This is a genomic window from Chryseobacillus diguaensis (genome assembly GCF_049220665.1).
Lineage (GTDB): Bacteria > Bacillota > Bacilli > Bacillales > Bacillaceae > Metabacillus_B.
Map to the genome: position 1 here is coordinate 1 of NZ_JBMKNV010000018.1, position 55,637 is coordinate 55,637.

The window sequence follows — 55,637 nt, forward strand, 5'->3', positions numbered from 1 at the left end:
CGTGGAGCTGACGGATACTAATCGATCGAGGACTTAACCTAATGTGATACCCAAAAGAAGGAACACGGAAGTGTTCTCCTGTGAAACTTGTGACTGTGTTATCTGGTTTTGAGAGAGCAATCTCTTATCACTTGTCTGGTAATGATGGCGAAGAGGCCACACCCGTTCCCATACCGAACACGGAAGTTAAGCTCTTCAGCGCCGATGGTAGTTGGGGGTTTCCCCCTGTGAGAGTAGGACATCGCCGGGCATCCGAAAGAACAGCTGATTTGATCAGCTGTTCTTTTTTTGTGCAAAAAATTAAAAAGAATAGCCATGCCAAAGAGATATTTTTATAATATCGCAAAGCAGCTTTTTCGTTTAAAGTTCTGCTGGAATTATTGTATGAATACAAGTTGCTTCATCATAAAATAAAATTGGGAATTTTATCAGATCGTTTGCTTGTTCGATGAACTCTAATCAGAAATTTTAAAAAGAATTCGATGCAGATAAGTTTTAGCCTGAAGAATCTGGGAAAAATAAAACTAAAACGAAATAGTTGAAAAATTGGCTTCTTCAATTTATATTAGTATTAAAGTCAAATATAGTCAAAGTCAAGTTAGGAGGAGGCTTGATGAGAAATATATCCGATATTATTGAACAATATCTCAAGCAGGTTCTCGATACGAGCGGGAAAGAGATTGTTGAAATTAAAAGAAGTGAAATAGCAGATAAGTTTCAATGCGTTCCTTCTCAAATCAATTATGTTATTAATACACGCTTTACGATCGAAAGAGGTTATGTGGTTGAGAGTAAAAGAGGGGGCGGAGGCTACATTCGCATCATCAAAGTAAAAACAATTGATGAAGCCCATTTAATTGATCAGATATTAGTGCTGATTGGCAGCAAACTGAGCCAGGCTACAGCAGAGGATATTATTATCAGGCTTGTCGGCGAAGAAATAATATCACCAAGGGAAGCTAAAATCATGCTGAGTGTCGTTGACAGGTCGGTTTTATATCTTGATTTGCCTGTAAGAGATGAATTAAGATCCCGAATGATAAAAGCAATGCTGACCTCTTTGAAATATAAATAAAGTAGGTGAAAGTAATGATTTGCCAAGAATGTCATGAAAGACCGGCTACTTTCCATTTTACAAAAGTCATAAATGGGGAAAAGACAGAGGTACACGTTTGCGAACATTGTGCAAAGGAAAACAATAATATGTCAATGTTTAGCGGTGAAAGCGGATTTTCAATTAATCACCTGCTTGCAGGATTACTAAAGATTGAGCCGTCTCTTCTTAAAGCGGAGCAAAAGCTTCAGCGCACAGAGGAAGAGGTTCCACGATGCAGCAGGTGCGGCATGACTTTTCATCAATTCAGCAAAACAAGCCGGTTTGGCTGTTCACACTGCTACAAAACATTCAGTAATCTGCTGACTCCTATTTTACGGAAGGTTCATAGCGGCAATACTGAACATGGAGGAAAAGTACCGAAGCGTCTTGGCGGAAGTATCCACACTCAGAAAAGGATTGACCTTTTAAAAAGCCAGCTTCGTGATTTGATTGAGAAAGAAGAATTTGAAAGTGCTGCAGAAGTAAGGGATGAAATTCGCTCTTTAGAAAAAAGCATGTCTTCACACAGAGAGGAGGGCTCGTGATTCATGTCGTTTCAAAATTTTATTAATAATGCTGTAAGCACCTGGATGAGTGAAGAAGGACCTGATTCTGATATTGTACTAAGCAGCCGTGTCAGGTTCGCAAGAAACATTGAGCAATTCCGTTTCCCGACTCTTTCAAGCAATGAAGAAGCAGAACAGATTCTCCATCTCTTTGAAGAAAATTATGCAAGAAGGACTTTTGAAGACATCGGCGAATTTGAACTGGTAAAAATGAATCAACTTCAGCCAATAGAAAAGAAAGTCCTTGTTGAAAAACATTTAATCAGCCCTAACCTGGCAGAGGATTCCCCTCATGGAGGCTGTTTGCTTTCCAGTAATGAAGAAGTGAGCATAATGCTTAACGAAGAAGACCATATTCGCATACAATGTTTGTTCCCGGGGCTTCAGTTGAAAGAGGCATTGGAATTTGCCAATCAGCTTGATGACTGGATAGAGGAAGAAGTCGATTATGCCTTTGATCAAAAAAGAGGCTATTTGACAAGCTGCCCGACAAATGTTGGAACTGGTCTTAGAGCTTCAGTCATGATGCATCTTCCTGCTCTTGTGCTTACACGTCAGATTAACCGCATTATTCCTGCAATCAACCAGCTTGGCCTTGTGGTTAGAGGGATATACGGTGAAGGAAGCGAGGCTCAGGGGAATATTTTTCAAATTTCCAATCAAATTACGCTCGGCAAATCAGAGGTAGATATTGTAGAAGATTTAATTAGTGTCGTGCAGCAGCTTGTTTCACAAGAGCGTTCTGCAAGAGAAGCTGTTTATCAGACTTCACAGCTCAAACTTGAAGATCGGGTTTACCGCTCCTATGGGATCCTGGCTAACAGCCGCATTATTGAAACGAAAGAAGCCGCCAAATGTCTTTCTGATGTGAGGCTTGGCATCGACCTTGGCTTTTTAAAAGGAATTCAAAGAAATATACTAAACGAATTGATGATACTTACACAGCCGGGTTTTTTACAGCAGTATACAGGAAAAGAATTAGCGCCTGGCGAAAGAGATGTCCGAAGAGCAGCACTTATACGTGAAAGAATTAAAATGGAATTAGAGACGGATGGAGGATGATGATACATGATGTTCGGTAGATTTACAGAACGTGCCCAGAAGGTTCTTGCATTAGCACAAGAAGAAGCAGTACGTTTAGGCCACAACAACATAGGAACAGAACATATTTTACTTGGTTTAGTGCGTGAAGGCGAAGGAATTGCTGCTAAAGCACTTATTGCTCTCGGACTAGGACCTGAAAAGATCCAGAAAGAGGTTGAGAGCCTCATAGGCCGCGGCCAGGATATTTCCCAAACAATTCATTATACTCCTCGGGCTAAAAAGGTTATCGAGCTGTCTATGGATGAAGCGCGCAAGCTTGGTCACTCTTACGTCGGTACAGAACATATTCTTCTGGGGTTAATTCGTGAAGGTGAAGGTGTTGCTGCAAGAGTACTGAATAATCTAGGTGTAAGTTTGAATAAAGCAAGACAGCAGGTTCTGCAGCTGCTTGGAAGCAATGAGTCGTCTTCCGGCCACCAGGGAGGAGGGGGAAACAGTGCAAATACGCCAACTCTAGATAGCCTTGCACGCGATTTGACTGCTATTGCAAGAGAAGGAAGCCTTGATCCTGTAATTGGGCGCAGCAAAGAAATTCAGCGTGTCATTGAAGTTCTGAGCCGCCGTACGAAAAATAACCCGGTATTAATTGGTGAACCAGGTGTTGGTAAGACTGCGATTGCTGAAGGCCTTGCCCAGCAGATTGTGAACAACGAGGTTCCTGAAATCCTTCGTGACAAACGCGTTATGACGCTTGATATGGGGACAGTCGTAGCGGGTACTAAATACAGAGGTGAGTTTGAGGACCGATTGAAAAAAGTTATGGATGAAATCCGCCAGGCTGGAAACATTATTCTGTTCATTGATGAGCTTCATACGCTTATCGGTGCAGGCGGAGCGGAAGGTGCTATCGATGCTTCCAATATCTTGAAGCCGTCACTTGCAAGAGGAGAGCTGCAATGTATTGGCGCGACAACACTTGATGAGTACAGAAAATATATTGAAAAAGATGCTGCTCTTGAAAGACGCTTCCAGCCAATTCAAGTTGACGAGCCGACTGCTGAAGAAAGCATTCAGATTTTAAAGGGTCTTAGGGACAGATATGAAGCTCATCACAGGGTTTCCATTACTGATGAAGCCATTGATGCAGCTGTTAAGCTCTCTGACCGCTACATTTCTGACCGGTTCCTGCCGGATAAGGCGATCGATCTTATTGATGAAGCAGGTTCTAAGGTGCGTCTTCGTTCCTTTACGACTCCTCCAAATCTTAAGGAGCTTGAAGTGAAGCTTGAAGAGGTCAGAAAAGAGAAAGATGCAGCCGTTCAAAGTCAGGAATTTGAAAAAGCAGCATCTCTTCGCGATACAGAACAGAGACTTCGTGAGCAGCTGGAAGAAACGAAGAAGACTTGGAAAGCGAAGCAAGGGCAGGAAAATTCAGAAGTTACTGTGGAAGACATTGCTATGGTCGTGGCCAGCTGGACAGGAATTCCTGTTTCAAGGCTTGCCCAAACTGAAACAGATAAGCTTTTGAACATGGAGAATATTCTTCATTCCCGAGTTATCGGTCAAGAAGAAGCTGTTATTGCAGTCGCAAAGGCAGTAAGACGCGCGAGAGCCGGATTAAAAGATCCGAAGCGTCCAATAGGATCCTTTGTTTTCCTTGGTCCTACTGGAGTAGGAAAAACCGAACTTGCGAGAGCGCTGGCTGAATCCATTTTCGGTGATGAAGAATCTATGATTCGAATTGACATGTCCGAATACATGGAGAAGCATTCAACATCCCGTCTTGTTGGATCACCTCCAGGTTATGTAGGCTATGAAGAAGGCGGCCAGCTGACTGAAAAAGTCCGCAGAAAGCCATATTCCGTTGTACTTCTTGATGAAATTGAAAAAGCTCATCCTGATGTATTCAATATTTTGCTTCAAGTACTTGAAGACGGCCGTCTGACTGATTCAAAAGGCCGCACAGTTGATTTCAGGAATACTATCCTGATCATGACTTCAAATGTTGGAGCAAGTGAACTGAAACGCAACAAATATGTTGGATTCAACGTGCAGGATGAAGGACAAAGTTACAAAGATATGAAAGCGAAAGTAATGGGAGAGCTGAAAAAAGCTTTCCGTCCGGAATTCCTGAACCGGATTGATGAAATTATCGTTTTCCATTCCCTGGAGAAAAAACACCTAAAAGAGATTGTTTCTCTCATGTCTGACCAGCTGACAAAACGTCTAGAGGAGCAGGATCTAAGCCTTGTTCTGACAGATGCAGCGAAAGACAAGATTACCGAGGAAGGCTACGATGTAGAATACGGAGCACGCCCATTAAGACGTGCCATTCAAAAGCACGTAGAAGACCGCTTGTCTGAAGAGCTGTTAAAAGGTACGATAGAAAAAGGACAAAAAATTGTTCTTGACGTTGAAAATAATGAATTCGTTGTAAATCAGGCTGAAAAGCTGACGAAATAAAGGCAGAATGAAGGTTGAGGCATACAGATACAGGTATGCCTCACTTTCTTTCTTTTTTTAATTCATCCTGTTTATTGTATCTGTTTATGAAGGTAAACTTCATGGCATCTTATCTTAAAATTCGAAGCTGTATATTGGTCCGAGATCCTCAAATATAGATAAGGAAGCAACAAAGTTTAAGAAAAGAGCCTTAAGAAAAGAGTTTTAAAGAAAGAGGTCTATCCCATGGTGAAAACCAAATCAAAATTTATCTGTCAATCCTGCGGATATGAATCTGCAAAGTGGATGGGCAAATGTCCCGCATGCGGGGCATGGAATACGATGACAGAAGAAACTGTTAAAACTGCAGGCTCAGGCTCCCGCCGTACTTCCTTTCAGCATTCTTCCCTAACCGTTCAAAAACCATCATCCATTACAAGCATTGAAACAACAAATGAACCCCGAATAACAACAAAAATGAAAGAGTTTAACAGGGTACTAGGAAGTGGAATTGTAAAAGGGTCCCTGGTGTTAATAGGCGGAGATCCGGGTATTGGAAAATCAACGCTTCTATTGCAAATCTCGTCACAGCTTGCTGATAACGGAAATACCGTTCTCTATATATCCGGTGAAGAGTCTGTAAAACAAACGAGGCTTAGAGCTGACCGGCTTGATGTAAAAGCGGATTCTTTATTGGTGTTATCTGAAACAGATCTTGAATTCATCACAAAAGCAATAGATGAAGTGAATCCGCAATTCGTTGTAGTAGATTCCATCCAAACGGTTTATCAAAATGAGATCAGCTCTGCACCGGGAAGCGTTTCACAGGTAAGAGAATGTACAGCAGAATTGATGAGAATTGCCAAAACAAAAGGCATTGCGATTTTTATCGTTGGTCATGTAACAAAAGAAGGTTCCATTGCAGGTCCAAGGCTTCTTGAGCATATGGTAGATACTGTGCTTTATTTTGAAGGGGAGAGACATCATACATACCGGATTTTACGGGCTGTCAAAAACCGTTTTGGCTCAACAAATGAGATGGGTATCTTCGAAATGAAGGAAAGCGGTCTTCAGGAGGTTCTGAATCCTTCAGAAATATTCCTTGAGGAGCGTTCCAAAGGAGCGGCAGGCTCAACGGTTGTTGCATCAATGGAAGGAACCAGACCAGTACTGGTTGAAATTCAAGCGCTGATTTCCCCGACAAGCTACGGAAATCCAAGAAGAATGGCAACCGGTATAGACCATAACCGGGTTCCTCTCTTAATGGCAGTGCTTGAAAAAAGAGTAGGATTGCTTTTGCAGAACCAGGATGCTTATTTAAAAGTAGCAGGCGGCGTTAAATTGGATGAACCGGCCATTGACCTTGCGGTTGCAGTCAGCATAGCATCGAGCTTTAAGGATGTTCCCACCAATCCTATGGATATTATTATAGGAGAAGTGGGTCTGACGGGTGAAGTCCGAAGAGTATCGCGCATAGAGCAGCGTGTCCAAGAAGCGGGAAAACTGGGCTTCAAGCGTGCAATATTGCCGCAGGCCAATATCGGAGGCTGGAATGCTCCGGAGGGGATCGAAATTATTGGCGTAAGCAGCGTAGCTGAGGCGCTTCAACGAACACTTGGAGGGTGAACCGGATGAGTGAAAAAGAAAAAAGAATTCCATATAAAAGTCTGCCTGAAATTCTTCAATTTATGGCACCCGGAACACCAATCCGGGAAGGCATTGAAAACGTGCTCCATGCCAAAACAGGCGGGCTGATCGTAATAGGATATAACGATAAAATTAAAGGGGTAGTAGACGGAGGCTTCTATATTCATTCTCCGTTTTCGCCTGCACATTTATATGAACTGGCCAAAATGGACGGTGCCATCATTTTAAATGATTCAAGTCAGAAGATTCTTTTTGCCAATGCTCAGCTTATGCCGGATCCGTCCATTGGTTCAACAGAAACCGGGATGAGGCACAGAACGGCCGAGCGGGTTGCAAAGCAGACCGGGTGCCTTGTTATTGCTATTTCCCAAAGACGTAATGTTATTACCTTGTATTTTGGCGATACGAAGTATTCATTACGTGATATTGGCGTTATTATAACAAAAGCCAATCAGGCTATTCAGACACTTGAAAAATATAAAACCGTTCTCGATCAATCTATTATGAATCTTGGAGCTTCTGAATTTGAGGAGCTTGTTACCTACGGAGAAGTGATTCATGTTCTGCATAGGATTGAGATGGTGCTGAGAATTAAAAATGAAATATTGGACTATATCAATGAGCTTGGTTCTGAAGGAAAACTTATTCGCCTGCAAATGAGCGAGCTTCTTATTGATATCGAGGAAGAAGCTGAGCTTTTGATAAAGGATTATTGCCAGGACTCCACTCAGGATCCGCGCAAAACGCTCAAGCAGCTGCAGGAGCTCGCTAAAAATGACCTTTTGGAAGACAGTTCCTTGTTTAAGCTCCTGGGATACTCTCATTTAACAGATCTGGAAGGCTCAGTTATGCCAAGAGGCTACAGAACGCTTCATAAGATTCCAAGACTTCCTCCGATGGTAATCAATAATCTCGTAAATAAATTTAAAAACTTGAAACAAATTGCCCGCTCATCCGTAGAAGAGTTAGACGAAGTCGATGGCATAGGTGAAATCAGGGCCAAAAAGATTAAAGAGGGACTTAGGAGGATGCAGGAGCAGCTTCTAATAGACCGATAGGCAAATACATCGGTTTTATGAACCTTTAAAAAAAACCGTTTCATATGAGACAAAATCGGGTATGTTTAAGGTTACTGAAACTTTGCTCTATTCATAAAAATGTCAGAGAGGTTACAAATTTTGAAAATGTGTACATTCAACGTTTTAATTATCATAAAGTGTTTATAATGGTTAAAAGGAGGTGAAGGTATGTTACAGCGAATTGTTCAAATCTTTTTCGTGTTAGTGGGAGGAATCCTGGGGATTTTCTTTATGCCGGCTTTAATGAAATTATTAAGTATAGAAAACATACCTTTTTTGAATACGCCATATACATTGGCTGTTTTAGGAGCAATTATCTTTTACCTAGCAACGTTTTGGCTAGTGGATTCGGTTGTCAACTGGATAAAGCGACTTGAAGAGTCTCTGGTTAAAGCCCCTGTTACGGATGTTCTTTTTGGCAGTCTGGGTTTGGTTTTTGGACTAATAATTGCTTTCCTACTTGTTAATGTAATCCCATTTAAAGATGTTCCGTATCAGGCAATCGGCATGATTATTCAGATTTTCCTCGCTATCCTGCTTGGTTATCTCGGATTTCAGGTTGGTTTCAAGAAGAAGGACGAGCTTGTGAATCTGTTTTCCATTACAAACCGGATCAGCAAGAAAAAAGGATCTGGAGAAGATGAAGCAGAACATGAAGAGAAGAAGCTTAAAATTCTTGATACGAGCGTTATCATTGATGGTCGTATTGCAGACATTTGCCAGACCGGTTTTCTTGAAGGAACGATTGTTATTCCTCAGTTTGTCCTTGGAGAGCTTCAGCATATTGCCGATTCTTCGGACGTTTTGAAGAGGAACAGAGGTCGCCGCGGATTGGATATTTTGAATCGGATTCAGAAAGAGCTTGCTATAAAAGTAGAAATTTATGAAGGCGATTTTGAAGATATTCAAGAGGTTGACAGCAAGCTTGTTAAACTGGCTAAATTAACATCAGGGGTAGTTGTTACCAATGACTTTAACCTGAATAAAGTTTGTGAGCTTCAAAAAGTAGCGGTTTTGAACATTAACGATCTAGCAAATGCTGTTAAACCAGTTGTTCTTCCTGGAGAAGAAATGAAAGTCCAGGTGATCAAGGATGGTAAAGAGCACAATCAGGGTGTGGCTTATCTAGATGATGGCACCATGATTGTTGTGGAAAGCGGACGCGATTATATTGGCAAGCATATTGATGTTCTGGTAACAAGTGTTCTTCAGACGTCAGCAGGCAGAATGATTTTTGCCAAGCCAAAGCTGTTAGAGAAAGCACTTTAAGGGAGAAAAGAAAATGAACTATGAAGTCGTCATACCTGCTGCAGGGCAAGGCAAAAGAATGAAGGCAGGAAGGAATAAGCAATTTATAGAATTTCATGATAAACCTGTCATTGCTTATACCTTATCTGTCTTTGAAAAAGACCCAACATGCACAGGAATCATTCTCGTGATCAATGAGATTGAAAAAGACGAGTTTCTGAAATTAATCGACACGTATAAAATGACTAAAGTAAGAGCTTTGATTCAAGGGGGAAGTGAGCGCCAGCACAGTGTGTACAACGGGCTAAAGGCTGTTCAGACAGGCATTGTCCTTGTCCATGACGGCGCAAGACCTTTTATTGATCACAGCATCATTCAAAAGCTTGCTCACGCAGCAAATGAGGACGGTGCAGCAACAGCAGCTGTTCCTGTTAAAGATACAATCAAGCGTGTGGAAAACCTTGAAGTCATTGAAACGGTGGAAAGATCAAGCTTGTGGGCTATTCAAACCCCACAAGCTTTTCGTCTTTCTTTAATTTTGGAGGCTCACCGAAAGGCTGAAAGCGAACAATTTTTAGGGACGGATGATGCAAGTCTTGTAGAGAGACTGAAGCATAAAGTTACGATAGTCGAAGGCGACTACAAAAACATTAAATTAACGACGCCAGAAGACCTGCTTATCGCTAAAGCAATCATAGATAGTGAAAGAGGAGAGACGATATGCTGAGAATGGGACAAGGTTTTGATGTGCACCAGCTTACAGAAGGAAGGCCACTCATCATTGGAGGAATTGAAATTCCTTATGAAAAAGGCCTGCTGGGACATTCTGATGCAGATGTATTGCTTCATACAATTGCAGATGCCTGCCTTGGTGCAGTTGCACTTGGAGATATCGGCAAGCATTTCCCGGATACAGATCCGGCATTTAAAGATGCGGATTCGGCAAAGCTTATGAGCCATGTATGGATGCTTATTAAGGAGAAAGGCTTTGTACTTGGAAACCTTGATTGTACGATTATTGCCCAAAAACCAAAGATGGCACCGTATATTGATAAAATGAGAGAACGCATTGCAGAGCTTTTGGAAGCTGACATAGATCAAATCAATGTAAAAGCGACAACAACGGAAAAGTTAGGTTTTACTGGCAGGCAGGAAGGCATTGCTGCACAGGCTGTCGTTTTGCTTGTGTCTAGCTACAGCGCCTAGCCCCTCGGGTCACTTCAGAAAATCCCACAAAGTCAGAATTGGACTTTGTGGGACAGTGCTTGTCGGGGCTGTTCAAGGCGTTTGCGCTTTTCCCGAGAAAAACGATTCGTTTTGAATACCTGCTGAATTGGTGATAAAATAAGAAAATGAATTTATCCATATACTATTTTTAGTTCTTCAACTTATTGGAGGTAGGAAGAAAATGGCGAACGAAGTACGTGTGCGCTATGCACCGAGCCCTACAGGGTATCTACATATAGGAAATGCCAGAACGGCTTTATTTAACTATTTATTTGCTAGAAATCAAGGCGGCAAATTCATCATCCGTATTGAAGATACGGATCAAAAGAGGAATGTTGAAGGCGGTGAAGAAAGCCAGCTGAAATATTTGAAATGGCTTGGCATGGACTGGGACGAAAGCATTGATGTAGGCGGCAATTATGGTCCATACCGCCAATCAGAACGAAATGATATTTATAAAGAGCTTTATGATCAGCTGCTTGAAAAAAATGAAGCCTATAAATGCTATTGTACGGAAGAAGAGCTTGAGCAGGAAAGGGAAGAACAGACAGCTCGAGGAGAAGCTCCCCGTTATTCCGGAAAATGTGCGCATCTGACTTCTGAAGAACGTGAAAAGCTAGAAAAAGAAGGCAGAAAACCAAGCATCCGTTTCCGTGTGCCACAAGGAAAAGTCATTTCATTTAACGACATTGTAAAGGATGAAGTGTCGTTTGAATCAGATGGCTTTGGCGATTTTGTCATCGTTAAGAAAGATGGCATCCCAACCTATAACTTTGCGGTATCAGCTGATGATCATCTGATGGAAATCACTCATGTTTTGCGCGGGGATGACCACATCTCCAATACGCCAAAACAAATTATGATTTATGATGCCTTTGGCTGGGAAACGCCAGTTTTTGGCCATATGACCTTGATTGTGAATGAAAGCCGCAAGAAGCTCAGCAAACGCGATGCATCCATCATTCAGTTTATTGAGCAGTATAAAGACCTTGGCTATCTGCCAGAGGCTCTATTTAACTTCATTGCCATGCTTGGCTGGTCTCCTGTCGGTGAAGAAGAGATCTTCTCCAAAGAGCAGTTTATCGAAATTTTCGATCCTAACCGTCTTTCAAAATCACCAGCCGTTTTTGATTCTCAAAAATTGGCGTGGCTGAATAATCAATATATGAAAAACCTTGACACCGATCAGGTCGTTGAACTGTCGCTGCCTCATTTGATTAAAGCGGGCAAAGTGAGCGAGAATATGACTGAGGAAGAATCAGTATGGGCGAAAAAGCTAGTAGGGCTATATCAAGAACAAATGAGCTTTGGAGCAGAAATTGTAGAGCTTTCAGAGATGTTCTTTAAAACAGAAATTGAATACAATCGCGAAGCAAGAGGTGTGCTTGATGAAGAGCAGGTTCCGGAAGTCATGGCTGCGTTCAAAGAGGAACTCACCGCACTTGAAGATTTTACTGCCGAAAACATCAAAGCATCCTTAAAAGCTGTTCAAAAATCAACAGGCCATAAAGGGAAAAAGCTCTTTATGCCTGTAAGGGTTGCTGTAACAGGCCAAACTCACGGTCCGGAACTGCCGCTTGCGATTGAACTTTTAGGAAAAGAAAAAGTTTTAGCCCGGTTAACGAGTGTATTAAGTTAACTTTTTGACGAAAATATAATATATTAAAAGAAATTGATTTCATCCAAAGCGTTGATAAGGAAAAGTAGGGATTTATTTTCTTTAAAGAGAGAACCTCCATGGCTGAAAGAGGTTTACGTAAAATGATCCTGAAGTGCCCCTTTGAGCCTTCTGTTGAACCCATGTAACCATTCAGTAAACAGAAGCGACATCCCTGCGTTAAAGGGAGTTAAGTTGAGGCGGCCCTGAAATTCGGCTGTCTAAACAGAGTGGAACCGCGCCTTCAAGCGTCTCTGTGCCTATGCACAGGGACGCTTTTTTATTTGTTGTTTTTCAACAAAATAAATGAATTCCAAACACGTATAGAACTGCGAATATTAAGAAAAGATGCCACGAAGCTTATCTTCATGCGTATTCTAAATCCATATGAATAGCAACAATCTTTACGAAAACAGCCTTTAGGAAAGACTGCATCAAGTGAAACCAGCAAAGAATGTCTGAAGCGAAGCACCCCAACAAAGGAGGGAGAAGCGTTGTTTAAGCTTTTCAAAGAAGATGTTGATGTCGTTTTTGAACAGGACCCCGCCGCCAGAAGCTATTTGGAAGTTGTCCTTACCTACTCGGGTGTGCATGCAATCTGGGCGCACAGAATTGCACATGCGTTTCATAAAAGAAAACTCTATTTTTTGGCCAGAGTGATCTCTCAGATAAGCCGGTTTTTTACCGGTATTGAAATCCATCCTGGTGCAAGAATAGGCAGACGGTTTTTTATTGATCATGGAATGGGTGTCGTTATTGGAGAAACATGCGAAATAGGAGATAATGTCACGGTCTATCAGGGGGTAACGCTCGGGGGTACAGGTAAGGAAAAGGGCAAGCGCCACCCTACAATCAAAGATAATGCGCTGATTGCTACAGGAGCAAAAGTGCTTGGTTCCATTGTTATTGGAGAAAACTCTAAGATTGGAGCGGGTTCAGTCGTTTTGCGCGATGTTCCGGAGAACTCCACCGTTGTTGGGATACCGGGACGTGTGGTGATCCAGGATGGCATCCGCATTCCAAGAGACCTGAACCATTCAGATCTGCCGGATCCAGTTGCAGACCGCTGCAAAACAATGGAATGGGAAATTAAGAAGCTCCGGCTTGAAATTGAGAAATTGAAAGAAGGGAAGAACGGCAATGGCCATAAAGCTTTACAACACGCTAACGAGACAAAAAGAAACCTTTGAGCCCCTTGAAGAGGGAAAGGTGAAGATGTATGTATGCGGCCCGACAGTTTATAATTACATCCATATCGGTAATGCCAGGCCGGCAATTGTTTACGATACAGTAAGAAGATACCTTGAATACAGAGGATATGATGTGCATTTTGTATCCAATTTTACAGATGTTGACGATAAACTGATTAGAGCTGCGAACGAGCTTGGAGAAGATGTTCCGACCATTGCTGATCGTTTTATTGAAGCCTATTATGAAGATGTTCAGGCGCTTGGATGCAAAGCGGCTGACCTGCATCCCCGTGTAACACAAAGCATGGACATTATCATTGAATTTATTGCAGCGCTTATTGAAAAAGGCCATGCATATGAAGTTGAAGGAGACGTGTATTACAAAACCCGCTCTTTCAGGGAGTATGGAAAACTGTCTCACCAGTCAATTGATGAGCTCCGTTCCGGCGCGAGAATTGAAGTTGGCGAAAAGAAACAGGATTCTCTTGATTTTGCTCTTTGGAAAACAGCTAAAGAAGGCGAAATTTCCTGGGATAGTCCGTGGGGTAAAGGCCGTCCGGGCTGGCATATTGAGTGCTCTGCTATGGTGAAAGAGTATCTTGGAGATACCATTGACATTCATGCTGGCGGACAGGATCTGACCTTCCCGCATCACGAAAATGAAATCGCCCAGTCAGAAGCGTTAACAGGCAAAACATTTGCGAAATACTGGCTGCATAACGGGTATATTAATATAAACAATGAAAAGATGTCCAAATCGCTCGGAAACTTCGTACTTGTCCATGATATTGTGAAGGTTCACAATCCGCAGGTGCTAAGATTCTTTATGCTTTCTGTTCATTACCGCCATCCAATCAATTATTCAGAGGATTTGCTTGAAAGCGCAAAGAATGCTTTTGACAGAATTAAAACCTCATATGGTAATCTTGAGCACAGAGTGCAGAGCAGCACAAACCTGACTCATAACAATGAAGAATGGCTTCAGAAAATTGAAGAATACAGCGATGCGTTCATTAAAGAAATGGACGATGACTTTAATACTGCTAATGGGATCAGCATTCTTTTTGATTTAACAAAAACAGCTAATTATTACTTGCAGGAAAGCAACACTTCCGAAAAAGTCATTCGCGCATTTTTAAATCAATTTGATGTTCTTGGAAAAGTGCTAGGCCTCTCTTTTTCAACAAAAGAGCTTCTTGATGAAGAAGTGGAAGAATTGATTCAAAAGCGGATTGATGCCAGAAAAAATCGCGACTTTGCGATGGCAGATCAAATCCGGGAGCAGCTGAAAGAATTGAATATTATCTTAGAGGATACGTCTCAGGGCACGAGATGGAAAAGAGGATAACCAGATGCTTGACCTCGAGAAAGTAAAAAATGTCAACCAGCTGAACAGCTTAGCGCTTGCCTATATGGGGGATGCCGTCTATGAGGTGTTTGTCAGGCATCACCTCCTTGCAGGGGGCAACGCAAGGCCCAACCAGCTGCATAATATGGCAAAGAGCTTTGTTTCAGCGAAAGCACAGGCTGCTGCTTTGCATCAATTAGCAAACCAATCCTTTTTCACTGAAGTGGAAGAAGGGGTGCTGAGAAGAGGCCGAAACGCCAAATCAGGAACGGTGCCAAAAAACACGGATGTTCAAACATATGGCTACAGCACAGCCTTTGAAGCACTGATAGGCTTTCATTATCTTGAACAAAACAAAGAGCGGCTGCATGAAATTATGACAGAAGCCTACTCCATAACAAAGGAAAGGGGGAACACATAATGAGCGAGGATTTCCTAATTGGCAGAAATCCTGTTCTTGAAGCTTTGCGGACAGAGCGGGACATTAATAAAATATTTATGGGTGAAAATGCAGTAAAAGGATCAGCAGGACAAATCGCACAGCTTGCAAAAGAAAGAGGTGTTTCCGTTCAGGTTGTTCCGAATAGAAAGCTCGATCAAATGTCTGAGGGGAACCACCAGGGTGTTATCGCACAGGTGGCAGCCTATCAATATGCGGAAGTGGACGACATTCTGAAGCTTGCTCAAGAACGCAATGAACAGCCGTTTATTATGATTTTGGATGAACTGGAAGATCCGCATAATCTTGGTTCGATCATGCGGACGGCAGATGCAGCCGGAGCGCATGGCATCATCATTCCTAAACGCCGCTCTGTCGGACTGACAGCCACTGTAGCAAAGGCTTCAACCGGGGCGATCGAACACATTCCTGTTGCAAGGGTTACGAATCTTGCAAGGACGATCGAGGAGCTGAAGGAAAAAGGCCTTTGGATCGCGGGGACAGATGCGAAGGGTGCGGACGACTACCGAAATCTTGATGGCACCATGCCAATCGGGCTTGTCATCGGAAGTGAAGGAAAAGGAATGGGCAGACTGATCAGAGAGAAGTGCGACTTTTTAGTCAAGCTTCCAATGGCAGGGCGCATTACATCCCTGAACGCATCAGTTGCAGCAAGCCTCTTGATGTATGAGGTTTACAGGAAGCGTCACCCGCTGGGAGAGTAGTCATGAACAACATCCTGCTGGTAGACGGATACAATATTATCGGGGCTTGGCCTGAACTTCGCGAGCTGAAGGAGAACCACTTTACAGAAGCAAGAGATATTCTGATTCAAAAAATGGCGGAATATCAAGCTTATACAGAATACAAAGTGATTGTGGTCTTTGATGCTTATCTCGTTAAAGGAATTGAAACGAAGCTTAAAAACTACCGGGTTGAAGTGATTTATACAAAAGAAAATGAAACAGCAGATGAACGAATTGAAAAAATGGCCATTTCTCTGAGTAACATTAAGACACAAATCCATGTTGCAACCTCCGATTATACAGAGCAATGGGCTATTTTTGGACAAGGCGCACTAAGGAAATCAGCAAGAGAGCTGCTCATTGAAATGGAAGCTATTGAAAAAAGCATTAAAAAGAAAGTCAGTAAAATTAAAAATGAAAGTCCTGCATCGAAAATATCCCTTTCGGAAGATGTCCTGAAAACGTTTGAAAAATGGCGTAGGGGAGATTTATAACCTGTTGACGCTTCCAAAATTTGTACTGTATAATATTTCTATCTATGTGCGGTCGGGGGGATCTGCGTGAGCTCATATTTCTACAGGGATAAGACTACCAAAGAAGATTTTCAGAGACTCGAAGATGAAACTATCGTTGAGCTGGTCCACGGTGACAACAGTGATGCACTCGATTTTCTGATTAGAAAATACCGCAATTTCGTGCGTGCAAAGGCAAGATCTTATTTTCTGATTGGAGCAGACAGGGAAGATATTGTTCAGGAAGGCATGATCGGCCTATATAAAGCAATCCGTGATTTTAAAGAGGACAAGCTCACTTCTTTTAAAGCATTTGCCGAGCTTTGCATTACGAGACAAATCATTACTGCCATTAAAACGGCAACCCGCCAAAAACATATTCCTCTCAACTCCTATGTTTCCTTGGACAAGCCCATTTATGACGAAGAATCTGACAGAACCCTAATGGATATCATTTCAGGCACAAAAATTATGGATCCTGAAGAACTGATAATCAATCAGGAAGAATTTGATGATATCGAAGTGAAAATGGGGGAGCTTTTAAGCGACCTTGAAAGAAAAGTGCTGGCTCTTTACCTAGACGGACGTTCTTACCAGGAAATCTCAGAGGAATTAAACCGGCATGTCAAATCGATTGACAATGCGCTTCAAAGAGTTAAGAGAAAACTGGAACGCTACTTGGAGCTAAGGGAAATCAGCATGTAGATTACTAGATGGTTTATTGACGAAAAAACTTCACTATGATACATTCTTAAAGGAATGAAAGAATAGCGGAAGGTGTCAAAATGCGCAAAAAAATCACTCTGGCCTGTACTCAGTGCGGAAGCCGCAATTACTCGACAATGAAGAGTGCAGCGGACTCTGCCGATCGCCTTGAAATAAGTAAATTTTGCAAGACATGCAATTCGCATACTGAACATCGTGAAACGAAATAGAACTTATTCTTATGACTTTATGACTGGTCCGGCTGGAATTCTGCATCCTTCTTTTTCCTTATTTAGAAAGAAAACCGGAAACGGGCCGAAATCACGCGAAACCACTTAAATTTTCGCATTCTCTTTATACTTCTGGAGGTAACCGAACATGGGACGTATTTCTAAATTTTTCGGGGATGTAGGCCGTGAAATGAAAAAAGTAAGCTGGCCAAAGCGCAAAGAGCTTACTCGCTACACGATTACAGTTCTCGCAACGGTTGCATTTGCAGCTGTGTTTTTTGCACTTGTAGACTTTGGAATTTCCTCTTTGCTTCGCGTAATTGTTAAACAGTAAGTTTCTTAGAAACATACTGGCAAAAGGAAATTCATGTTTAATTCGACGAAATGTTGAATAGGGACCATTCTTCCGTGCTATAATAGATGATATTGATGATTCGTCAAAACCCGTTTAACGGGTTTTTTCATTGTTCAAAAAATGAATGACAGCTGATTACTGCCTTAATATTTTTTAAACATAGAATGTGAGCTTTTAAAAAGTGCTTTGTATGTTTCACAGACTGCGATAAAAATAAGATGAATGATATGTGGGGAGGGAAGGACGAACTGTCCTGAAAAATTATGGAGAAAAACTGGTATGTAGTTCACACCTATTCAGGTTATGAAAACAAAGTAAAAGCTAACCTGGAAAAGCGCGTGGAAACTATGGGCATGCAGGATAAAATTTTCCGAGTGATTGTACCTGAAGAAGAAGAAACGGATATCAAAAACGGCAAAAAGAAAGTCGTTAAAAAGAAAGTATTTCCTGGTTATGTCCTAGTTGAAATTGTGATGACAGATGATTCCTGGTATGTTGTGCGAAATACACCGGGTGTTACAGGATTTGTCGGATCATCTGGATCTGGCTCAAAGCCTACACCGCTTCTTCCTGGTGAAGTGGATGTCATTCTGAAACGCATGGGCGTTGATGAGCGCAAAATTGAAATTGACTTTGAATTAAAAGAAACAATTAAAGTAACTGAAGGTCCATTTGCGAACTTTACAGGTATGATCGAAGAAATAGATAATGACAAGCAAAAGGTAAAAGTTCTTGTGAATATGTTCGGCCGTGAAACACCTGTTGAACTGGAATTTTCGCAGCTTAGCAAATTATAAGGCTTTTTTCTTAAACCTTGCTGCGGATGCCGCTTATTTCAAGCGCTCCAGCTTTTAATGACACTTTTATTGTTAAGAAAAGATGCCCCGAAGATAGCCGCAGAGCATAATTATTTCTTATACGAAGATCACATTCTTTTCGAAAACAACTAATTATAAAGAAAAGAACTTGAAATGATATTGGAAAAGTGGTAACATTTCATAAGTCAGTATGTCTCGGTTTTCTGAGACAAATAACATGATTTTTTCTATCATTCACATATTAGAATGAGATATGAGTGGGAGGGAATATTCCCTATTACCACATCACGGACTTAAGGAGGTGTGTCTCGTGGCTAAAAAAGTTATTAAGATCGTTAAATTGCAGATCCCTGCTGCCAAAGCCAATCCGGCGCCGCCTGTTGGACCTGCACTAGGTCAAGCTGGTGTTAATATCATGGGATTCTGTAAGGAATTCAACGCACGTACGGCTGAACAGGCTGGTTTGATTATCCCTGTTGAAATTACGGTTTTTGAAGATCGTTCTTTTACATTCATTACAAAAACTCCGCCTGCTGCTGTATTGCTTAAAAAAGCTGCTGGAATTGAGTCTGGTTCTGGTGAACCAAACAAAAACAAAGTAGCGACTGTTAAGCGTGACAAAGTACGTGAAATCGCTGAATCAAAAATGCCGGATTTGAACGCTGCAAACGTTGAATCAGCAATGCGTATGGTTGAAGGTACTGCACGCAGTATGGGTATTGTTATCGAAGACTAAGTTTTGTTACTACAGGTTGCGGGTTTGGTGATACAAGTTCGCAGCCTTTGTTATTCGTTTGAGTTATTTCAAACGACGGAATGCTTTTCTTTGAAAGCTTCCAAAAGCGGCATCTATCTAGATGATCTGCTTGCATTCGTGGGAGGTAATTTCCGCTAAAACCACATAAGGAGGACATTTTTAAAATGGCTAAAAGAGGTAAGAAGTACGCAGAAGCGGCTAAATTAATAGACCGCACTCAGGCTTATGCTGTTGCAGAAGCGATTGAACTTGTAAAGAAAACGAACACTGCTAAATTTGATGCTACTGTAGAAGTTGCATTCCGTCTTGGAGTTGACCCTCGTAAAAACGATCAGCAAATCCGCGGAGCAGTTGTTCTTCCTAATGGAACTGGTAAAACTCAGCGTGTATTGGTATTCGCTAAAGGAGAAAAAGCAAAAGAAGCAGAAGCTGCTGGAGCTGACTTCGTAGGCGATTCTGAATTCATTACAAAAATTCAGCAAGGCTGGTTCGACTTTGATGTAATCGTAGCAACTCCTGACATGATGGGTGAAGTTGGTAAGCTTGGACGTGTCCTTGGACCGAAAGGCTTAATGCCAAACCCTAAAACTGGAACTGTTACATTTGAAGTTGAAAGAGCTGTTAAAGAAATCAAAGCTGGTAAAGTGGAATACCGTGTTGACAAAGCCGGTAACATTCATGTACCGATCGGTAAAGTTTCTTTCGAAGACAGCAAGCTTGCTGAAAACTTCACAACGATCTTTGAAACTTTGCTTAAAGCTAAGCCTGCTGCAGCAAAAGGCACTTACATGAAAAATGTAGCTGTTGCTTCAACAATGGGCCCTGGAATTAAAGTTGATTCCTCAAGCTTTGGAGTAAAATAATTTCTTGACATTGGTTGGAAGTTTAAATATAATTAACAATGTTGTTTGAAAACAATTTAATTTAACCATTTATACCGTAGACAGCAGGGGCCTGATTGGCTTAAAAATCCCGCCGAGGTGTCTGATATATGCAACTGAGCAATTATGCTTAATGTAGATGTCTGCCTCCATGTCTAGCATGGAGGCTTTTTTATGACCACCGTACGGTATGATGCGAAACAATGATTCTACAGGAGGTGTAGCAATGAGCAGCGTAATCGAACAAAAACAGCAGATTGTATCTGAAATCTCCGGCAGGTTTCGTGAAAGTAAATCTACGATCATCGTTGACTACCGCGGATTGAACGTTGCGGAAGTTACTGAACTTCGTAAAAAGCTTCGCGATGCAGGCGTCGATTTCAAAGTTTACAAAAACACAATGACTCGCCGTGCAGTAGAAGAAGTTGAGTTATCAGCTCTTAATGATGCGTTAACTGGACCAAACGCTATTGCATTCAGTAACGAGGATGTGGTAGCTCCAGCTAAAATCCTTAATGATTTTGCAAAAGATCATGAGAAATTGGAAATTAAAGCTGGTGTTATCGAAGGAAATGTAGCAACAATTGAAGAAATCAAAGCACTTGCAGAATTGCCATCCCGCGACGGATTGCTTTCTATGTTGCTTAGCGTTCTTCAAGCACCGATCCGCAACTTCGCGCTTGTTAACAAAGCAGTTGCAGATCAAAAAGAAGAACAAGGCGCTTAATCACAATCGGCTTTCGGCCTAAAAAATACTTTTAACGGATATTAAGGAGGAAAATACAATGACTAAAGAACAAATCATTGATGCAGTCAAAAATATGACTGTTTTAGAACTTAACGACTTGGTAAAAGCAATCGAAGAAGAATTCGGCGTAACAGCTGCTGCTCCAGTAGCTATGGGCGGCGGAGCTGGCGGCGCAGAAGCAGCTGCTGAGCAAACTGAATTTGATGTAATCCTTGCAAGCACTGGCGGTCAAAAAATCAAAGTTATCAAAGTTGTTCGTGAACTTACTGGCCTTGGCTTGAAAGAAGCTAAAGAACTAGTTGACAACGCTCCAAAAGCGATCAAAGAAGGCGTTAATAAAGAAGAAGCTGAAGAAGCAAAAGCGAAACTTGAAGAAGTTGGCGCTGGCGTAGAAGTTAAGTAATTTCGGTTACATTTAGTATAGAAAAGCTCGCTGTCATAAGCGGGCTTTTTTCTTGAAATCCATTCATAAAATGGATAAAATAGTATACCCGGTATGACTCTTCTAATGAGGAGGAAAACAAGTGAGTGAACATTATTATTCTCAAAAGCCCTCTGTTGAGAGTGACAGAAAAACGTGGACGTTCCAATTGAGAGAGAGGAACTTCACCTTTCAGAGTGATCGCGGAGTGTTTTCGAAGAACGAAGTGGATTTTGGATCACGTTTATTGATAGAAACGTTTGAAGCCCCTGCAGCTGAAGGAAATTTCCTGGATGTTGGCTGCGGCTACGGGCCAATCGGACTTTCCCTTGCAGCGGAATTTCCAGAAAGATTGGTTGAAATGGTTGATATCAACGAAAGAGCGATTGAGCTTTCAAAATCAAATGCGGAGCTTAATAAGCTTAGCAATGTTCAAATTTATCAAAGTGATATTTTTGAAAAGATCGGAGGCAACCGCTACGCTGCTATCCTGACAAATCCGCCAATCAGGGCAGGCAAACAAGTGGTTCATGAAATTTTTGAAGAGAGTTTCAAGCATTTGCTTCCAGGCGGGGAATTATGGGTTGTTATCCAGAAAAAGCAGGGTGCTCCATCCGCTTTTGAAAAGCTTGAAGAGCTTTTTGGCGAAGCAATTCTGGCTGAACGTAAAAAAGGATACCATATAATCAGGGCCCAAAAATAGTTTGACACTAATTTTTCATTGTGTTAGTATTATAAAATGCCAATGTATAATTTCCATAACTGTCTATTTTAAAGGCTAGGTATACTTTTTATGGGTTATGGAAAGACTTATAAAATCTGAACGTTTGTGAATGTGGTTTTTTATTTTAAGAAACCCTTTTTCTTTTTGTTTTCAATTTGTAGAAGGATTGTTGCTAGGTTGGCTAGAACAATGTTTTTGCAAATATAATATGCATGATTTGAGGGGTGAATCAGTTGACAGGTCAACTAGTTCAGTATGGACGACACCGCCAGCGCAGAAGTTATGCACGCATAAGCGAAGTATTGGATCTACCGAATCTTATTGAGATTCAAACCTCTTCCTATCAATGGTTTCTTGATGAGGGTCTTCGGGAGATGTTCCAGGATATTTCTCCTATTGAAGATTTTACTGGTAACCTCTCGCTAGAATTTATCGATTATAGTTTAGGTGAACCAAAGTATTCCGTTGAGGAAACAAAGGAACGAGATGTAACCTACTCCGCACCGTTGCGCGTGAAAGTCCGTCTAATTAATAAAGAAACGGGCGAAGTGAAGGATCAGGACGTATTTATGGGTGATTTCCCACTTATGACTGAGACTGGAACCTTCGTTATTAATGGTGCAGAGCGCGTCATCGTATCCCAATTGGTGCGTTCACCGAGTGTTTATTTCAGTGGCAAAATCGATAAGAATGGCAAGAAAGGCTTTACAGCAACCGTCATTCCAAACCGTGGCGCTTGGTTAGAGTACGAAACAGATGCCAAAGATGTAGCTTACGTGCGTATTGATCGGACTCGAAAATTACCAGTTACGGTTCTTTTGCGTGCCCTGGGGTTTGGCTCTGATCAAGAAATCATCGATTTGTTTGGCGAAAATGAGTACTTGCGCAATACGCTGGATAAAGATAACACGGAAAGCACAGAAAAAGCTTTGCTTGAAATCTATGAGCGTCTGCGTCCAGGAGAACCGCCTACTGTTGATAATGCAAAGAGCTTGCTTGATTCACGTTTCTTTGATCCGAAACGCTATGATTTGGCAAGTGTTGGAAGATATAAGATTAATAAGAAGCTTCATATTAAAAATCGCTTATTTAACCAGCGTTTGGCCGAAACATTAGTAGATCCCGAAACAGGTGAAATAGTAGCTGAAAAAGGCACTTTAATTGACAGAAGAACGCTTGACAGAATCATTCCGAATCTTGAAAGCGGCGTAGGCTTTAAAACACTGCAGCCTGGCAGCGGTGTTATAGAAGATGCCGTTACACTTCAGTCTATAAATATCTATTCTCCTAATGATCCTGAAGGTGAACATATTATTCCTGTCATCAGCAATGCCTATGTCGAAGAGGGAGTGAAAAACATTACTCCGGCTGACATTCTTTCTTCTATCAGCTACTTCTTCAACTTGCTGCATGGTGTTGGCGATACAGATGATATTGACCATCTTGGTAACCGCCGTCTGCGTTCAGTAGGCGAGCTGCTTCAAAACCAATTCCGTATCGGTCTTTCCCGTATGGAGCGTGTTGTGCGTGAGCGTATGTCCATCCAGGACACTAATACGATTACACCTCAGCAGCTGATCAATATTCGTCCGGTTATCGCGAGTATTAAAGAGTTCTTTGGAAGCTCTCAGCTTTCTCAGTTCATGGATCAGACAAACCCGCTTGCTGAGCTCACTCATAAGCGCCGTCTGTCTGCACTAGGACCAGGCGGTTTGACGCGTGAGCGTGCCGGCATGGAAGTTCGTGACGTTCACTACTCCCACTATGGCCGTATGTGTCCGATCGAAACGCCTGAGGGACCAAATATCGGGCTGATCAACTCACTTTCAAGTTTCGCGAAGGTAAACCGCTTCGGTTTCATTGAAACACCTTACCGCAGGGTTGACCCTGATACAGGTAAAGTAACTGCCCGAATCGATTACCTGACAGCAGACGAAGAAGACAACTATGTTGTGGCACAGGCTAACGCCCGCCTCGCAGATGATGGTTCATTCATCGACGATGGTATCGTTGCCCGTTTCCGCGGTGAGAATACCGTTGTAGCACGCGACCGCGTGGATTACATGGATGTATCACCAAAACAGGTTGTATCTGCTGCGACAGCTTGTATCCCATTCCTTGAGAATGACGACTCCAACCGTGCCTTGATGGGTGCGAACATGCAGCGTCAGGCTGTTCCTCTTATGCAGCCGGAATCACCGATTGTCGGTACTGGAATGGAATACGTTTCTGCAAAAGACTCTGGTGCAGCTGTTATTTGTAAGCATCCGGGAATCGTTGAAAAAGTTGAAGCGAAAAATGTTTATGTCCGCCGCTACGAAGAGGTGGATGGCAACAAAGTAAAAGGAAACCTTGATAAATACAGCATGCTGAAATTTATCCGTTCCAACCAGGGAACTTGCTACAATCAGCGTCCAATCGTAAGTGAAGGCGATGAAGTAGTAAAAGGTGAAATCCTAGCTGACGGGCCTTCCATGGAAAAAGGCGAACTTGCACTTGGACGAAACGTAATGGTTGCCTTTATGACATGGGATGGCTATAACTACGAGGATGCGATCATCATGAGTGAACGCCTCGTAAAAGATGATGTCTATACATCCATTCACATAGAAGAATACGAATCAGAGTCCCGTGATACAAAGCTTGGACCTGAAGAAATTACACGTGACATTCCGAATGTCGGTGAAGATGCTCTCCGCAATCTTGATGAGCGCGGAATCATCCGAATCGGTGCTGAAGTAAAAGACGGTGACTTGCTTGTTGGTAAAGTAACGCCTAAGGGTGTAACAGAACTGACTGCAGAAGAACGTCTTCTACACGCAATCTTCGGCGAAAAAGCACGTGAAGTAAGGGATACATCCTTGCGTGTTCCTCACGGAGGCGGAGGTATTATCCTTGATGTTAAAGTCTTCAACCGTGAAGACGGCGATGAATTGCCGCCAGGAGTTAACCAGCTTGTTCGTGCTTACATTGTTCAGAAACGGAAGATTTCCGAAGGAGACAAAATGGCCGGACGCCATGGTAACAAAGGGGTTATCTCCCGCATTCTTCCTGAGGAAGATATGCCTTACATGCCTGACGGCACACCAGTAGATATTATGTTAAATCCACTGGGAGTTCCTTCCCGTATGAACATCGGCCAGGTGCTTGAGCTTCACCTTGGTATGGCTGCCCGCAAACTTGGACTACACGTTGCTTCATCAGTATTTGACGGAGCGCGCGAGGAAGATGTTTGGGATACGCTTGAAGAAGCAGGCATGCCTAGAGATGCTAAAACCGTATTGTATGACGGCCGTACTGGAGAACCATTTGATAACCGTGTATCAGTAGGAATCATGTACATGATCAAACTGGCTCACATGGTTGATGATAAGCTCCATGCCCGTTCGACAGGACCTTACTCTCTTGTTACCCAGCAGCCGCTTGGCGGTAAAGCGCAGTTCGGCGGACAGCGCTTCGGGGAAATGGAAGTTTGGGCACTGGAAGCATATGGTGCTGCCTATACATTGCAAGAAATTCTCACTGTTAAATCAGATGATGTTGTTGGCCGTGTGAAAACATACGAAGCCATCGTAAAAGGTGACAATGTACCAGAACCTGGTGTCCCTGAATCCTTTAAAGTTCTTATTAAAGAGCTCCAAAGCTTGGGTATGGATGTTAAAATGCTATCCAGCGATGAAAAAGAGATCGAGATGAGAGACCTTGATGAGGATGAAGAAGGACCGCAAGCAGAAGGGCTGTCACTGAGCGATGAACTTGAGGATGAAGTTGCTGTCAGTACGGAAAAAGAAAAAGACGTTGTGACGAAAGAATAATCTGCAGGCAATAAGGGTATAACCCGAAGAAGAAAAGGGAGGTAGGCCCCTTGCTGGATGTTAATAATTTTGAATATATGAGCATTGGTCTTGCTTCACCTGATAAGATTCGTTCTTGGTCTTTCGGTGAGGTAAAAAAACCCGAAACAATTAACTATCGTACATTAAAACCCGAAAAAGACGGTTTGTTCTGCGAACGCATTTTCGGCCCTCAAAAGGACTGGGAATGCCATTGCGGAAAATATAAACGAGTTCGCTATAAAGGTGTCGTTTGTGACCGATGCGGAGTTGAAGTAACACGGGCTAAAGTTAGACGTGAGAGAATGGGCCATATTGAATTGGCTGCTCCTGTTTCTCACATCTGGTACTTTAAAGGAATTCCAAGCCGTATGGGACTAGTTCTTGACATGTCCCCTCGTGCTTTGGAAGAAGTGATTTACTTTGCATCTTATGTAGTAACCGATACTGGCGATACTCCATTAGAAAAGAAACAGCTTCTTTCCGAAAAGGAATACCGTGCGTATAAAGATAAATACGGCAACACTTTCCAGGCGTCAATGGGTGCTGAAGCCATCAAAAAGCTTCTTCAAGACATCGACCTTGATAAAGATGTTGACCATTTAAAAGAAGAATTGAAAACTTCCCAAGGACAGAGACGCACACGTGCGATCAAGCGCCTGGAAGTTCTTGAAGCTTTCCGTGGATCTGGAAATGAACCATCTTGGATGATCCTTGATGTCCTTCCTGTTATCCCGCCGGAATTGCGCCCAATGGTACAGCTTGATGGCGGACGTTTTGCTACTTCTGACCTGAATGACTTGTACCGCCGTGTTATCAACCGTAACAACCGTCTTAAACGTCTTCTTGATCTTGGAGCACCAAGCATTATCGTTCAAAACGAAAAGCGTATGCTTCAGGAAGCAGTCGATGCATTAATCGACAACGGAAGACGCGGACGACCAGTTACAGGACCTGGTAACAGACCATTAAAATCCCTTTCTCATATGCTGAAAGGTAAACAAGGCCGTTTCCGCCAAAATCTTCTTGGTAAACGTGTTGATTATTCAGGCCGTTCCGTAATCCTTGTTGGACCGAATTTGAAAATGTACCAATGCGGATTGCCAAAAGAAATGGCAATCGAACTCTTCAAGCCTTTTGTGATGAAGGAGCTTGTTGAAAAAGGACTGGCGCACAACATCAAGAGTGCAAAACGCAAAATTGAAAGAGTGCAGCCGGAAGTTTGGGACGTACTTGAATCTGTTATTAAGGAGCATCCGGTACTTCTCAACCGTGCCCCTACACTTCATAGACTTGGTATTCAGGCTTTTGAACCAACACTTGTTGAAGGCCGTGCGATTCGTTTGCATCCGCTAGTATGTACAGCATACAATGCTGACTTTGACGGTGACCAAATGGCTGTCCACGTTCCTCTTTCTTCTGAAGCTCAGGCTGAAGCAAGAATCTTGATGCTTGCTGCTCAAAACATCCTGAACCCGAAAGACGGAAAACCGGTTGTTACACCTTCACAGGATATGGTTCTTGGTAACTACTACCTGACTATGGAACGTGAAAATGCAGTAGGCGAAGGTATGATTTTCAAAGATACAAATGAAGCTCTTATTGCTTACCAAAACGGATATGTGCATCTGCACACGCGTGTTGCGGTAGCTGCTTCATCTTTGAAAAACCAGACGTTTACTGATGAACAAAGAAAGCAATTGCTCATTACAACAGTAGGGAAACTGGTATTCAATGAAATATTGCCTCATTCCTTCCCGTACATGAATGAGCCTACAAAGATAAATATTGAGGAGAAAACAGCAGAGCGGTTCTTTGTTTCTCCTACAACGAATGTAAAAGAATATATTCAAAGCCAGGATATTATTCCACCATTCAAAAAAGGCATTCTTGGTCAAATCATTGCTGAGATCTTTAAGAAGTTCAAAATCACTGAGACTTCCAAAATGCTTGACCGAATGAAGGATCTTGGATTCAAATATTCTACTAAAGCTGGTATTACGGTTGGTGTTGCTGACATCATCGTATTAAAGGAAAAAGAAGAAATCCTTATTGAAGCACAATCCAAAGTGGATAACGTACTTAAACAGTTCCGACGCGGTTTAATCACCGAAGAAGAGCGCTATGAGCGCGTAATCTCTATATGGAGTGCAGCGAAAGATAACATTCAGAGCAAACTAATGAAATCATTGGATATCCGAAATCCGATCTTCATGATGAGTGATTCCGGTGCCCGTGGTAACGCATCTAACTTTACACAGCTTGCTGGTATGCGCGGATTGATGGCCAACCCGGCTGGACGAATCATCGAATTGCCGATTAAGTCAAGTTTCCGCGAAGGGTTAACTGTTTTGGAATACTTCATCTCCACACATGGTGCCCGTAAAGGTCTTGCGGATACAGCCTTGAAAACAGCCGATTCCGGTTACCTTACACGCCGTCTCGTTGATGTGGCTCAAGATGTTATCATCCGTGATGAAGATTGCGGTACAGACCGCGGAATTTTGGCAGTTGCCATTAAAGAAGGCTCTGAAGTGATCGAAAGACTGGAAGAGCGTTTGATCGGCCGTTATGTCCGCAAAAACATCGTGCATCCTGAAACAGGAGAAATCCTTGTTAGAGAGAACGAACTGATTACAGAAGATACAGCACTACAAGTCGTGGAAGCAGGCATTGAAGAGGTTTGGATCCGTTCAGCCTTCACATGTAATACGCGCCACGGCGTCTGCAAAAAATGTTATGGCCGCAACCTTGCTACAGGTTCTGATGTAGAAGTTGGGGAAGCAGTTGGTATCATTGCTGCCCAGTCAATCGGAGAACCTGGAACTCAGCTTACAATGCGTACATTCCATACAGGCGGAGTTGCTGGAGACGATATTACACAAGGTTTGCCGCGTATCCAAGAGTTGTTTGAAGCACGTAACCCAAAAGGTCAGGCTGTTATTTCTGAAATTGAAGGTGTCGTTGCTGAGATCAATGAAATTCGCGAAAAACAGCAGGAAATCGTTATTAAAGGTGATGTTGAGACTCGTTCTTATACAGCACCATACAATGCCCGCCTGAAAGTTGAGGAAGGCGATGCAATAGAGCGAGGTCAAGAACTGACAGAAGGTTCTATTGATCCGAAAGAGCTTCTGAAAGTAAAAGATATTACAGCCGTTCAGGAATATTTGCTTCGTGAAGTTCAAAAGGTTTACCGTATGCAAGGTGTGGAAATCGGCGATAAGCACGTTGAAGTAATGGTTCGCCAAATGCTTCGAAAAGTACGTGTTATGGATGCCGGTGATACCGATGTCTTACCAGGTACACTGCTTGATATTCACCAGTTTACAGATGCAAACAAACGTGTTCTTCTTGATGGAAGACGCCCTGCTACAGGTCGATCTGTTCTTCTTGGAATCACGAAAGCGTCTCTTGAAACGGATTCCTTCTTATCAGCGGCATCATTCCAGGAAACAACAAGAGTTCTTACTGATGCTGCGATCAAAGGAAAACGTGATGAATTGCTTGGCCTGAAAGAAAATGTTATCATCGGTAAGCTTGTACCAGCAGGTACAGGTATGCAGCATTACCGCAAAGTTAAGCCTGTTACTCAGATTCAGCCATCTGATGACACAGTAACAGTAGAATAATTTGTGGGGAGATGGGTGTGCTGGATTTTTGTTGACATCCGGTTGACATCCATCTCTTACAATGTTAATATAATCAAGGTGCTCGATTCTACCTGTTGCTTTGGAGGATATTTTGTATGTCTTATGAAAAAGTATCACAGGCTGAAAAGATTATAGTTGGTACAAAGCAGACAATTAAGGCTCTAGAAAACAGTCAGGTTAAGGAGCTTGTCATAGCCATTGACGCTGATCCAGGCATAACTGCCAAAGTTATCCAGACAGCAGAAATGCGACAGATCCCTATTGTGAAAGTTGATTCAATGAAGAAGCTTGGTAAAGCTTGCGGAATTGAAGTCGGAGCTTCTGCAGTAGCAATTATTAAATAATAGAAAACTTGTTTTTGCCAGTTCGAAGGTTCTGGGAAGAACTTTGTTTTTGCCCAAATATGAACCACCTGGATGTGTGGGATTAAAGAAAGTAATGGAAGGAGGAAAAAACATGCCTACAATTAACCAATTAGTCCGCAAAGGACGCGTAAGCAAAGTTGAGAAATCAAACTCCCCTGCGTTAAATAGAGGATATAACAGCTTTAAAAAAGAGCACACTAACTTATCTTCACCTCAAAAACGCGGAGTTTGTACTCGTGTTGGTACAATGACACCGAAAAAACCGAACTCAGCACTTCGTAAATATGCACGTGTGCGTTTGACAAACCAGATTGAGGTTACTGCCTACATTCCTGGTATCGGTCACAACCTGCAAGAGCATAGCGTTGTATTGATCCGCGGCGGACGTGTTAAAGACTTACCGGGTGTACGTTATCATATCGTTCGCGGTGCGCTTGACACTGCTGGTGTAGAAAAACGTATGCAAGGACGTTCAAAATATGGTACAAAGAGACCGAAAGCTCCAAAAAAATAATTTTTAAAACCATTGCATGAAAGGAGGAGAAATTTATGCCACGTAAAGGTCCAGTAACAAAAAGAGATGTATTGCCAGATCCGATTTACAACTCAAAACTGATCACTCGCCTTGTTAACCGCATCATGATTGACGGTCAGAGAGGTAAAGCTCAGACAATCCTTTATAAGTCTCTTGATTTAGTTCAAGAACGTTCTGGTAAAGATGCTATGGAAGTGTTCGAACAAGCACTTAAAAACATCATGCCAGTTCTAGAAGTACGCGCTCGCCGTGTAGGTGGTGCGAACTATCAAGTACCAGTTGAGGTGCGCCCAGAACGCCGTTCAACTTTAGGTCTTCGCTGGTTAGTAAACTACGCTCGTCTTCGCGGTGAAAAAACCATGGAAGAGCGTATGGCTAACGAAATTCTTGATGCTGCAAACAATACTGGTGCAGCAGTTAAGAAACGTGAGGACACTCATAAAATGGCTGAAGCTAACAAAGCATTCGCTCATTATCGCTGGTAATTTTTGAACCAACAAATCTACTATTCCCTAGGGAAGGAGAAGTTACCAAATGGCTAGAGAGTTCTCCTTGAAAAACACTCGTAACATCGGTATCATGGCTCACATCGATGCCGGTAAAACTACGACTACTGAGCGTATACTTTTCTACACAGGCCGTATCCATAAAATTGGTGAAACTCATGAAGGAGCTTCCCAAATGGACTGGATGGAACAAGAACAAGAACGCGGTATCACGATCACTTCCGCTGCTACAACTGCGCAGTGGAAAGGTCACCGTGTAAACATCATCGACACTCCAGGACACGTAGACTTCACTGTTGAGGTTGAACGTTCCCTGCGCGTACTTGATGGTGCGGTGGCTGTTCTTGATGCCCAATCTGGTGTTGAGCCTCAAACAGAAACAGTATGGCGCCAGGCTACTACTTATGGAGTTCCGCGTGTCGTATTCGTTAACAAAATGGATAAAATCGGCGCAGACTTCTTGTATTCTGTAAAAACAATGCACGACCGTCTTCAAGCTAATGCACATCCAATTCAGCTTCCAATCGGTGCTGAAGACAATTTCGTAGGTATCATTGATCTTGTTGAAAATGTTGCATACATTTATGAAGATGATTTGGGAACTAGCTCTGAAGCGATCGAAATCCCAGATGAGTACAAAGATCTTGCAGAAGAATACCGCGGCAAGTTAGTTGAAGCGGCTGCTGAACTTGATGAAGAACTAATGATGAAGTACCTTGAAGGTGAAGAGATTTCAGTTGAAGAATTGAAAGCTGCAATCCGTAAAGGAACTTGTGATGTTGAGTTCTATCCAGTTATCTGTGGTTCTGCCTTCAAAAATAAAGGTGTTCAGTTAATGCTTGATGCAGTTCTTGATTACCTTCCATCCCCATTAGATGTTCCTTCTATTAAAGGAACTCTGCCTGATTCTGAAGAAGAAGTTCTTCGCGAATCAAGCGATGAAGGTCCATTCTCGGCTCTTGCATTCAAAGTAATGACAGACCCTTATGTTGGTAAACTAACATTCTTCCGTGTGTATTCAGGTGTTCTGAATTCCGGATCTTATGTTCAAAACTCCACGAAGGGCAAGCGTGAGCGTGTAGGACGTATCCTGCAGATGCATGCTAACTCCCGTCAAGAAATTGCAACAGTATACGCAGGTGATATCGCAGCAGCAGTAGGTCTTAAAGACACTACTACTGGTGACACTCTATGTGATGAAAAGAATCTTGTTATTCTTGAATCTATGGAATTCCCAGAGCCGGTAATCTCTCTATCTGTTGAGCCAAAATCAAAAGCTGACCAAGACAAAATGTCTACAGCTTTAACAAAGCTTTCTGAAGAAGATCCAACATTCAAAGCACATACTGATCCTGAGACTGGTCAAACAATCATCTCCGGTATGGGTGAGCTTCACCTTGATATCATCGTTGACCGTATGAGACGCGAATTCAAAGTAGAAGCAAATGTTGGTGCTCCTCAAGTAGCCTATCGTGAAACTTTCCGTGCAGGCGCTAGAGTAGAAGGTAAGTTTGCCCGCCAATCAGGTGGACGCGGACAATTCGGACATGTTTGGATCGAATTCGAACCGAACGAAGAAGGCAAAGGCTTCGAATTTGCTAACAAAATTGTTGGTGGTGTAGTTCCTCGTGAATACGTACCAGCAGTTCAAGCAGGTCTTGAAGACTCCATGAAGAATGGTGTTCTTGCCGGCTATCCTTTGATCGACGTGAAAGCTGCTTTAGTTGATGGTTCATACCATGATGTTGACTCCAGTGAAATGGCGTTTAAAGTTGCGGCATCTCTTGCTCTTAAAAACGCGGTTTCTAAATGTAGCCCTGTAATCCTTGAGCCTGTTATGAAGGTTGAAGTTGTTATTCCAGATGAGTACATGGGTGATATCATGGGTGATATTACTTCCCGTCGTGGTCGTGTAGAAGGTATGGAAGCACGCGGTAACGCTCAAGTTGTTCGTGCTATGGTTCCTCTTTCCGAAATGTTTGGTTACGCAACTTCATTGCGTTCTAACACACAAGGTCGCGGAACATTCTCTATGCACTTTGATCACTATGAAGAAGTTCCAAAATCTATCGCTGAAGAAATCATCAAAAAAAATAAAGGCGAGTAATTGATTTATAGCCTTTGTTGAAGTATAACTACTTATGTAAGCTATGAAAGTGGAATATGTTTTCGCTTTCTAGCATCCATACTTATATTAAAATCATATTTTGAACTCTAAGGAGGATTTTCGAATGGGTAAAGAAAAATTCGACCGTTCCAAAACGCATGCCAATATTGGTACAATTGGACACGTTGACCACGGTAAAACAACTCTAACAGCTGCTATCACTACTGTACTTGCAAAACGCAGTGGTAAAGGTGCGGCAATGGCATATGACATGATCGACGCTGCTCCAGAAGAGCGCGAGCGCGGAATTACAATCTCAACTGCACACGTTGAGTATGAAACTGAGAGCCGTCACTATGCACACGTTGACTGCCCAGGACATGCTGACTATGTTAAAAACATGATCACTGGTGCTGCTCAAATGGACGGCGGAATCTTAGTAGTATCTGCTGCTGACGGTCCAATGCCACAAACTCGTGAGCATATCCTTCTTTCTCGTAACGTAGGTGTGCCTTACCTTGTAGTATTCCTTAACAAATGCGACATGGTTGACGATGAAGAGTTGCTTGAATTAGTAGAAATGGAAGTTCGTGACCTTCTTACTGAATATGACTTCCCTGGAGATGACGTTCCAGTTATCAAAGGTTCTGCTCTTAAAGCTCTTGAAGGCGAAGCTGAGTGGGAAGAAAAAATCGTTGAGCTTATGAACGCTGTTGATGAGTACATCCCAACTCCAGAACGCGACACTGACAAACCTTTCATGATGCCTGTTGAGGATGTATTCTCAATCACTGGCCGTGGAACAGTTGCTACTGGACGTGTTGAACGTGGACAAGTTAAAGTTGGAGACACTGTTGACATCATCGGTTTATCTGAAGAGCCAAAATCTACTACTGTAACTGGTGTTGAAATGTTCCGTAAACTTCTTGACTATGCTGAAGCTGGTGACAACATCGGTGCCCTTCTTCGTGGTGTAGCACGTGAAGATATCCAACGTGGACAAGTTCTTGCTAAGCCAGGAACAATCACTCCACACACAAATTTTAAAGCTGAAGTTTATGTTCTTTCAAAAGAAGAGGGTGGACGTCATACTCCATTCTTCTCTAACTATCGCCCACAGTTCTACTTCCGTACAACTGACGTAACTGGTGTTGTTCAACTTCCAGAAGGCGTTGAAATGGTAATGCCTGGCGATAATATTGAAATGACTGTTGAACTAATCTCTGCAATCGCGATCGAAGAAGGAACTCGCTTCTCTATCCGCGAAGGTGGACGTACTGTTGGTTCAGGCGTAGTTTCAACTATCAGCCAATAATACTAACAAACCAAAGGCAAGCGATTTGATCGCTTGCCTTTTTTTATTTTTCGGGTCAATAGTAGAGCAGTTGAATAACTACTTTGATAACTATTTCTAATTGATAAATAGAATAAAAAAACGTTCATGCTCCTTTTAAAAATAAAATTCATTTTCCTCTTACAAATCCGCAATTACGAGGCGCAATCCACTCAAGCAATTTTCAATTTCCTATTTTTAAAAAAGTTTCTTCTATATAAAATAGAACGTTATATTAACCTTAAGGAAAGATTGAAATTCCCAGGAAAAAAAGGTATAATGTTATAAGTGCGTTTAATGTAAAAGAAATTTATATTTCTTCTTGCATTGCCCGCCCGATTTTTATATAATAGTGAATGTTGGTCTTTGACTGCGATGATGTGGGAGGTTGCTGACACACCCGGCCGCTTTGCCATGGCGAGTGTGTGAGGGAAATTCTCACTGAGAACTGTCTATTATTAAGTAGGCGAAAAGGAGGGAAAGTAATGGCAAAACAAAAAATTCGTATTCGTTTGAAAGCATATGATCACAGAATCCTTGATCAGTCCGCTGAGAAGATTGTTGAAACTGCGAAACGTTCTGGTGCTAACGTATCAGGTCCGATTCCGCTTCCAACTGAGAAATCAATCTACACGATTCTTCGTGCGGTGCATAAATACAAAGATTCTCGCGAACAGTTTGAAATGCGTACTCACAAACGTCTAATCGACATTATCAATCCAACACCACAAACTGTTGATGCATTGATGCGTTTAGACTTGCCGTCAGGCGTAGATATCGAAATCAAACTATAATGTTTAAAAATAATAAAAAACTAGAAAATCAGGAGGTGTGACTTATGACCAAAGGAATCTTAGGTAGAAAAATTGGTATGACGCAAATCTTTGCTGAAAACGGTGATTTAATTCCGGTAACAGTTGTTGAGGCTGCTCCAAACGTTGTCCTTCAAGTAAAAAACGTTGATAATGACGGCTATGAATCCATTCAATTGGGTTTTGAAGACAAACGTGAAAAGCTGGCAAACAAACCGCAAAAAGGTCACGTTGCAAAAGCAAACACTGCGCCTAAGCGCTTCGTACGGGAGTTCCGTGAAGTTAGCGATGAGTATCAAATTGGTCAAGAAGTCAAGGTTGATATTTTCTCTGCAGGAGAAATCGTAGATGTAACAGGTATTTCAAAAGGTAAAGGATTCCAAGGCTCTATTAAACGCCACGGACAATCCCGCGGACCAATGTCCCACGGTTCCCGTTACCACCGTCGCCCAGGTTCAATGGGTCCTGTTGCTCCAAACCGTGTATTCAAGAACAAATTGCTGCCAGGACGTATGGGTGGAGAACAAATCACTGTACAAAACCTTGAGGTTGTTAGAGTGGACGCAGAGCGCAACCTTCTTCTAATCAAGGGTAATGTTCCTGGAGCTAAAAAAGCTCTTCTAACAGTAAAAAGTGCTGTTAAATCCAAATAATCTTCTTAGGGAAGGAGGAAAAAGATAATGCCTAAAGTAGCATTACTAAACCAAAGCGGATCCAATGTTGGAGAAATCGAACTGAATGATTCTGTTTTTGGTATTGAACCTAACAGCAGCGTTTTATTCGAAGCTGTTATCATGCAAAGAGCTTCCCAACGACAAGGAAGCCACAAAGTGAAAAATCGTTCTGAAGTTGCTGGCGGAGGCCGTAAACCTTGGCGCCAAAAAGGTACAGGTCGTGCACGTCAAGGATCTATCCGCTCACCACAATGGCGCGGCGGTGGTACTGTATTCGGCCCTACACCTCGCAGCTATGCTTACAAATTACCTAAAAAAGTTCGCCGTCTAGCGATTAAATCGGCTTTATCATCTAAAGTACAAGACAGCAATATCGTTGTTATTGAGGATCTTGCTCTAGAAGCAGTGAAAACCAAAGAAATGGTTTCAATCCTTAAAGGTCTTTCTGTCGATACAAAAGCGTTGATCGTAACTGCTGATGTTAATGAAACAGTAGCACTTTCTGCACGCAACATCCCTGGTGTTATTGTGCTTGAAGCAACTGCACTTAACGTTTTAGATGTACTTAACCATGAGAAGCTTATCATTACGAAAGCAGCGGTGGAAAAAGTAGAGGAGGTGCTTGCATAATGAAAGACCCACGTGATATCATTAAGCGCCCCGTAATCACTGAACGTTCAACAGACGCTATGGCTGACAAAAAGTATACGTTTGAAGTTGACGTTAAAGCCAATAAAACACAAGTTAAAGACGCGATTGAAGCAATCTTCGGCGTGAAGGTTGAAAAAGTCAACGTTATGAACTATAAAGGCAAGTTTAAACGAGTTGGCCGTTACAGCGGACTAACAAATCGCCGCAGAAAAGCGATCATTAAACTTACTGCAGACAGCAAAGAAATCGAACTATTTGAAGTTTAATATAAAAGTGAAGGAGGGAAACCAAGATGGCGATTAAAAAATACAAACCGACCTCCAACGGTCGTCGTGGAATGACAGTTTCTGATTTCGCTGAAATCACAACTGACAAACCGGAAAAATCGTTGCTTGCGCCGCTTAGCAAAAATGCTGGCCGTAACAACCAAGGTAAAATCACTGTACGTCATCAAGGCGGTGGACATAAACGTCAATATCGTATCATTGACTTTAAACGTGACAAAGATGGTATACCTGGACGCGTTGCTACAGTTGAGTACGATCCGAACCGCTCAGCAAACATTGCACTAATCAACTATGTTGATGGTGAAAAACGTTATATCCTAGCTCCAAAAAACCTTAAAGTTGGAATGGAAATCATGTCTGGAACTGAAGCAGACATTAAAGTGGGTAACGCACTTCCACTTCAAAACATTCCAGTAGGTACAGTAATCCACAATATCGAGCTTAAACCTGGAAAAGGCGGACAATTGGTTCGTTCTGCAGGTACTTCTGCACAGGTTCTTGGTAAAGAAGGAAAATATGTGCTTGTACGCTTGAACTCTGGTGAGGTTCGCATGATTCTTTCAACTTGCCGCGCTTCAATCGGTCAAGTAGGCAATGAACAGCATGAACTTATCAACATCGGTAAAGCTGGACGTTCCCGCTGGTTAGGCAAACGCCCTACAGTTCGTGGTTCCGTAATGAACCCTAATGACCATCCGCACGGTGGTGGTGAAGGACGCGCTCCAATCGGACGTAAATCACCAATGTCACCATGGGGTAAACCAACTCTTGGCGCGAAAACTCGCAAAAAGACAAACAAATCCGATAAATTTATCGTACGCCGTCGTAAAAAATAACGTGATCTTTCTACGGTTCCTAAGAACCGTAGTACAGTCACGAAGGGAGGTACCAGAATGGGTCGCAGTCTAAAAAAAGGACCATTTGTTGATGACCACTTGATGAAGAAAATCGAAGTTCTTAACGAAGGAGACAAGAAACAAGTTATTAAAACTTGGTCTCGCCGTTCAACTATTTTCCCGCAATTCATCGGTCATACAGTAGCAGTTTATGATGGACGCAAACATGTTCCAGTTTATGTAACTGAAGATATGGTAGGGCACAAACTTGGTGAGTTCGCTCCTTCGCGCACATACAAAGGCCATGCCAACGATGATAAAAAAACAAAACGCTAATTGAGAGGAGGCACTTAAATGCAAGCTAAAGCTGTTGCTAGAACAGTTCGTATTGCTCCTCGTAAAGCACGTTTAGTAATGGACTTAATTCGAGGTAAGCAAGTAGGTGAAGCAGTTGCTATTCTTCGTCACACTCCGAAGGCAGCTTCTCCGATTATTGAAAAAGTATTGAATTCCGCTGTAGCAAACGCTGAGCACAACTATGAGATGGACATTAACGCTCTTATGGTAACTGAGGCATTCGTAGATGAAGGCCCAACACTAAAACGTTTCCGTCCACGCGCTCAAGGCCGTGCCAGTGCAATTAACAAACGTACGAGTCACATCACGATCGTCGTAACAGAAAAGAAGGAGGGATAATCAGTGGGTCAAAAGGTAAATCCAGTCGGTCTTCGTATCGGAGTCATCCGTGATTGGGAATCCAAGTGGTACGCAGGCAAAGACTATGCAGCTCTTCTACATGAAGATTTAAAAGTCCGTGAATACATCAACAAACGCCTTAGCGACGCTTCTGTTTCTAAAGTTGAAATCGAACGTGCTGCTAACCGTGTGAATATCACGATCCACACTGCTAAGCCAGGTATGGTTATCGGTAAAGGCGGTACTGAAGTCGAAGCACTTCGTAAAGCTCTTAACGAACTTACTGGTAAACGCGTGCACATTAACATTCTTGAAATCAAAAGAGCAGATCTTGATGCTAAACTAGTAGCTGACAACATCGCTCGTCAATTGGAAAACCGTATTTCTTTCCGTCGTGCTCAAAAGCAAGCGCTCCAACGCACAATGCGTTCCGGCGCTCAAGGAATTAAAACAATGGTTTCCGGTCGTCTTGGCGGTGCAGATATCGCTCGTTCAGAACATTACAGTGAAGGAACTGTTCCTCTACACACACTTCGTGCAGATATTGATTACGGCACATCAGAAGCAGATACAACTTACGGTAAATTAGGCGTTAAAGTATGGATCTATCGTGGAGAGGTTCTTCCTACTAAGAAGAAAACAGAGGAAGGAGGAAAATAATATGTTGTTGCCAAAACGCGTTAAATATCGCAGAGAGCATCGCGGAAAAATGCGCGGTCGTGCTAAAGGCGGTTCTGAAGTACATTTCGGTGAATTTGGTATTCAAGCTCTTGAAGCATCATGGATTACAAACCGTCAAATTGAGGCTGCTCGTATTGCGATGACTCGTTACATGAAACGTGGCGGTAAAGTCTGGATTAAAATTTTCCCTTCCAAGCCATATACAGCTAAACCTCTTGAGGTCCGCATGGGTTCCGGTAAAGGTGCTCCGGAAGGTTGGGTAGCAGTTGTTAAACCAGGCAAAGTATTATTTGAAATTGCCGGTGTTCCTGAAGAAGTAGCTCGAGAAGCGCTTCGTCTAGCAGCTCACAAATTGCCAATTAAAACAAAATTCGTTAGACGCGAGGAAATTGGTGGTGAATCTAATGAAAAGTAATGAAATTCGTGACCTTACCACTGCTGAAATCGAACAAAACGTAAAATCACTTAAAGAAGAGCTTTTCAACCTTCGCTTCCAATTAGCGACAGGACAACTTGAAAATACTGCTCGCATTCGTGAAGTACGCAAATCCATCGCCCGTATGAAAACTGTTGTACGTGAAAGAGAGATTGCTGCGAATAATCGTTAAACCTGAGAGGAGGTTAGCAGAATGAGTGAACGCAACCAACGTAAGGGCTACACTGGCCGTGTAGTCTCTGATAAAATGGATAAAACGATCACAGTTCTTGTAGAAACTTACAAAACACATTCACTTTACGGCAAGCGCGTAAAGTATTCCAAAAAATTCAAAGCTCATGACGATAACAACCAAGCTAAAATCGGAGATATCGTAAGAATTATGGAAACACGTCCATTGTCTGCTACGAAACGTTTCCGTTTAGTTGAAATCGTTGAAGAAGCTATTATTATCTAATATTGCTCGGAAACAAGTTCCGAAGGGAGGTAACTTGAATGATTCAACAAGAATCTCGCTTAAAAGTAGCTGATAACTCTGGTGCCCGTGAAGTCCTTGCAATTAAAGTGCTAGGTGGATCTGGCCGCAAAACAGCTAACATTGGTGATGTAATTGTTTGCACGGTAAAACAAGCAACACCAGGAGGCGTTGTTAAAAAAGGTGACGTAGTAAAAGCTGTTGTGGTTCGTACAAAACGCGGTGTTCGCCGTAACGACGGAACTTACATCCGCTTTGACGAAAATGCTTGTGTCATCATTCGTGACGACAAAAGCCCGCGTGGTACACGTATTTTCGGACCTGTTGCTCGTGAACTTCGTGACAACAGCTTCATGAAAATCGTTTCTCTAGCTCCAGAAGTTTTATAATAGAAAACTCAATGCCTTACAAGGAGGTGCGAATAGGATGCATGTAAAAAAAGGTGATAAAGTTATGGTTATCTCTGGTAAGGATAAAGGCAAGCAAGGTACTGTTCTTGAAGCTTATCCGAAAAAAGAGCGTGTGCTAGTTGAAGGAATCAACATCGTTAAAAAGCACGCGAAACCAACTCAAGAAAATCCTCAAGGTGGTATTCTTAACCAAGAGGCGCCGGTCCATGTATCAAACGTCATGCTTATCGATCCAAAATCTGGTGAGCCAACTCGTGTTGGTTACAAGGTTGAAGACGGCAAGAAAGTACGTGTAGCAAAAAAATCTGGTGAATCTTTAGATAAATAGTAACTAAGGAAGGGAGGTCTCCTATAATGAACCGCCTTAAAGAAAAGTATACAAAAGAAATGACACCTGCATTAATGAGCAAGTTCAGCTATAAATCAGTAATGCAAGTACCTAAACTTGAGAAGATCGTTATCAACATGGGTGTTGGTGATGCAGTATCTAACTCAAAATCTCTTGACAGCGCAGTTGAAGAACTAACTTCTATTGCTGGTCAAAAACCGGTAATCACTCGTGCTAAAAAATCAATCGCTGGTTTCCGTTTACGTGAAGGCATGCCGATCGGAGCGAAAGTAACTCTTCGCGGAGAGCGCATGTATGAATTCCTAGACAAACTAGTTTCTGTTTCTTTACCTCGTGTACGTGACTTCCGAGGAATTTCTAAAAAATCCTTTGATGGCCGCGGTAACTACACTCTTGGTGTTAAAGAACAATTGATCTTCCCTGAAATTGATTACGATAAAGTAACCAAGGTTCGCGGAATGGACATCGTTATTGTTACAACTGCTAACACTGACGAAGAAGCTCGTGAATTACTTACTCAGTTCGGAATGCCGTTCCAAAAATAATCGTCAAAGGGAGGCGAAAACGTGGCAAAAAAATCCATGATTGCGAAACAAAAACGCACTCAAAAGTTTAAAGTCCAGGAGTACACTCGTTGCGAACGCTGTGGACGTCCACATTCCGTTATTCGGAAATTTAAGCTTTGCCGTATTTGTTTCCGTGAACTTGCACATAAAGGTCAGATTCCTGGCGTTAAAAAAGCTAGCTGGTAATACCCCATAATGGGAAGGAGGTTATTTTACTATGGTAATGACAGATCCAATTGCTGATTTGCTTACTCGCATCCGTAATGCGAATATGGTACGTCATGATAAATTAGAGGTTCCTGCTTCTAAAATCAAAAAAGAGATCGCTGAAATTCTTAAGCGTGAAGGTTTTGTACGTGACGTAGAATACGTGGAAGACAACAAACAAGGTGTAATCCGTATTTTCCTTAAATATGGTTCTAACAACGAACGTGTAATTACTGGTTTAAAACGTATCAGTAAGCCTGGTCTTCGTGTTTATGCTAAAGCAACTGAAGTACCTCGCGTACTTAACGGCTTAGGTATTGCAATCATTTCAACTTCTCAAGGTGTCTTAACTGACAAAGAAGCCCGTGCTAAACAGGCTGGCGGAGAAGTATTAGCATACGTTTGGTAATAAGTTAAAAAGAATGGAGGTGTAAAGTATGTCTCGTGTAGGTAAAAAACCACTTGAGATTCCATCTGGTGTAACAGTTACAATGAACGATAACACTGTTACAGTTAAAGGTCCCAAAGGTGAATTGACTCGTACATTTCATCCAGATATCAACATTTCTGTAGAAGACAACGTACTTTTTGTAACACGTCCTTCTGATCAGAAAGTGCACCGTGCTCTTCACGGTACAACACGCAGCCTTCTTGGGAACATGGTTGAAGGTGTATCCAAAGGCTTCGAAAGAGGATTGGAACTAGTCGGTGTCGGTTACCGTGCTACTAAATCCGGAAACAAACTTGTTCTTAATGTTGGTTACTCTCACCCAGTTGAGATCACACCTGAACAAGGTATCGAAATTGAAGTACCTTCTCAAACAAAAGTTATTGTTAAAGGTACTGATAAAGAACGCGTTGGTGCAATTGCTTCCAACATCCGTGCTACTCGTCCGCCAGAGCCTTACAAAGGCAAAGGGATCCGTTACGAAGGCGAAATGGTTCGTCGTAAAGAAGGTAAAACTGCTAAGTAATGCGGCTTAAAGGTTAAGAAAGGAGTGACGTAGATGATTACGAAACCAAGTAAAAATTCAGTCCGTAAAAGAAGACATGCACGTGTTCGTGCGAAACTTTTTGGAACTGCTGAGAGACCACGTTTGAACGTGTTCCGCTCCAACAAGCACATCTATGCACAATTGATCGACGATACAAACGGTGTAACAGTCGTTAGCGCTTCTACTATAGAAAAAGATCTTAATCTTGAATCTACTGCTAACACTGAAGCAGCCCAAAAAGTCGGCGAATTGGTTGCACAGCGTGCGATTGAAAAAGGTCATAAATCTATCGTATTTGATCGCGGTGGATATCTATACCATGGTCGTATTAAAGCTCTTGCTGACGCTGCCCGCGAAGCTGGACTTGAATTTTAATAAAAAGGAGGGACACACAGAATGCGTCGTATTGACTCAAACAAACTAGAACTTGAAGAACGCGTAGTTACCGTTAACCGTGTAGCTAAAGTTGTAAAAGGTGGACGCCGTTTCCGCTTCGCTGCTCTTGTTGTAGTTGGCGACAAAAATGGTAACGTCGGTTTTGGTACCGGTAAAGCCCAAGAGGTTCCGGAAGCAATCCGCAAAGCCATCGAAGATGCTAAGAAAAATCTTATTGCAGTGCCAATGGTTGGTACTACTATTCCACACGAAGTCATCGGACAATTTGGTGCTGGAAATATCCTATTGAAACCTGCTTCTGAAGGTACAGGAGTTATCGCTGGCGGACCTGTCCGTGCGGTTCTTGAACTTGCAGGCGTTGGTGACATCCTTTCAAAATCTCTAGGATCCAACACACCAATCAACATGATTCGGGCTACTCTTCAAGGCCTATCTCGCCTGAAGCGTGCTGAAGATGTTGCAAAGCTTCGTGGAAAATCTGTCGAAGAACTGTTAGGATAAGGAGGGAAAGATAATGTCAAACAAATTAGCGATCACCCTCACTCGCAGTGTAATCGGTCGTCCGGAAGACCAGCGTGTAACAGTTAAAACACTGGGACTAAAAAAAATGCACCAAACTGTAGTGCATGAAGATAACGCTGCTATCCGCGGTATGATCAACAAAGTTAGCCATTTAGTTACTGTAACTGAACAATAAGAAACGCTTTAAAATTAAGGAGGTGTCCCTATGAAACTTCATGAATTGAAACCTGCAGAAGGATCCCGTAAAGAACGTAACCGTGTTGGTCGCGGTATCGGTTCAGGTAACGGTAAAACAGCTGGTAAAGGTCATAAAGGTCAAAACGCTCGTTCTGGCGGTGGAGTTCGTCCTGGATTCGAGGGTGGTCAAACACCTTTGTTCAGACGTTTGCCGAAACGCGGATTTACGAACATCAACCGTAAAGAATACGCTGTTGTGAATCTTGAAAGACTTAACCGCTTTGAAGAAGGTACTGAAGTTACTCCTGAATTGCTTCTTGAAACTGGCGTTGTCAGCAACTTGAAAGCTGGAGTAAAAATCCTTGGTACTGGATCTTTAGAGAAAAAGCTTACAATCAAAGCAAACAAATTCTCCTCTTCTGCGAAAGAAGCAATTGAGGCTGCTGGCGGTACAGCTGAGGTGATTTAATGTTTAAAACAATCTCCAATTTTTTGCGCGTGGGTGATATACGAAACAAAATCATATTCACCCTTTTAATGCTTATTGTTTTTCGGATTGGTTCATTCATTCCAGTGCCTTTTGTTAACGCGAAGGTGTTAACAGCACAGGATCCAACTAATGCTTTTAGTGTTCTTAATACATTTGGGGGCGGAAGCTTATACCGTTTCTCAATTCTGGCAATGGGGATTATGCCGTATATTACGGCATCCATCATTGTGCAGCTTTTGCAAATGGATGTCATTCCAAAATTTACTGAATGGTCGAAGCAAGGTGAAGTTGGAAGACGCAAACTTGCTCAGTTTACAAGATACTTTACAATCATCCTGGGTTTCATCCAGGCAATTGGCATGTCCATCGGGTTTAACAATATGTCCAGAGGGATGCTGATCTCAAACCCTAGCTGGACTACTTACCTGATGATTGCTCTTGTATTGACTGCAGGTACTGCTTTCTTAATGTGGCTCGGTGAACAAATTACAGCTAAAGGGGTCGGGAATGGTATTTCCGTCATTATCTTTGCTGGAATTGTTTCCGGTATACCGCATACACTTGGACAGATTTATTCAACGGAATTCCAAAACGCCGGAAGCCAGCTATTTATTAAAATAGTAACAATGGTTCTTCTTGCGGTAGCGATTCTTGCTGTCATTGTAGGAGTTATCTACATTCAGCAGGCACTTCGCAAAATTCCGATTCAATATGCTAAACGTGTATCAGGCACTGGACCTGTTGGAGGCCAGTCAACACATCTTCCTTTGAAGGTTAACCCGGCTGGTGTAATTCCTGTAATTTTTGCAGTTTCCTTTATCATTGCACCGCCTACGATTGCATCGTTCTTCGGAACCAATGATGTTACAGATTGGATCAAGTACAATTTCACTTACACAAGACCGTTTGGAATGGCCTTGTATGTAGTTCTGATCGTTGCTTTTACTTATTTTTATGCATTTGTTCAGGTTAACCCGGAACAAATGGCAGATAATCTGAAAAAGCAGGGCGGCTATATACCAGGAATTCGTCCCGGAAAAAGCACTCAAGAGTATGTCACAAAAGTTCTATATCGCTTAACGTTTGTTGGATCAATCTTCTTGGCAGTTATTGCAGTACTTCCTGTGTTCTTTATTCAGATTGCTGGTCTGCCTCAACAAACGCAGATTGGCGGAACAAGCTTATTGATCATCATAGGTGTCGCACTTGAAACAATGAAACAGCTCGAGAGTCAGCTTGTGAAACGTCATTATAAAGGATTTATCAAACAGTGAGGTTATGGGAAGCTGATTCCCATTCCCTCTAATAGAGACTCAGGGGGAATTTTGGAATGAATCTAGTTTTAATGGGTTTGCCAGGTGCCGGAAAAGGTACTCAGGCGGAGCGATTAGTAGAAGAATACAAGGTCCCTCACATCTCAACAGGGGATATGTTCCGAGCTGCCATTAAAGAAGAAACTGATCTCGGGCTAGAAGCAAAATCCTTCATGGATAAAGGGGAACTGGTACCTGATGAAGTCACGATTGGTATTGTCCGCGAAAGATTGGGCAAGAATGATTGTGAAAAAGGGTTCCTTTTAGATGGTTTCCCGCGTACAGTAGCCCAAGCAGAAGCGCTTGAAGGCATACTTGCTGACATGAACCGGAGAATCGACTATGTTATCAACATCAAAGTTGATCAGGATATTCTGTTGGAACGCCTGACTGGGCGCCGAATTTGCAAAAATTGCGGTGCTACCTATCATCTAGTGTTCAACCCGCCTGCGAAAGAAGGCGTGTGTGATAAATGCGGAGGAGAGCTTTATCAGCGCGAAGATGACAACGAGGAAACAGTAGGGAAACGTTTGGAAGTAAACCTTAAACAGACAAAACCGCTGCTCGATTTCTACGAAGAAAAAGGATATTTGAGAAACATCAATGGCCAGCAGGATATTGGCCAGGTGTTCGAAGATATTAAAGGGCTGCTTGGAGGCAAAGTTCAATGATTATCTGCAAAACGCCGCGTGAGATCGAAATTATGCGGAAAGCAGGACGAATCGTTGCTTTAACGCACCAGGAGCTAATGAAACATGTACTACCTGGTATTACTACCAAAGAATTGGATGCAATTGCCGAAAAGTTTATACGTCAAAATGATGCAATCCCATCATTTAAAGGGTATAATGGATTTCGCGGAAGCATCTGTGCTTCTGTAAATGAGGAACTCGTTCATGGAATACCCGGTGACCGGGTGCTGCATGAAGGGGATGTCATTAGCATTGATATCGGTGCTAAATACAACGGCTATCATGGTGACTCCGCATGGACTTATGCAGTCGGAACCGTTTCCGAGGAAACAGAAAAGCTGCTGAAGGTCACAGAAGAGTCTTTATATAAAGGGCTTGAAGAAGCAAAACCGGGCGAAAGGCTGTCTAACATTTCTCATGCCATACAAACGTATGCAGAAGGTAATGGTTTTTCCATCGTAAGGGAGTATGTCGGACACGGAGTCGGGCAGGAGCTTCACGAAGATCCCCAGATTCCGCATTACGGGCCTCCAGGCAAAGGACCGCGCCTGAAACCGGGCATGGTGCTAGCTATTGAACCGATGGTGAACGCAGGCAGTCGTTATGTAAAAACATTGTCTGATAACTGGACGGTTGTAACAGTTGATGGGAAAATGTGTGCTCACTATGAGCATACGATTGCTATAACTGAAACGGGCTTTGAGATCCTGACCAAAGCATAAGTGAAGGTGGAAATGCTTGAACGAAATTGATGCAGGGACTCCTTCGATCGGGCAGTTTGTCCGGGAATCGAAAGGAAAAAATACAGGGCAGTATGCCATTGTGATCTTAATCCTTGATCATCCATTCGTACTTGTGGCAGATGGAGAGAAGCGCACATTTCAATCTCCCAAGAAGAAGAACGTCAACCATTTAGAGTTCTTTGATTGCTTATCTCCGGAAGTTCAGAGCAGTTTAGCTGAAACTGGTCGTGTGACAAATGGAAAACTGCGCTATGCACTTGCAAAGTTTGTCAATGAACAAGTTGCTGATTTGAAGAAGGGAGAACAATTGAATGGCGAAAGACGATGTAATTGAAGTGGAAGGCACGGTCCAAGAGACTCTGCCAAATGCAATGTTCAAAGTGGAACTTGAAAACGGTCATACTGTTTTGGCACATGTATCCGGCAAAATTCGGATGCACTTCATTCGCATTTTACCTGGAGACAAGGTTACGGTTGAATTATCTCCATATGACTTAACCCGTGGCAGAATTACGTACCGATTCAAATAAGACACTCCGAACGACTAAGGAGGTTGGAAAAATCATGAAGGTTAGACCATCCGTGAAACCGATCTGCGAAAAATGCAAAGTTATCCGCAGACGAGGAAAAGTCATGGTTATTTGTGAGAATCCGAAGCATAAACAAAAACAAGGATAATTAAGAAGGAGGTGCAGCTATAATATGGCTCGTATTGCTGGTGTAGATATTCCCCGCGAAAAACGCGTTGTTATTTCTTTGACATATATTTTCGGAATCGGCCGTACAACTGCTCAGAAAGTTCTAGCTGAAGCTGGAGTTTCTGAAGATACTCGTGTACGTGACTTAACTGAAGAAGAACTTGGAAAGATCCGTGATCTCATCGACAAGCTGAAAGTTGAAGGTGACCTTCGCCGTGAAGTATCCCTTAACATCAAACGCCTGATTGAAATCGGAAGCTTCCGTGGCCTTCGTCATCGCCGCGGCTTACCTGTTCGTGGACAAAACACTAAAAACAATGCTCGTACTCGTAAAGGCCCTCGCCGTACTGTTGCGAACAAAAAGAAATAAGGTAAAGGAGGTTAATCATCAATGGCACGTAAAACAAACACTCGTAAACGCCGTGTAAAAAAGAATATTGAAACTGGTATCGCGCATATCCGTTCAACTTTCAACAACACGATCGTAACAATTACTGACTCCCATGGTAATGCTCTTTCTTGGTCAAGTGCTGGTGCGCTAGGATTCAGAGGTTCTCGTAAATCTACTCCTTTCGCTGCGCAAATGGCTGCAGAAACAGCTGCTAAAACATCCATAGAGCATGGTATGAAAACCCTTGAGGTTACTGTTAAAGGACCTGGTTCAGGCCGTGAAGCTGCGATTCGTGCTCTTCAAGCTGCTGGTCTTGAGGTTACAGCTATCAGAGACGTAACTCCAGTTCCTCATAATGGCTGCCGTCCGCCAAAACGCCGTCGTGTGTAATATTTCTGTATAGATTTTGTATCCCTGTCTATAATGGGTTATGATACAGTATATTAAATAGAGCAAACTTTTAACTTCTATTGTTATGCACATTCGGGACATTATAATGGGGAATTTCGGTTAGACCCATAGATTTGGAGTTGTCTAGCCGGGGTTTCGACGTTTTGAAGGAGGGTTTTATTGAATGATAGAGATTGAAAAACCAAAAATCGAAACGGTTGAAATCAGCGATGATGCCAAATATGGCAAATTCGTCGTCGAACCACTCGAGCGCGGATATGGTACTACTTTGGGTAACTCCTTACGTCGTATCCTTTTATCCTCACTTCCTGGTGCCGCTGTAACATCAATCCAGATGGATGGAGTACTGCATGAGTTTTCTACTGTAGAAGGCGTTGTGGAAGATGTTACAACGATCATTCTAAACATCAAAAAACTTGCTCTCAAAATCTATTCAGAAGAAGAAAAAACATTGGAAATCGATGTTCAGGGTGACGGTACAATTACTGCTGCTGATATTACTCATGATAGTGATATCGATATTTTGAATCCTGATCTTCATATTGCGACTCTTTCAAAAGATGCGCATTTCAGAATGAGATTGACAGCAAGACGCGGACGCGGATATACTCCTGCAGATGCAAACAAACGTGAAGATCAGCCAATTGGCGTTATTCCGATTGACTCCATATATACTCCGGTTGCACGTGTATCCTATCAGGTTGAAAAGACCAGGGTAGGCCAGGTTGCAAACTACGATAAGCTGACTTTGGATGTTTGGACTGACGGAAGCAATGGCCCTCAGGAGTCGGTTGCTCTTGGTGCCAAAATTTTAACCGAGCATCTTAACATCTTTGTAGGCCTTACTGATGAAGCACAAAATGCTGAAATCATGGTCGAAAAAGAAGAAGATCAAAAAGAAAAAGTTCTAGAGATGACAATTGAAGAGCTTGATCTATCTGTACGTTCTTATAACTGTTTAAAACGTGCCGGGATCAACACAGTTCAAGAGCTTGCGAACAAGACTGAGGAAGACATGATGAAAGTTCGTAATCTGGGTCGCAAATCTCTTGAAGAAGTTAAAGCGAAACTTGAAGAACTTGGCTTAGGTCTTCGTAAAGATGACTGAAGATGACTAGTTAAAAAGTTAACTAGTATTTTCGTGCGTTTCTATATATTCAACGAAGGAGGGGACATCACATGTCATACAGAAAATTAGGTCGTACTAGTGCTCAGCGTAAAGCTATGCTTCGCGATTTGACTACTGATTTAATCATCAGCGAACGTATTGAAACTACTGAGGCACGTGCTAAAGAACTGCGTTCTACTGTTGAGAAAATGATTACTTTGGGTAAACGTGGAGATCTTCATGCACGCCGTCAGGCAGCAGCTTACATTCGTAACGAAGTAGCTAATGAAGAAGGAAACGAAGATGCATTGCAAAAACTTTTTGCTGACATCTCAACTCGTTACCAAGAGCGTCAAGGCGGTTATACTCGTATAATGAAGCTTGGACCTCGTCGCGGCGATGGTGCACCAATGGTTATCATCGAATTAGTTTAATTCTATACTTGCGTTAAATAAAAGGGCAGGACAGTTATCAAACTTGTTCATTGCCCTTTTTTTACAAGAGGCATTAAAAGCATTTGTTAATGCCTATAAAGCGGATCTGCAAGGATCTCTATGAGCTTTGCAGGGAGCCTATTACCAAACTGCGTACACGGCGGACATCTATATGTCCGCCGAAGCCAGTTGGACAAGTTTTTTTTAGAAGAGAATTGCAGAGAGAAGCCATTAGGCTTTAGAGGAGGCGCTTAAGCATGGGGAATGAAATCGTTCGGGTTGAAGGTGTATCTTTCAGCTACAATGAAGAAGAAAAGCCTGCTTTAAACGACGTTCATTTTAATGTTAATAAAGGCGAATGGCTGGCAATTGTCGGACATAATGGATCAGGGAAATCAACAATGGCGAGAATTCTAAATGGATTGCTTCTTCCGAATCATGGATCAGTTACAGTATCCGGCTTGGTTCTTCAGGAGGAAAATGTCTGGCATATCCGTAAAAAAGTAGGTATGGTTTTTCAAAATCCTGATAACCAATTTGTAGGAACAACGGTTAAGGATGATGTGGCTTTTGGTTTGGAAAACCAGGGCGTGCCGAGGGACGAAATGGTTAAGAGAGTAGAATGGGCAACCCGGCAAGTTCAGATGGATCATTTTCTTGATCAAGAGCCGCACCATCTCTCAGGAGGCCAAAAGCAGCGTGTCGCTATTGCGGGAGTCATCGCAGTGCAGCCTGAGATTATTATTTTAGATGAAGCAACCTCTATGCTTGATCCAAGCGGAAGAGAAGAAGTAATGGAAACCGTACGTGCTTTAAAAGAAAAAGGAATGATCACAGTCATTTCCATTACTCATGATCTGGAGGAAGCTGCGAAAGCTGATCGGATTATTGTCATGAACAACGGGTGTAAATTTGCTGAAGGAACACCAGAAGAGATTTTCTCAATGGGAGAAAGCCTCGTGAAGATTGGACTGGACTTGCCATTTTCCTTCAAATTAAGCCGCATGCTTAGAGAAGCAGGCGTGCCTGTTCAAAAGAATCATCTTACGGAAGAAGGATTGGTGAATGAATTATGGACATTACGATCAAGAACCTAGAGCATCGTTATAACATTCGTTCACCTTTTGAAAGGCTTGCTTTATATGATGTGAATCTTGCCATCGAGGAAGGCTCCTATACGGCAGTTATCGGCCATACAGGCTCAGGGAAATCCACTTTCCTTCAGCATCTGAATGGTTTGCTGAAGCCGACAAAAGGGTCAATAACAATCGGAGATAAAGAAATCAAAGCAGGAGTAAAGCAAAAAAACCTGAAGTCTTTGAGGAAAAAGGTTGGGATAGTGTTTCAGTTTCCTGAACATCAGCTGTTTGAAGAAACGGTTGAAAAGGATATAGCTTTTGGCCCTAAAAATTTTGGTTCCTCTGAGGATGAAGCCATTCAAAAGGCGCATTTAGCAATTGAAAAGGTTGGTCTTCCCGCTCACCTTCTGACCCGCTCTCCGTTTGAACTCAGCGGCGGGCAAATGCGCAGGGTGGCAATAGCAGGTGTTCTTGCTATGGAGCCTGAAATCCTCGTATTGGATGAACCAACTGCAGGTCTTGATCCGCATGGCAGAAAAGAAATTATGGATATGTTCTATAGACTGCATAAGGAACAGAACATGACCACTATCCTTGTCACCCACAGCATGGAGGATGCTGCAAGATACGCTGATGAAATTGTCGTGATGGAAAAAGGGACGATCCGGCTTAAGGGACGGCCGGAAGAAGTTTTTGCAGAAAGCGAAACACTTTCTTCCATTGGATTGGATCTGCCGGAAACCATTAAATTTCAACGAATGCTTGCAGAGAAGTTCGGCCTTCCATTACATGAAATGCCTCTAACAGCAGAAGGGACGGTTGACCTTGTCAAACGTCTTTATATGGAAGGGGCTGAAATGTAAATGGACAGTATCATTATTGGAAAGTATGTTCCTGGCGAATCTCTGATTCACAGAATGGATCCGAGAGCCAAACTCCTGACCATCTTTTTTTACGTTTTCATTGTATTCCTCGCAAACAATACGCTAACGTACGCTTTGCTTGGAATCTTTACCATAATCATAGTCGGTATGACAAGGCTGCCTGTCCGATTTTTGCTCAATGGGCTTAAACCGGTCATATGGATTGTTCTTTTTACCTTTCTCTTGCACATCCTTGTAACAAAAGATGGACCTGTGCTGCTTGATTTGCATTTTCTGACGATCCATGAAGAGGGAGTAAGGCAAGGGATTTACATCTCACTGCGCTTTTTTTACCTCATTCTTGTTACAACGATATTGACGCTGACGACTACTCCTATTGAAGTAACAGACGGGCTTGAAACGCTTTTAAACCCTTTTAAAAAGCTTCGTTTGCCTGTGCACGAACTGGCTTTAATGATGTCGATCTCTTTGCGTTTCATTCCAACCCTTATGGATGAAACAGAAAAGATTATGAAGGCTCAAATGGCGAGAGGGGTTGACTTTACTTCAGGTCCTCTTACGGATCGAATTAAATCAATTATTCCACTCCTTGTTCCGCTCTTTATCAGTGCCTTTAAACGGGCTGAAGAATTGGCGACAGCGATGGAAGCAAGGGGTTATCAGGGCGGAGAAGGCAGGACCAAATACAGGCTGTTAGAGTGGAAGGGCATCGATACCATGATGCTTGTCATCCTGGCTATAGTAACCATTCTGCTTTTCCTGTTCAGAAGCTAGGGGGATCCCATGAGATTAAAATGCAAGATATCATACGATGGGACGGGCTTCAGCGGTTACCAGGTTCAGCCTGGGAAACGCACAGTGCAAGGAGAAGTGGAAAAGGCGCTTTCTGTTCTTCATAAAAATAAACCGGTTAAAGTCACTGCTTCCGGGAGAACAGACGCTGGTGTACATGCTGCAGGCCAGATCATTCATTTTGATACAGAGTTATCTATTCCTATGGAGCGATGGCCAAAAGCCCTCTGTTCCCTTTTGCCGGAAGATATTGTCCTATCAGAAGCAGAAGAAGTCCCGGCTGATTTTCATGCGCGTTTTGATGTGAAGCAAAAAGAGTATCGCTATATGATCAACAGGGCTATAATGCCAAATGTTTTTACAAGGAACCAAGCTTATCATTATCCTTATACGCTGAACATAAGCTCAATGGAAGAAGCAGGTAAGCTATTGACTGGAACTCATGACTTCACGAGCTTTTGTTCGGCCAAAACAGAAGTGGAAGACAGGGTCCGCACCATATACCAATTTGAAATACTGGAAGAGGGAGACTTATTAATATTCCGATTTGCCGGCAGCGGTTTTCTTTACAATATGGTAAGAATTCTCACGGGTACATTGCTTGATGCTGGCAGAGGAGTTATAAAGCCTGAAGCTATTCCGGCAATCATGGAAGCTAAAGACAGAAACCGATCGGGTAAGACAGCACCGGCTCATGGATTGTATTTATGGCGTGTGGATTATGACAACTAAACCTGGTGTAACATTTCCTTGACATTGCGGTTTAGACGTTATATCATATCATATGGTATGTATTTCATCCCCACGAGAAAGCCCCGGAAAGTCTTAATCGTGTTTTGAAATAGAACTTGATAATATAAATGTTTTATGGACATGAAAATTCTAGGAGGATAAATAATGCGTACAACGTATATGGCGAAAGCTAATGAAATTGACCGTAAATGGCTCGTTGTAGATGCTGAAGGCAAAACACTAGGCCGTCTTGCAAGTGAAGTAGCATCTATCTTACGTGGTAAGTACAAACCAACTTACACACCAAATGTTGATACTGGAGACCACGTGATTATCATCAACGCTGAAAAAATTGAACTAACAGGCAAAAAATTGACTGACAAAATTTACTACCGTCACAGCCAATTCCCTGGCGGTCTTAAAACAAGAACTGCTTTGGAAATGCGTACAAACTACGCTGAAAAAATGCTTGAACTAGCTGTAAAAGGCATGCTTCCAAAGAATTCCCTAGGACGTCAAATGTTCAAAAAACTTCATGTATATACTGGTGCAGAGCATCCGCATGAAGCACAAAAACCTGAAGTTTACGAACTTCGCGGATAATTAAAAAGGAGGTTATTAATTTGGCACAGGTTCAATATTATGGTACTGGCCGTCGTAAGAGCTCCGTTGCTCGTGTTCGCCTAATCCCAGGTGAAGGCCGTATCGTTATCAATAATCGTGAAATTACTGAGTACATTCCATTCGCTGCTTTGATCGAAGATATTAAACAACCATTGGCACTTACAGAAACTGGTACAAACTATGACGTTCTTGTTAACGTTCATGGCGGTGGCTTCGCTGGCCAAGCTGGTGCAATCCGTCACGGTATCTCCCGTGCATTGCTTCAAGCTGACCCAGAATTCCGCGGAACTTTGAAACAAGCTGGTCTTCTTACTCGTGACGCTCGTATGAAAGAACGTAAAAAATACGGTCTTAAAGGCGCTCGTCGTGCACCTCAGTTCTCAAAACGTTAATTTTTCGTTTCAAGGCTCTCAAGCTTTTGCTTGGGAGTCTTTTTTAATGGCTCTTTTCTTAAACTTTGTTGCTCATGATCCTATATTTAGGTCTCGAAACTATTGTCAGTGCAAAAACTTTAGGAAAAGATGCCCCGATGCAAGTGTAAATGCGTGATAAAAGCATATACGAAAAACAACAATCTCTGCGAAAACAGCCTTTTTAATTTTCAAAAACATTGAGGCCGATATATTAGAACTATCAGCCGCTGATAAAAGTGAGTCCACCTCCAAAAAACGGCGCATATCCGCCGAAAAAGTACAGCCGCCCTCTTACACTCTAATCATATTTCAACCTAGAAAGGAGAATGATAAAAAAATCAATGCGTAAGGGGGCGGCAGCTTGGATCCCATTCTGTCTTTTCGAGATAAGAGCCGTGAAAAACAGTTGAATTATGAACGTACCATGCTGAAGGAAATTTCACTGAAAGAAATTCGAAAAAGCATCATAGCGAGCTATGGCCATCACTTTCGGTTCGGCATTTTAAATAGGACATCAATCGAAGAAGGGTGTGCTGACTTTGCTGTAGAAGCTTTTTTGCTAGGAGCCGCATACAGCAGATTTGGTTCTCTTGGTGAAACTGTAGAAGCTGTTAATAAGCGGTGCAGCAAAGAGATGAGAGCTCTCCTAGATGAAATGTATGAATACCTGCAGGACTGGGGTCAGTCGGGAGAGTATTCACTAGCTAATGAATCCATTTATATGGCGAGCGATCACTTCCTTCATTCGTGGTGGACTGAAGGGTTTGTAAGAGGTGAGAAGCGCCGAAAGCTACGCCTGAATTAATCATATTTCCCCCACCTGTCCCATATAGTGAAATAAGGACGGGCGGTTAGGGGGAAACAAGCTTGAAAAAATTAAAATGGGCTGGATTTGCAGCAGGGTTTATTCTGCTCCTTTTACTATTCAGATTTCAATTCACTAATGATGATTCATGGAATACATGGAACCTTCCGCTAGCAGGAAAAGTCATCTATCTTGACCCTGGACACGGAGGACCTGATGGCGGGGCAGTAGGATCCTCTTTAATGGAAAAAAACGTGGCGCTGGACCTTTCTCTTAGGGTAAGGGATTATCTTCAACAGCAAGGGGCTCTCGTCCTCATGACAAGGGAAAGCGATATAGACCTTGCATCAATAGGTACAAAGGGTTTGGCTAGAAGAAAATCGGAAGACTTGAGGAACAGGGTTGAAGTAATCAACTCTTCTTCAGCAGATCTTTTCCTTAGCATTCATTTAAATGCGATTCCTTCTGCCAGGTGGAGAGGGGCACAAACGTTTTATTACGGTAAATACGAGGAAAATAAGCGAGTAGCTTTATATATACAGGATGAACTCCGAAAGAGCCTTGAAAACACCGATCGGGGCGCAAAACAGCTTCCTGGTATTTATCTTCTGAAATATGCCAGCAAACCAGGTGCACTAGTGGAAGT

The 55,637-nt window shown here is 42.5% G+C and carries 70 protein-coding genes, 1 rRNA gene and 2 other annotated features (1 of these 73 running past the window's edge); all 71 genes read left to right on the forward strand.

Annotated elements, in window-relative coordinates; genetic code table 11:
* The first annotated feature begins 134 nt into the window (after positions 1-134).
* Positions 135-250, forward strand: a 5S ribosomal RNA gene (gene rrf / locus ACOT8F_RS18980).
* Between the two features lie 363 nt (positions 251-613).
* Complete coding sequence (locus ACOT8F_RS18985; RefSeq protein WP_421653511.1) at positions 614-1,075, forward strand: CtsR family transcriptional regulator; 462 nt, start codon at positions 614-616, stop codon at positions 1,073-1,075.
* Positions 1,076-1,089: 14 nt separating this feature from the next.
* Positions 1,090-1,641, forward strand: a complete 552-nt coding sequence (gene mcsA / locus ACOT8F_RS18990) for a protein-arginine kinase activator protein McsA (RefSeq protein ID WP_421653512.1) — start codon at positions 1,090-1,092, stop codon at positions 1,639-1,641.
* Positions 1,642-1,644: 3 nt separating this feature from the next.
* Complete coding sequence (gene mcsB, locus ACOT8F_RS18995; RefSeq protein ID WP_421653513.1) at positions 1,645-2,724, forward strand: protein-arginine kinase McsB; 1,080 nt, start codon at positions 1,645-1,647, stop codon at positions 2,722-2,724.
* A gap of 6 nt (positions 2,725-2,730) precedes the next feature.
* Complete coding sequence (clpC, locus tag ACOT8F_RS19000) at positions 2,731-5,169, forward strand: ATP-dependent protease ATP-binding subunit ClpC (RefSeq protein ID WP_421653514.1); 2,439 nt, start codon at positions 2,731-2,733, stop codon at positions 5,167-5,169.
* A 225-nt stretch (positions 5,170-5,394) separates the two neighbouring features.
* Positions 5,395-6,774, forward strand: coding sequence for a DNA repair protein RadA (gene radA, locus ACOT8F_RS19005; RefSeq protein ID WP_421653515.1), 1,380 nt, complete (start codon positions 5,395-5,397; stop codon positions 6,772-6,774).
* A gap of 5 nt (positions 6,775-6,779) precedes the next feature.
* The gene (gene disA, locus ACOT8F_RS19010; protein WP_421653516.1) at positions 6,780-7,853 is read left to right on the forward strand and encodes a DNA integrity scanning diadenylate cyclase DisA; all 1,074 of its coding nucleotides are present in this window, start codon (positions 6,780-6,782) and stop codon (positions 7,851-7,853) included.
* Between the two features lie 189 nt (positions 7,854-8,042).
* On the forward strand, positions 8,043-9,143 hold the full coding sequence (locus ACOT8F_RS19015) for a PIN/TRAM domain-containing protein (protein ID WP_421653517.1): 1,101 nt from the start codon (positions 8,043-8,045) through the stop codon (positions 9,141-9,143).
* Positions 9,144-9,156: 13 nt separating this feature from the next.
* Entirely contained in the window at positions 9,157-9,849 is a 693-nt protein-coding gene (gene ispD / locus ACOT8F_RS19020; protein ID WP_421653518.1) for a 2-C-methyl-D-erythritol 4-phosphate cytidylyltransferase, read from the forward strand.
* A complete protein-coding gene (gene ispF, locus ACOT8F_RS19025; RefSeq protein ID WP_421653519.1) occupies positions 9,843-10,328 on the forward strand; it encodes a 2-C-methyl-D-erythritol 2,4-cyclodiphosphate synthase in 486 nt (161 codons plus the stop codon). Before ispD ends, ispF begins: the two co-directional genes overlap by 7 nt.
* Before the next feature lie 202 nt (positions 10,329-10,530).
* Positions 10,531-11,988: a glutamate--tRNA ligase gene (gene gltX, locus ACOT8F_RS19030; RefSeq protein WP_421653520.1), complete on the forward strand. Its 1,458-nt coding sequence runs from the start codon at positions 10,531-10,533 to the stop codon at positions 11,986-11,988.
* Between the two features lie 42 nt (positions 11,989-12,030).
* Positions 12,031-12,265: a binding site (T-box leader), on the forward strand.
* 235 nt (positions 12,266-12,500) lie between these two features.
* Positions 12,501-13,196, forward strand: a complete 696-nt coding sequence (gene cysE / locus ACOT8F_RS19035) for a serine O-acetyltransferase (protein ID WP_421653521.1) — start codon at positions 12,501-12,503, stop codon at positions 13,194-13,196.
* Positions 13,147-14,544: a cysteine--tRNA ligase gene (gene cysS / locus ACOT8F_RS19040; RefSeq protein WP_421653522.1), complete on the forward strand. Its 1,398-nt coding sequence runs from the start codon at positions 13,147-13,149 to the stop codon at positions 14,542-14,544. Before cysE ends, cysS begins: the two co-directional genes overlap by 50 nt.
* Positions 14,545-14,548: 4 nt before the next feature.
* A complete protein-coding gene (locus ACOT8F_RS19045) occupies positions 14,549-14,965 on the forward strand; it encodes a Mini-ribonuclease 3 (RefSeq protein ID WP_421653523.1) in 417 nt (138 codons plus the stop codon).
* Positions 14,965-15,708 (forward strand): 23S rRNA (guanosine(2251)-2'-O)-methyltransferase RlmB, encoded by a 744-nt coding sequence (gene rlmB / locus ACOT8F_RS19050; protein WP_421653524.1) that lies wholly within the window; start codon positions 14,965-14,967, stop codon positions 15,706-15,708. The genes ACOT8F_RS19045 and rlmB overlap by 1 nt, the downstream gene beginning before the upstream one ends.
* Positions 15,709-15,710: 2 nt before the next feature.
* Positions 15,711-16,223, forward strand: coding sequence for an NYN domain-containing protein (locus tag ACOT8F_RS19055; protein WP_421653525.1), 513 nt, complete (start codon positions 15,711-15,713; stop codon positions 16,221-16,223).
* A 66-nt stretch (positions 16,224-16,289) separates the two neighbouring features.
* Positions 16,290-16,946, forward strand: coding sequence for an RNA polymerase sporulation sigma factor SigH (sigH, locus tag ACOT8F_RS19060; protein ID WP_421653526.1), 657 nt, complete (start codon positions 16,290-16,292; stop codon positions 16,944-16,946).
* Positions 16,947-17,026: 80 nt separating this feature from the next.
* The gene (gene rpmG, locus ACOT8F_RS19065) at positions 17,027-17,176 is read left to right on the forward strand and encodes a 50S ribosomal protein L33 (protein ID WP_421653527.1); all 150 of its coding nucleotides are present in this window, start codon (positions 17,027-17,029) and stop codon (positions 17,174-17,176) included.
* 148 nt (positions 17,177-17,324) lie between these two features.
* The gene (secE, locus tag ACOT8F_RS19070) at positions 17,325-17,510 is read left to right on the forward strand and encodes a preprotein translocase subunit SecE (RefSeq protein WP_421653528.1); all 186 of its coding nucleotides are present in this window, start codon (positions 17,325-17,327) and stop codon (positions 17,508-17,510) included.
* A 284-nt stretch (positions 17,511-17,794) separates the two neighbouring features.
* Positions 17,795-18,328 (forward strand): transcription termination/antitermination protein NusG, encoded by a 534-nt coding sequence (gene nusG / locus ACOT8F_RS19075; RefSeq protein ID WP_421653529.1) that lies wholly within the window; start codon positions 17,795-17,797, stop codon positions 18,326-18,328.
* Positions 18,329-18,659: 331 nt separating this feature from the next.
* Entirely contained in the window at positions 18,660-19,085 is a 426-nt protein-coding gene (gene rplK, locus ACOT8F_RS19080) for a 50S ribosomal protein L11 (RefSeq protein WP_421653530.1), read from the forward strand.
* 185 nt (positions 19,086-19,270) lie between these two features.
* Positions 19,271-19,969, forward strand: a complete 699-nt coding sequence (rplA, locus tag ACOT8F_RS19085) for a 50S ribosomal protein L1 (RefSeq protein ID WP_421653531.1) — start codon at positions 19,271-19,273, stop codon at positions 19,967-19,969.
* Positions 19,970-20,025: 56 nt separating this feature from the next.
* Positions 20,026-20,170, forward strand: a sequence feature (ribosomal protein L10 leader region).
* A gap of 43 nt (positions 20,171-20,213) precedes the next feature.
* On the forward strand, positions 20,214-20,714 hold the full coding sequence (gene rplJ, locus ACOT8F_RS19090; RefSeq protein WP_421653532.1) for a 50S ribosomal protein L10: 501 nt from the start codon (positions 20,214-20,216) through the stop codon (positions 20,712-20,714).
* 58 nt (positions 20,715-20,772) lie between these two features.
* A complete protein-coding gene (gene rplL, locus ACOT8F_RS19095) occupies positions 20,773-21,138 on the forward strand; it encodes a 50S ribosomal protein L7/L12 (protein ID WP_421653533.1) in 366 nt (121 codons plus the stop codon).
* A gap of 121 nt (positions 21,139-21,259) precedes the next feature.
* Entirely contained in the window at positions 21,260-21,859 is a 600-nt protein-coding gene (locus ACOT8F_RS19100; protein ID WP_421653534.1) for a class I SAM-dependent methyltransferase, read from the forward strand.
* Positions 21,860-22,113: 254 nt separating this feature from the next.
* Entirely contained in the window at positions 22,114-25,695 is a 3,582-nt protein-coding gene (rpoB, locus tag ACOT8F_RS19105; protein WP_421653535.1) for a DNA-directed RNA polymerase subunit beta, read from the forward strand.
* Positions 25,696-25,745: 50 nt separating this feature from the next.
* Positions 25,746-29,345 (forward strand): DNA-directed RNA polymerase subunit beta', encoded by a 3,600-nt coding sequence (gene rpoC / locus ACOT8F_RS19110; RefSeq protein ID WP_421653536.1) that lies wholly within the window; start codon positions 25,746-25,748, stop codon positions 29,343-29,345.
* Positions 29,346-29,461: 116 nt separating this feature from the next.
* Positions 29,462-29,710 carry a 50S ribosomal protein L7ae-like protein gene (locus ACOT8F_RS19115; protein ID WP_421653537.1) on the forward strand — a complete coding sequence of 83 codons (249 nt, stop codon included), beginning with the start codon at positions 29,462-29,464 and terminating at the stop codon, positions 29,708-29,710.
* A gap of 112 nt (positions 29,711-29,822) precedes the next feature.
* A complete protein-coding gene (gene rpsL, locus ACOT8F_RS19120; protein ID WP_421653538.1) occupies positions 29,823-30,245 on the forward strand; it encodes a 30S ribosomal protein S12 in 423 nt (140 codons plus the stop codon).
* A gap of 35 nt (positions 30,246-30,280) precedes the next feature.
* The gene (rpsG, locus tag ACOT8F_RS19125) at positions 30,281-30,751 is read left to right on the forward strand and encodes a 30S ribosomal protein S7 (protein ID WP_421653539.1); all 471 of its coding nucleotides are present in this window, start codon (positions 30,281-30,283) and stop codon (positions 30,749-30,751) included.
* Between the two features lie 49 nt (positions 30,752-30,800).
* A complete protein-coding gene (fusA, locus tag ACOT8F_RS19130; protein WP_421653540.1) occupies positions 30,801-32,879 on the forward strand; it encodes an elongation factor G in 2,079 nt (692 codons plus the stop codon).
* 124 nt (positions 32,880-33,003) lie between these two features.
* Positions 33,004-34,194: an elongation factor Tu gene (tuf, locus tag ACOT8F_RS19135; protein ID WP_421653541.1), complete on the forward strand. Its 1,191-nt coding sequence runs from the start codon at positions 33,004-33,006 to the stop codon at positions 34,192-34,194.
* 503 nt (positions 34,195-34,697) lie between these two features.
* A complete protein-coding gene (gene rpsJ, locus ACOT8F_RS19140) occupies positions 34,698-35,006 on the forward strand; it encodes a 30S ribosomal protein S10 (RefSeq protein WP_029282834.1) in 309 nt (102 codons plus the stop codon).
* Positions 35,007-35,050: 44 nt separating this feature from the next.
* The gene (gene rplC / locus ACOT8F_RS19145; protein ID WP_421653542.1) at positions 35,051-35,677 is read left to right on the forward strand and encodes a 50S ribosomal protein L3; all 627 of its coding nucleotides are present in this window, start codon (positions 35,051-35,053) and stop codon (positions 35,675-35,677) included.
* 27 nt (positions 35,678-35,704) lie between these two features.
* Positions 35,705-36,328 carry a 50S ribosomal protein L4 gene (gene rplD, locus ACOT8F_RS19150; protein ID WP_421653543.1) on the forward strand — a complete coding sequence of 208 codons (624 nt, stop codon included), beginning with the start codon at positions 35,705-35,707 and terminating at the stop codon, positions 36,326-36,328.
* Positions 36,328-36,615 carry a 50S ribosomal protein L23 gene (rplW, locus tag ACOT8F_RS19155; RefSeq protein ID WP_421653544.1) on the forward strand — a complete coding sequence of 96 codons (288 nt, stop codon included), beginning with the start codon at positions 36,328-36,330 and terminating at the stop codon, positions 36,613-36,615. The genes rplD and rplW overlap by 1 nt, the downstream gene beginning before the upstream one ends.
* A gap of 26 nt (positions 36,616-36,641) precedes the next feature.
* The gene (gene rplB / locus ACOT8F_RS19160; RefSeq protein ID WP_421653545.1) at positions 36,642-37,472 is read left to right on the forward strand and encodes a 50S ribosomal protein L2; all 831 of its coding nucleotides are present in this window, start codon (positions 36,642-36,644) and stop codon (positions 37,470-37,472) included.
* Positions 37,473-37,529: 57 nt separating this feature from the next.
* Positions 37,530-37,808, forward strand: a complete 279-nt coding sequence (rpsS, locus tag ACOT8F_RS19165) for a 30S ribosomal protein S19 (protein WP_421653546.1) — start codon at positions 37,530-37,532, stop codon at positions 37,806-37,808.
* 18 nt (positions 37,809-37,826) lie between these two features.
* The gene (gene rplV / locus ACOT8F_RS19170) at positions 37,827-38,168 is read left to right on the forward strand and encodes a 50S ribosomal protein L22 (protein ID WP_421653547.1); all 342 of its coding nucleotides are present in this window, start codon (positions 37,827-37,829) and stop codon (positions 38,166-38,168) included.
* A 3-nt stretch (positions 38,169-38,171) separates the two neighbouring features.
* Positions 38,172-38,828 carry a 30S ribosomal protein S3 gene (gene rpsC / locus ACOT8F_RS19175; protein WP_421653548.1) on the forward strand — a complete coding sequence of 219 codons (657 nt, stop codon included), beginning with the start codon at positions 38,172-38,174 and terminating at the stop codon, positions 38,826-38,828.
* A gap of 1 nt (position 38,829) precedes the next feature.
* Complete coding sequence (gene rplP / locus ACOT8F_RS19180) at positions 38,830-39,264, forward strand: 50S ribosomal protein L16 (protein WP_231791235.1); 435 nt, start codon at positions 38,830-38,832, stop codon at positions 39,262-39,264.
* Positions 39,254-39,457 (forward strand): 50S ribosomal protein L29, encoded by a 204-nt coding sequence (gene rpmC / locus ACOT8F_RS19185; RefSeq protein WP_231791236.1) that lies wholly within the window; start codon positions 39,254-39,256, stop codon positions 39,455-39,457. The genes rplP and rpmC overlap by 11 nt, the downstream gene beginning before the upstream one ends.
* A gap of 21 nt (positions 39,458-39,478) precedes the next feature.
* On the forward strand, positions 39,479-39,742 hold the full coding sequence (gene rpsQ / locus ACOT8F_RS19190; protein WP_421653549.1) for a 30S ribosomal protein S17: 264 nt from the start codon (positions 39,479-39,481) through the stop codon (positions 39,740-39,742).
* Between the two features lie 38 nt (positions 39,743-39,780).
* The gene (rplN, locus tag ACOT8F_RS19195; RefSeq protein ID WP_421653550.1) at positions 39,781-40,149 is read left to right on the forward strand and encodes a 50S ribosomal protein L14; all 369 of its coding nucleotides are present in this window, start codon (positions 39,781-39,783) and stop codon (positions 40,147-40,149) included.
* Positions 40,150-40,186: 37 nt separating this feature from the next.
* Entirely contained in the window at positions 40,187-40,498 is a 312-nt protein-coding gene (gene rplX, locus ACOT8F_RS19200; RefSeq protein ID WP_421653551.1) for a 50S ribosomal protein L24, read from the forward strand.
* Positions 40,499-40,524: 26 nt separating this feature from the next.
* A complete protein-coding gene (gene rplE, locus ACOT8F_RS19205) occupies positions 40,525-41,064 on the forward strand; it encodes a 50S ribosomal protein L5 (protein ID WP_421653552.1) in 540 nt (179 codons plus the stop codon).
* A 21-nt stretch (positions 41,065-41,085) separates the two neighbouring features.
* Positions 41,086-41,271 (forward strand): 30S ribosomal protein S14, encoded by a 186-nt coding sequence (gene rpsN / locus ACOT8F_RS19210; protein WP_421653553.1) that lies wholly within the window; start codon positions 41,086-41,088, stop codon positions 41,269-41,271.
* Positions 41,272-41,302: 31 nt separating this feature from the next.
* Positions 41,303-41,701, forward strand: a complete 399-nt coding sequence (rpsH, locus tag ACOT8F_RS19215) for a 30S ribosomal protein S8 (protein WP_231791242.1) — start codon at positions 41,303-41,305, stop codon at positions 41,699-41,701.
* A gap of 28 nt (positions 41,702-41,729) precedes the next feature.
* Positions 41,730-42,266 carry a 50S ribosomal protein L6 gene (rplF, locus tag ACOT8F_RS19220; protein WP_421653554.1) on the forward strand — a complete coding sequence of 179 codons (537 nt, stop codon included), beginning with the start codon at positions 41,730-41,732 and terminating at the stop codon, positions 42,264-42,266.
* Between the two features lie 33 nt (positions 42,267-42,299).
* Positions 42,300-42,662: a 50S ribosomal protein L18 gene (gene rplR / locus ACOT8F_RS19225; RefSeq protein WP_421653555.1), complete on the forward strand. Its 363-nt coding sequence runs from the start codon at positions 42,300-42,302 to the stop codon at positions 42,660-42,662.
* Positions 42,663-42,683: 21 nt separating this feature from the next.
* Positions 42,684-43,184, forward strand: coding sequence for a 30S ribosomal protein S5 (gene rpsE / locus ACOT8F_RS19230; protein ID WP_421653556.1), 501 nt, complete (start codon positions 42,684-42,686; stop codon positions 43,182-43,184).
* Between the two features lie 13 nt (positions 43,185-43,197).
* Positions 43,198-43,380 (forward strand): 50S ribosomal protein L30, encoded by a 183-nt coding sequence (gene rpmD, locus ACOT8F_RS19235; RefSeq protein ID WP_421653557.1) that lies wholly within the window; start codon positions 43,198-43,200, stop codon positions 43,378-43,380.
* 30 nt (positions 43,381-43,410) lie between these two features.
* On the forward strand, positions 43,411-43,851 hold the full coding sequence (rplO, locus tag ACOT8F_RS19240) for a 50S ribosomal protein L15 (RefSeq protein WP_421653558.1): 441 nt from the start codon (positions 43,411-43,413) through the stop codon (positions 43,849-43,851).
* Entirely contained in the window at positions 43,851-45,146 is a 1,296-nt protein-coding gene (gene secY, locus ACOT8F_RS19245) for a preprotein translocase subunit SecY (protein ID WP_421653559.1), read from the forward strand. The genes rplO and secY overlap by 1 nt, the downstream gene beginning before the upstream one ends.
* A gap of 56 nt (positions 45,147-45,202) precedes the next feature.
* A complete protein-coding gene (locus tag ACOT8F_RS19250; protein ID WP_421653560.1) occupies positions 45,203-45,856 on the forward strand; it encodes an adenylate kinase in 654 nt (217 codons plus the stop codon).
* On the forward strand, positions 45,853-46,599 hold the full coding sequence (gene map, locus ACOT8F_RS19255; RefSeq protein ID WP_421653561.1) for a type I methionyl aminopeptidase: 747 nt from the start codon (positions 45,853-45,855) through the stop codon (positions 46,597-46,599). The genes ACOT8F_RS19250 and map overlap by 4 nt, the downstream gene beginning before the upstream one ends.
* Positions 46,600-46,615: 16 nt before the next feature.
* Positions 46,616-46,954 (forward strand): RNA-binding protein, encoded by a 339-nt coding sequence (locus ACOT8F_RS19260; RefSeq protein WP_421653562.1) that lies wholly within the window; start codon positions 46,616-46,618, stop codon positions 46,952-46,954.
* On the forward strand, positions 46,932-47,150 hold the full coding sequence (gene infA, locus ACOT8F_RS19265) for a translation initiation factor IF-1 (RefSeq protein ID WP_028390440.1): 219 nt from the start codon (positions 46,932-46,934) through the stop codon (positions 47,148-47,150). The genes ACOT8F_RS19260 and infA overlap by 23 nt, the downstream gene beginning before the upstream one ends.
* Before the next feature lie 34 nt (positions 47,151-47,184).
* On the forward strand, positions 47,185-47,298 hold the full coding sequence (gene rpmJ, locus ACOT8F_RS19270) for a 50S ribosomal protein L36 (protein ID WP_000868344.1): 114 nt from the start codon (positions 47,185-47,187) through the stop codon (positions 47,296-47,298).
* Positions 47,299-47,322: 24 nt separating this feature from the next.
* On the forward strand, positions 47,323-47,688 hold the full coding sequence (gene rpsM / locus ACOT8F_RS19275; protein ID WP_421653563.1) for a 30S ribosomal protein S13: 366 nt from the start codon (positions 47,323-47,325) through the stop codon (positions 47,686-47,688).
* A gap of 21 nt (positions 47,689-47,709) precedes the next feature.
* Positions 47,710-48,099, forward strand: coding sequence for a 30S ribosomal protein S11 (gene rpsK, locus ACOT8F_RS19280; protein ID WP_231791253.1), 390 nt, complete (start codon positions 47,710-47,712; stop codon positions 48,097-48,099).
* 184 nt (positions 48,100-48,283) lie between these two features.
* The gene (locus ACOT8F_RS19285; protein ID WP_421653564.1) at positions 48,284-49,228 is read left to right on the forward strand and encodes a DNA-directed RNA polymerase subunit alpha; all 945 of its coding nucleotides are present in this window, start codon (positions 48,284-48,286) and stop codon (positions 49,226-49,228) included.
* Positions 49,229-49,299: 71 nt separating this feature from the next.
* Positions 49,300-49,662, forward strand: coding sequence for a 50S ribosomal protein L17 (rplQ, locus tag ACOT8F_RS19290; RefSeq protein ID WP_421653565.1), 363 nt, complete (start codon positions 49,300-49,302; stop codon positions 49,660-49,662).
* Between the two features lie 257 nt (positions 49,663-49,919).
* Positions 49,920-50,759 carry an energy-coupling factor ABC transporter ATP-binding protein gene (locus tag ACOT8F_RS19295; protein WP_421653566.1) on the forward strand — a complete coding sequence of 280 codons (840 nt, stop codon included), beginning with the start codon at positions 49,920-49,922 and terminating at the stop codon, positions 50,757-50,759.
* Positions 50,735-51,604: an energy-coupling factor ABC transporter ATP-binding protein gene (locus ACOT8F_RS19300; protein WP_421653567.1), complete on the forward strand. Its 870-nt coding sequence runs from the start codon at positions 50,735-50,737 to the stop codon at positions 51,602-51,604. The genes ACOT8F_RS19295 and ACOT8F_RS19300 overlap by 25 nt, the downstream gene beginning before the upstream one ends.
* Positions 51,605-52,399: an energy-coupling factor transporter transmembrane component T family protein gene (locus ACOT8F_RS19305; RefSeq protein ID WP_421653568.1), complete on the forward strand. Its 795-nt coding sequence runs from the start codon at positions 51,605-51,607 to the stop codon at positions 52,397-52,399.
* Between the two features lie 9 nt (positions 52,400-52,408).
* A complete protein-coding gene (gene truA / locus ACOT8F_RS19310; protein WP_421653569.1) occupies positions 52,409-53,149 on the forward strand; it encodes a tRNA pseudouridine(38-40) synthase TruA in 741 nt (246 codons plus the stop codon).
* A gap of 165 nt (positions 53,150-53,314) precedes the next feature.
* Positions 53,315-53,752 carry a 50S ribosomal protein L13 gene (gene rplM / locus ACOT8F_RS19315; RefSeq protein ID WP_421653570.1) on the forward strand — a complete coding sequence of 146 codons (438 nt, stop codon included), beginning with the start codon at positions 53,315-53,317 and terminating at the stop codon, positions 53,750-53,752.
* 20 nt (positions 53,753-53,772) lie between these two features.
* A complete protein-coding gene (gene rpsI / locus ACOT8F_RS19320) occupies positions 53,773-54,165 on the forward strand; it encodes a 30S ribosomal protein S9 (protein WP_421653571.1) in 393 nt (130 codons plus the stop codon).
* A 382-nt stretch (positions 54,166-54,547) separates the two neighbouring features.
* A complete protein-coding gene (locus tag ACOT8F_RS19325) occupies positions 54,548-54,991 on the forward strand; it encodes a DUF2521 family protein (protein WP_421653572.1) in 444 nt (147 codons plus the stop codon).
* Positions 54,992-55,053: 62 nt separating this feature from the next.
* A protein-coding gene (cwlD, locus tag ACOT8F_RS19330) for an N-acetylmuramoyl-L-alanine amidase CwlD (protein ID WP_421653573.1) crosses the window boundary here: on the forward strand, positions 55,054-55,637 show its 5' portion. Its footprint extends 127 nt past the window's final position; 584 of the gene's 711 nt are visible here — the first part of the coding sequence; its start codon is at positions 55,054-55,056; its stop codon lies beyond the right edge, outside the window.

Excerpts from the sequence above, each read along its gene's own strand:
- secE (WP_421653528.1), top strand. The coding sequence starts at position 17,325 with ATGGGACGTATTTCTAAATTTTTCGGGGATGTAGGCCGTGAAATGAAA.
- infA (WP_028390440.1), top strand. The coding sequence starts at position 46,932 with ATGGCGAAAGACGATGTAATTGAAGTGGAAGGCACGGTCCAAGAGACT.
- tuf (WP_421653541.1), top strand. The coding sequence starts at position 33,004 with ATGGGTAAAGAAAAATTCGACCGTTCCAAAACGCATGCCAATATTGGT.
- rpsL (WP_421653538.1), top strand. The coding sequence starts at position 29,823 with ATGCCTACAATTAACCAATTAGTCCGCAAAGGACGCGTAAGCAAAGTT.
- rpmG (WP_421653527.1), top strand. The coding sequence starts at position 17,027 with ATGCGCAAAAAAATCACTCTGGCCTGTACTCAGTGCGGAAGCCGCAAT.
- mcsB (WP_421653513.1), top strand. The coding sequence starts at position 1,645 with ATGTCGTTTCAAAATTTTATTAATAATGCTGTAAGCACCTGGATGAGT.
- rplP (WP_231791235.1), top strand. The coding sequence starts at position 38,830 with ATGTTGTTGCCAAAACGCGTTAAATATCGCAGAGAGCATCGCGGAAAA.
- rpsE (WP_421653556.1), top strand. The coding sequence starts at position 42,684 with ATGCGTCGTATTGACTCAAACAAACTAGAACTTGAAGAACGCGTAGTT.
- rlmB (WP_421653524.1), top strand. The coding sequence starts at position 14,965 with ATGAGCGAGGATTTCCTAATTGGCAGAAATCCTGTTCTTGAAGCTTTG.
- rplC (WP_421653542.1), top strand. The coding sequence starts at position 35,051 with ATGACCAAAGGAATCTTAGGTAGAAAAATTGGTATGACGCAAATCTTT.
- ACOT8F_RS19115 (WP_421653537.1), top strand. The coding sequence starts at position 29,462 with ATGTCTTATGAAAAAGTATCACAGGCTGAAAAGATTATAGTTGGTACA.
- ACOT8F_RS19055 (WP_421653525.1), top strand. The coding sequence starts at position 15,711 with ATGAACAACATCCTGCTGGTAGACGGATACAATATTATCGGGGCTTGG.
- rplN (WP_421653550.1), top strand. The coding sequence starts at position 39,781 with ATGATTCAACAAGAATCTCGCTTAAAAGTAGCTGATAACTCTGGTGCC.
- ACOT8F_RS19285 (WP_421653564.1), top strand. The coding sequence starts at position 48,284 with ATGATAGAGATTGAAAAACCAAAAATCGAAACGGTTGAAATCAGCGAT.
- truA (WP_421653569.1), top strand. The coding sequence starts at position 52,409 with ATGAGATTAAAATGCAAGATATCATACGATGGGACGGGCTTCAGCGGT.
- rplA (WP_421653531.1), top strand. The coding sequence starts at position 19,271 with ATGGCTAAAAGAGGTAAGAAGTACGCAGAAGCGGCTAAATTAATAGAC.
- rplM (WP_421653570.1), top strand. The coding sequence starts at position 53,315 with ATGCGTACAACGTATATGGCGAAAGCTAATGAAATTGACCGTAAATGG.
- rplD (WP_421653543.1), top strand. The coding sequence starts at position 35,705 with ATGCCTAAAGTAGCATTACTAAACCAAAGCGGATCCAATGTTGGAGAA.
- gltX (WP_421653520.1), top strand. The coding sequence starts at position 10,531 with ATGGCGAACGAAGTACGTGTGCGCTATGCACCGAGCCCTACAGGGTAT.
- cysS (WP_421653522.1), top strand. The coding sequence starts at position 13,147 with ATGGCCATAAAGCTTTACAACACGCTAACGAGACAAAAAGAAACCTTT.
- rpsK (WP_231791253.1), top strand. The coding sequence starts at position 47,710 with ATGGCACGTAAAACAAACACTCGTAAACGCCGTGTAAAAAAGAATATT.
- rpsG (WP_421653539.1), top strand. The coding sequence starts at position 30,281 with ATGCCACGTAAAGGTCCAGTAACAAAAAGAGATGTATTGCCAGATCCG.
- rpmD (WP_421653557.1), top strand. The coding sequence starts at position 43,198 with ATGTCAAACAAATTAGCGATCACCCTCACTCGCAGTGTAATCGGTCGT.
- ispD (WP_421653518.1), top strand. The coding sequence starts at position 9,157 with ATGAACTATGAAGTCGTCATACCTGCTGCAGGGCAAGGCAAAAGAATG.
- rpsQ (WP_421653549.1), top strand. The coding sequence starts at position 39,479 with ATGAGTGAACGCAACCAACGTAAGGGCTACACTGGCCGTGTAGTCTCT.
- rplW (WP_421653544.1), top strand. The coding sequence starts at position 36,328 with ATGAAAGACCCACGTGATATCATTAAGCGCCCCGTAATCACTGAACGT.
- secY (WP_421653559.1), top strand. The coding sequence starts at position 43,851 with ATGTTTAAAACAATCTCCAATTTTTTGCGCGTGGGTGATATACGAAAC.
- rplJ (WP_421653532.1), top strand. The coding sequence starts at position 20,214 with ATGAGCAGCGTAATCGAACAAAAACAGCAGATTGTATCTGAAATCTCC.
- radA (WP_421653515.1), top strand. The coding sequence starts at position 5,395 with ATGGTGAAAACCAAATCAAAATTTATCTGTCAATCCTGCGGATATGAA.
- ispF (WP_421653519.1), top strand. The coding sequence starts at position 9,843 with ATGCTGAGAATGGGACAAGGTTTTGATGTGCACCAGCTTACAGAAGGA.
- rplF (WP_421653554.1), top strand. The coding sequence starts at position 41,730 with ATGTCTCGTGTAGGTAAAAAACCACTTGAGATTCCATCTGGTGTAACA.
- map (WP_421653561.1), top strand. The coding sequence starts at position 45,853 with ATGATTATCTGCAAAACGCCGCGTGAGATCGAAATTATGCGGAAAGCA.
- rplV (WP_421653547.1), top strand. The coding sequence starts at position 37,827 with ATGCAAGCTAAAGCTGTTGCTAGAACAGTTCGTATTGCTCCTCGTAAA.
- rplO (WP_421653558.1), top strand. The coding sequence starts at position 43,411 with ATGAAACTTCATGAATTGAAACCTGCAGAAGGATCCCGTAAAGAACGT.
- rplQ (WP_421653565.1), top strand. The coding sequence starts at position 49,300 with ATGTCATACAGAAAATTAGGTCGTACTAGTGCTCAGCGTAAAGCTATG.
- rpsM (WP_421653563.1), top strand. The coding sequence starts at position 47,323 with ATGGCTCGTATTGCTGGTGTAGATATTCCCCGCGAAAAACGCGTTGTT.
- nusG (WP_421653529.1), top strand. The coding sequence starts at position 17,795 with ATGGAGAAAAACTGGTATGTAGTTCACACCTATTCAGGTTATGAAAAC.
- rpmC (WP_231791236.1), top strand. The coding sequence starts at position 39,254 with ATGAAAAGTAATGAAATTCGTGACCTTACCACTGCTGAAATCGAACAA.
- rpsH (WP_231791242.1), top strand. The coding sequence starts at position 41,303 with ATGGTAATGACAGATCCAATTGCTGATTTGCTTACTCGCATCCGTAAT.
- ACOT8F_RS19045 (WP_421653523.1), top strand. The coding sequence starts at position 14,549 with ATGCTTGACCTCGAGAAAGTAAAAAATGTCAACCAGCTGAACAGCTTA.
- ACOT8F_RS19295 (WP_421653566.1), top strand. The coding sequence starts at position 49,920 with ATGGGGAATGAAATCGTTCGGGTTGAAGGTGTATCTTTCAGCTACAAT.
- clpC (WP_421653514.1), top strand. The coding sequence starts at position 2,731 with ATGATGTTCGGTAGATTTACAGAACGTGCCCAGAAGGTTCTTGCATTA.
- rplB (WP_421653545.1), top strand. The coding sequence starts at position 36,642 with ATGGCGATTAAAAAATACAAACCGACCTCCAACGGTCGTCGTGGAATG.
- ACOT8F_RS19015 (WP_421653517.1), top strand. The coding sequence starts at position 8,043 with ATGTTACAGCGAATTGTTCAAATCTTTTTCGTGTTAGTGGGAGGAATC.
- mcsA (WP_421653512.1), top strand. The coding sequence starts at position 1,090 with ATGATTTGCCAAGAATGTCATGAAAGACCGGCTACTTTCCATTTTACA.
- ACOT8F_RS19250 (WP_421653560.1), top strand. The coding sequence starts at position 45,203 with ATGAATCTAGTTTTAATGGGTTTGCCAGGTGCCGGAAAAGGTACTCAG.
- disA (WP_421653516.1), top strand. The coding sequence starts at position 6,780 with ATGAGTGAAAAAGAAAAAAGAATTCCATATAAAAGTCTGCCTGAAATT.
- fusA (WP_421653540.1), top strand. The coding sequence starts at position 30,801 with ATGGCTAGAGAGTTCTCCTTGAAAAACACTCGTAACATCGGTATCATG.
- ACOT8F_RS19305 (WP_421653568.1), top strand. The coding sequence starts at position 51,605 with ATGGACAGTATCATTATTGGAAAGTATGTTCCTGGCGAATCTCTGATT.
- rplL (WP_421653533.1), top strand. The coding sequence starts at position 20,773 with ATGACTAAAGAACAAATCATTGATGCAGTCAAAAATATGACTGTTTTA.
- ACOT8F_RS19300 (WP_421653567.1), top strand. The coding sequence starts at position 50,735 with ATGGACATTACGATCAAGAACCTAGAGCATCGTTATAACATTCGTTCA.
- rplR (WP_421653555.1), top strand. The coding sequence starts at position 42,300 with ATGATTACGAAACCAAGTAAAAATTCAGTCCGTAAAAGAAGACATGCA.
- rplE (WP_421653552.1), top strand. The coding sequence starts at position 40,525 with ATGAACCGCCTTAAAGAAAAGTATACAAAAGAAATGACACCTGCATTA.
- rplX (WP_421653551.1), top strand. The coding sequence starts at position 40,187 with ATGCATGTAAAAAAAGGTGATAAAGTTATGGTTATCTCTGGTAAGGAT.
- rpsJ (WP_029282834.1), top strand. The coding sequence starts at position 34,698 with ATGGCAAAACAAAAAATTCGTATTCGTTTGAAAGCATATGATCACAGA.
- rpsS (WP_421653546.1), top strand. The coding sequence starts at position 37,530 with ATGGGTCGCAGTCTAAAAAAAGGACCATTTGTTGATGACCACTTGATG.
- ACOT8F_RS18985 (WP_421653511.1), top strand. The coding sequence starts at position 614 with ATGAGAAATATATCCGATATTATTGAACAATATCTCAAGCAGGTTCTC.
- rpmJ (WP_000868344.1), top strand. The coding sequence starts at position 47,185 with ATGAAGGTTAGACCATCCGTGAAACCGATCTGCGAAAAATGCAAAGTT.